Source organism: Streptomonospora arabica (assembly GCF_039531585.1).
Taxonomy (GTDB): domain Bacteria; phylum Actinomycetota; class Actinomycetes; order Streptosporangiales; family Streptosporangiaceae; genus Streptomonospora; species Streptomonospora halophila.
The window spans coordinates 227731-285029 of record NZ_BAAAQI010000005.1 but is presented as its reverse complement, the minus strand read 5'-3'; the positions used below and the strand labels follow the sequence as shown (position 1 = coordinate 285029).

The window sequence follows — 57299 nt, the reverse complement described above, 5'->3', positions numbered from 1 at the left end:
CATGGCGGCGTCGGTCTCGGCCGTCACGAACGCCGTGTTCGGTTCGGTCGCGGATTCGGCGCGGGTGGTTTCGGTCATGGGCTCGCAGCGTCGTCTCGGTGGGATGCGGCGGTGGTGGCGTCCACATACCCAGGGTAGGCGGGCCGGGCGAGCGGGTCGGACGCCGCCGGGCCGCCGGTCTCAGCGGGCGCCGTAGACGCGCGGTACGCGGGGGGAGATCCGGGTGACGATCTCGTAGGGAATGGTCCCCAGCACGTCGGCCCAGTCCTGGGCGGTGGGCTCGCCGTCGTCGCCCGGGCCGAAGAGTACCGCCTCGGCGTCGGCTCCGAGGGTGTCGTCGCCGATGTCGACCATGAACTGGTCCATGCACACGGTTCCCGAGACCGTGCGGCGCCGCCCGCCGACCTGCACGGGCCCGGAGTTGGTGGCGGCCCGCGGCACGCCGTCGCCGTAGCCCAGCGGCACCAGCGCGAGGTTGGCCGCGCGGTCGGTGGTGTAGCGGTGGCCGTAGGAGACCCCGCTTCCGGCGGGCACCCGCTTGACCAGGGCGACCGCGGCGCGCAGGGTCATGGCGGGGCGCAGGCCGGTGCCGGCGAGGCCGGGGATGGGGCTCAGCCCGTAGCTCGCGATCCCGGGGCGGACCAGGTCGAAGTGCGTCTCGGGCAGGGTGAGGGTGGCGGCGGAGTTGGCCAGGTGGCGCACCTCGGGCTCCAGCCCGGCCTTGCCGGCGATCTCCAGCGCCTCGTGGAAGGCGGAGGTCTGCGCGGCGATGGAAGGGTGGCCGGGCTCGTCGGCGCAGGCGAAGTGGGAGAACACGCCGGTGACGCGGATGAGCCCGTCGGCTTCGGCGCGGGCGGCCGCGGCGACGGTCTCGGGCCACTGCTCGGCGGTGAGGCCGCCGCGGTTGAGCCCGGTGTCGGCCTTGAGGTGCACGCGCGCCCGTCGGCCGGTCTCGGCGGCGGCGGTGCGGATGTCGGCGACCAGGCCGGGCGTGCTGACGCCCAGGTCGATGTCGGCGGCGACGGCCGCCGACAGGGGCGCGTGCGGCGGCAGGATCCAGGCCACGACGGGGCAGGAGATGCCGGCGCCGCGCAGTTCCAGCGCCTCCTCGATGAAGGCGGTGCCCAGCCACTCGGCGCCGCCGGCCAGCATGGCGCGGGCGGCGGGCAGCATGCCGTGGCCGTAGCCGTCGGCCTTGACCACGCCCATGACCCCGGCGCCGGGCGCGCGCCGCGCGAGGGCGGCGGTGTTCTCACTGATGGCGCCCAGGTCGACGCGGGCTTCAGCGAACGAGGATGGCATGGCCCAAGTCTGGCACGCCCGCGGCGGCGGCGCCCCGCGCTCGTCCCCGCGCGCCCCGCCGGGACCGGCCGATCGGCGAGGGGGCGGCTGCGGCAGGCGCCTACTCCGCGCCCCCGGCCGAGTCCTCGTCCGGCGTTTCCTCCTCGACCAGGCGCTTGAGGCGGGGCAGGGACCGCTCGATGCCGCGCGCGTTGCGGGCCGGGTAGCCGATGAGGATGTAGAAGGCGGGCATCCGGGTGTAGTCGAAGGTCTCGGTCACCCGGGTGGTGCCGTCGTCCAGGGGCTCCAGGCGCCAGCGCCAGATGTGCGCGCCGGCGTGGCGCCACGCGATCAGCCGGTTCTCCTCGTACTCCACGACGCGGTTGGCGGTGCGGTAGGGCAGGCCCATGCGCATGTCCATGCCGAAGCGCGAACCGGGACCCAACGGCGCGGCGTCGCTCCGGGCCCGCTGGACGGTGCCCGAGCCGTCGAACTCGTGGTGGCGGCGGGGGTCGACGATGATGCGGAAGATGCGCTCCGCGGGGGCGTCGATCACCACGCTGCGCGATACCCGGTGCTTGGCCATGCCCGAATCCTCTCAGTCTCGGAGGGGCCGCAAATGCGGTCGCTGCGGTGGTTTCCGTCTCCTCCGGTGCGCGTTCAGCCGCGGGCGGCGTGGCGCTCCATCGCGGCCAGGCCCCGGTCCGCGCGGGACACGTGCAGCACCCAGAAGGTGCCCTTGCGCAGCGAGAGCTGCTGGGGCGCGGGGGCGCCGAGCCGGTCCAGGGCCGCGCGCAGCAGGGGCGGGACCACCTCGCCGTGCGTGCACACCACGGTGGGCAGGCCGTCGTCGATCAGGGCCGCGAAGGTTGCGTCCGCCGCCGCGCTGTCGGCGAACGTCTCGGCGCCCGCGGTCTGCAGGGTGAAGGCGCCCTCGGTGCGGATCCCGGTGCCGTGGGCCGCCGCGTAGGGCATCACGGTCTCGGCGCAGCGAACCGCACGCGAGGTGACCACCCGCGGGGTACCGAGCGCCGGCAGGACGCGCACGAGCTCGTCGGCGTCGGCGCGGCCGGAGGAGTCCAGCGGGCGCAGCAGGTCGTCGCCGTCCCAGCCGCTCTTGCTGCCCGCCGACCCGTGCCTGAGCACGACCAGCGGGAACGTCTCGGCGGGGCCGCTGGCGAAGTTGTCCAGCACCTGGATGTCGTGGCCGTAGGTGACGCGGCGGCGGGCCGCCGCCAGAGGCATCCACTCCAGCGCGTCGATCTCGTCGTTGGGCCGGAATCCGGAGGCCGGGCCGCCGCCGGTTCCGGCGTCATGCGCGGCGGTCGCGGCCCACCATTCGACCTGCTTGGGCCAGCCGTCCTTGAGATAGCGCTGCGGCGGCAGGCGCCGCCCGAGCACGGGGCGCATTCCGGTCTCCTCCAGGCCCTCGCGCACGGCGGCGCTGAGCAGGTGCTCGCTGCTCTTGAGCTTGCCCTTGGGCAGGCTCCAGTCGGCGCGGTCGGGCCGGTGCACGAGCGCGACCTCGCGCTCCTCGGGGGTCTCGCCCCGCCACAGCACGGTTCCGGCGGCGCGGATGGGCTCCAGGTAGCCCCCGGGGGCCGTGTCGCGCGGGGGGAAGGCGCTGGTGGTCGTGATCGGGTCGTCCGGGTGGTCAGCCATCTGCTACGGACCGCAGGTGGCGGTCGCCGCGCAGCGCACTCTGCAGTTCCAGGAGCCGCTCGCCCGCACCGTCGCGGGTGGCCCGTTCCCAGGTGCCGTCGGGCGCCATCCGCCACGAGGCGGTGCCCTCGGCCATGGCCAGGTCCATCAGCTCCACCAGGCGGGCGCGCTGGGCGGGATCCTCGATCCTGATCAGCGCCTCGACCCGCCGGTCCAGGTTGCGCGGCATGAGGTCGGCGCTGCCGATCCACACCTGCGGTTCCCCTCCGTTCTCGAAGACGAAGATCCTGGAGTGTTCCAGGAACCGTCCGAGGATACTGCGCACCCGGATCGTCTCGGATACCCCCTCCAGGCCCGGCCGCAGGACGCAGCTGCCGCGCACCCAGAGGTCGACGGGCACGCCGGCCCGCGACGCCTGGTAGAGGGCGTCGACGATCTCCTCGTCGACCAGGGAGTTGACCTTGATGCGGATGCGGGCGGGTGCGCCGCGCGCGTGGCCGTCCATCTCGCGGCGGATGCTGTGCAGCAGCCCGTCGCGCAGTCCGGTGGGCGCCACCATCAGCCGGCGGTACTCGGACTTGCGGGAGAATCCGGTGAGGTGGTTGAAGAGGTCGCTGAGGTCCTCGCCGACCTCGGGTTCGGCGCTGAGGAGCCCGAAGTCCTCGTAGACGCGGGCGGTGCTGGGGTTGTAGTTGCCGGTGCCGACGTGGCAGTAGCGGCGCAGCACGCCGTCGTCGTCCCGGCGCACGACCAGGGCGAGCTTGCAGTGGGTCTTCAGGCCGACGACGCCGTAGACGACGTGGCAGCCCGCCTCTTCGAGCTTGCGCGCCCACAGGATGTTGTTCTGCTCGTCGAACCGGGCCTTGATCTCGACGAGGACCACGACCTCCTTGCCGGCGCGGGCGGCCTCGATCAGCGACTCCACGATCGGGGAGTCGCCGCTGGTGCGGTAGAGGGTCTGCTTGACCGCGACCACCGCGGGATCGGCGGCCGCCAGGGCGAGGAAGCGCTCGGTCGTGGTCGTGAAGGACTCGTAGGGATGGTGGACCAGCAGCTCGCCGCTGCGGACGGCGTCGAAGAAGCCGTCCTGGGCCAGCGCGCTGGGCTCGGCCGGCACCACCGGGGCGAACCGCAGCTCCGGGCGCGGGAGGTCGGCGATCCGGTCCAGCCCTGCGAGGTTGAGCGGTCCGGGCACCCGGTAGACCTCGCGCTCCTCGGCGCCCAGCTCGCGCCGCAGGATGTCCAGGACGTCCTCGGAGATGGTCTCCTCGACCTCCAGCCGCACGAGCGGGCCGAAGCGGCGCCGCCGCAGCTCGTTCTCCAGGGACTGCACGAGGTCGTCGGTCTCGTCCTCGTCGACCTCCAGGTCGGCGTTGCGGGTGACGCGGAAGGCGTGGTGCTCCAGCACCTCCATGCCCTCGAACAGCACGGACAGGTGCCCGGCGACGACGTCCTCGGTGGGCACGAAGCGGTCGCCGCCCAGGTCGATGAAACGGGGCAGGGCCGAGGGCATCTTGACGCGGGCGAACATCGTCCGCCCGGTGCGGGGGTCGCGGACGGTGACCGCGAGGTTGAGCGAGCGGCCGGAGATGTAGGGGAAGGGGTGCGCGGGGTCGACCGCGAAAGGGGTGAGCAGCGGGTACACGGAGCCGTGGAACAGGGCGCGCATCCGCGCCTGCTCGTCGGCGCCGAGGTCGTCCCAGCGCACGATGCGGATGCCGGCTTCGGCCAGCGCGGGCGCCACCGACTCGTGCAGGCACCGCGCCTGGCGCAGCATCAGCTCGCGGGAGACATCGGAGACGCGCTGCAGCAGCTCGCCGGGGTGGTGGCGGGTGGCGGAGGTGACGGCCACGCCGGTGGCCAGGCGCCGCTTGAGCCCGGCGACGCGGACCATGAAGAACTCGTCCAGGTTGCTGGAGAAGATCGCCAGGAACCGGGCCCGCTCCAGCAGCGGGATCTGCGCGTCCTCGGCCAGTTCGAGCACCCGCTGGTTGAACCGCAGCCAGCCCTCCTCGCGGTCGAGGAAGCGATCAGCGGGCAGATCGCCGCTTTGTCCCGTAACAACCGGTTCCGCACTCACGCTGGCAGGGTCCCCCATTCCGCTGAATGCGGGTCGGCCGCCCGGTGTCCGCGCGGTGACGCGGACCGGCGCGCCGATACCCGCGCCCGTACCGATCTCCGGAGTGTTCCCGCACAGCACGTCGCGACGCCGAAACGGGGACGCCCGTCGAGATTTCGGGCACAAGGGGCACCGCGGGAGGTAACGGTCCGTTCGTGTCAGCCGCCCCCGTCGGCGGCCGCTCCGCCCGCGGCGACCGCGGCGACGACGGCGCCCTCGATCGACTGGATAACGTCGCGCACCGCGCGCCCGATGTCGTCGCCCGCCATGACCGCCTTGATGCGCCTGCGCCGGTCGCCCCCAGGGATGTCGGGGAACAGTTTGGCGTCCAGTTTGACCGCGCCGACCAGCGCGACCAGCGCCGCCGAACGCGGGTCGGACCCGCTGTAGCCCAGCAGCACCGAGCGCAGTCGGTGGACGGCCTGCTCGCGGCTGCCCGGCGCGGCCGGGCGGTAGTCGTCGGTCGGGAAGATCCCCAGAACGCGGCCCTGCTCGTGCGCCAGCGCGCCGACGGACACCGCGCGGCCGAGCAGCCGCTTGCGCAGCGCGCCCTTGTTCATCCGCTGGACCCACCACTTGACCTTCCGCGCCTTGGGCTGGGCCGCGATCTGGTCGACGGCTCCGTCGACGTCGGGGTCGCCGGTGCGGTGGCGGCCGGACACGTGCAGGTGCCCGCCGCCGTCGAGCGCGGTCATGCCGGCCAGCACGGTCTCGGCGATCAGAGCACCAGCCAGCCCGCACTGCAGCCGGTTGGCGTCGACCAGCGGACGCCCGGTGTCGGGCCGGTAGGCGAGCAGCAGCAGGTCGTCGGTGAGGATGTGCGACTGGGCCGGCGGGTTCATCTCTCTCCTGGCGCAACGGGGATCACCCGGCCATTGTCCCAGCGCGGAACCGCCCGTTTCAGACCGCATCCGGCCACCCGGCGCACCGGCCCGCGCCGCGCACGGCCCCCTACATGAGCTGCAGCGCCGGCAGGACCCGGAGCAGCAGGGTGGCGCTGCGCAGCAGGATGTTCAGCCAGATGTTGCGATAGCACGCCCAGATGTAGCCCTGCAGCAGCCCGACGACCGCGTAGAACACCGCGGCGTGCCCGACCCCGAACTCGACCAGCTCCGACTCGGACGAGAAGTCGCCGTACTCCGACAGGAACACGCTGACCACCGTGAACAGCGCCACCGACAGCAGGATTCCGGGCCAGCGCCCGACCACGACCTCCAGGCGCGACTGCACCAGAGCGCGGAAGAACATCTCCTCGGGCACCGCCACCGCGGCCACGATCGCCAGCACGGCCGCGGCCAGGACCAGCGGACCGAGGACCGAGCCCCGGATGATGTCCGAGATCGCGAGCAGGGACAGGCCCGCCACCGCGGCGGCGGGGACGAGGCCCATCCAGCGCCAGCGCTCGGTCACCCGCATCGCCACCGTGGGCATCACCGTGCTGTATCCGGCGATCGTGAACCCGCCGAGGTCCACCACGATCAGCGGAAGCACGAACAGGAACAGGATGCGGACGGGAGGCATCATCACCTCCCAGCTCACCCCGGGCAGGAAGACCTCGGCGAAGTAGGAGATCCCGAGGGTCGCGACGAGGAACACCGCGAGCAGCAGGAGCAGCCAGGTCAGCTCGTAGGGCATCGAGTGCCCCTCCAGGGCCCGCCTGACCCGCTGGTCGAGCTTCCTGCGCTGGCTGCGGTCGGCGAGGAGCGCGGCCAGTACGATCCCGGTCGCCATCGGGACCAGCAGCGAATCGTGCGTCGTCTTCACGGGGTCCTCCCCGTGGAACGGCACGTACCCGGTCATCACGAAAGCGGCGGCCAGGGCCGTCACCACCACCGCGGCGCCCCACCTCAGTAACCGTCCGAATACCTTCGCCACCGGCCTCCCCCCAGCTCGGAGCCTCAGTCTCTCCTCTATGGAGGGAAAGGTGACGCAATGGCAACGGTATGTCGTTACTCTCCGTTTTTTTACTTTCCGCCGAGGAAAGTCGCGGCGCGGGAGCCGCGGGTGCGCGGAGGCGGCGGCCGTGTGACGAGGCGCCGAGCGTCCGCGGGAAGGCGCGCGAAGGTGCGCAAAGGCCGGTACAGAGGGCCGCGGGGCAGGGCGTACCGCGGGACCGCCGCGGACGCGGCTCCCTGCAGGGAGGGGGTGCAGGGAGCCGCGCCGGGCCGGGATCAGCCGCTTTCGAGCACGGCCTTGAGGAACTGCTTGGTGCGGTCCTCCTGGGGGTCGCCGAAGATCTGCTCGGGCGGACCCTCCTCGGCGACCTGGCCCTGGTCGAACATCAGCACCCGGTGCGAGACGTCGCGCGCGAAGCTCATCTCGTGGGTCACGCACAGCATGGTGATGTCCGTGGTCTGGGCGATGTTGCGCAGCACGTCCAGCACGCCGGCGACGAGCTCGGGGTCGAGTGCCGAGGTGACCTCGTCCAGGAGCAGGATCTGCGGGCGCATGGCCAGCGCGCGGGCGATCGCCACGCGCTGCTGCTGGCCGCCGGAGAGCTGGGTGGGGTGGGCGTCGATCTTGTCGCTCAGCCCCACAAGGTCCAGCAGCTCCTCGGCCCGGTGGTTGGCCTCGGCCTTGTCCACGCCGAGGCTGTGCACGGGGCCCTCGGTGATGTTCTTGCGCACGCTCATGTTCGGGAACAGGTTGAACTGCTGGAACACCATCCCGATGCTCTGGCGTGCGCGGCGCATGTGGGCCTCGTTGGCCTTCACCAGCTTGCCGCCGCGCTCCATGTGCGACAGCGGCCGGCCGTTGACCCAGATGACGCCGCCGTTGATCCTCTCCAGCGTCATGAGCAGGCGCAGGATCGTCGTCTTGCCCGACCCGCTGGGGCCGATGAGCGTGACCCGCTCGCCCGGCTCGACGCGGAAGTCCAGCTCATTGAGCACGACGTTGCTGCCGTACTGCTTGACCACGTTGTCGAATCGGATGATCTCGTCGCCGGGCGCCTCCTGCGCGGACTGCGCCCCGGCGGCCTCCGTACTCTCAGACTGCTGCATAACGGCGCTCCAGACGTCGGATGATGACCGCGGAGGGCACGCTCACGGCCAGGAAGAACAGGCCGACCAGGGTGTAGGCCTCCATGCTGCGGAACGCCTCGGTGCCGATCGCCTTGGCCACGAACAGCATCTCGGCCACGGTGATGGCGAACAGGTAGGGCGTGTCCTTGAACATGGAGATGAGGTAGTTGCCCAGGGCCGGGATGACCTTGCGGATCGCCTGGGGCAGCACGACGGCGCCCCACACCCGCAAGGGCGGCAGGCTCAGCGCGCGGCAGGCCTCCCACTGGCCCTTGGCCACGCCCTCGATCCCCGAGCGGTAGACCTCGGCGGTGTAGGCCGCGTAGTGCACGCCCAGCACCGCGATCCCGATGGTCAGCGGCGTGATGGTCGGCGGCGCCAGCGCGAACACGAACAGCAGCTGCACCAGCACCGGCGTGGTCCGGATGAACTCGAAGACCACGAAGACCACCGGGCCGATGTAGTCGACCCTGCGGAGGACGGCCACGAGCAGTCCCAGCGCCAGTGCCACGACGTAGCCGATCACCGTCGCCTCGATGGTGACGACCAGCCCTTGCAGCAGCTGCGGGATGATGCTGATCGCGAAGTCGGTGTCCCAGATCACTTGGCCGCCCCCACTCTCGTTCCGGGTGTCGGCGGACGCAGCAGCGACAGCAGCCCGCCGCCGCCGGCCGTCGACCTGCCCAGCCGCCGGTTGGCCTGGCGCTCCAGCATCCGCATTCCGAAGATCAGGAGCTGGGCGATGACGAAGTACATGACCATGGCGCTGCCGTAGGCCAGGACCGTGTTGCCGGTGCTGGACTGCTGCTTGCTGGCGACGTCGGCGAGGTCGGCGACCCCGATCAGCGACACGATGGCCGAGGCCTTCATCAGTTCGATGATCAGATTGCCGAACGTCGGCAGCATCTGCGCCCAGGCCTGCGGCAGCAGGACCAGCCACATCCGCCGCGCCCACGACATGTTCAGCGCGATGGTCGCCTCGGTCTGCGCCTTGGGCACCGCGTTGATCGCCGCACGCACGACCTCGGCGCCGTAGGCGCCCACGTTCAGCCCGAGGGCCAGGATGCCGGCGAACATCGGGGAGAGCTCATAGGCCGTGATCTGCGGGATGGCGTAGGCGAACCAGAACAGCAGCACCAGCGCGGCCACGCCGCGGAAGGCCTCGGTGTAGGCCGTCGCGACGGCGCGCGCCGCCGGGTTGCGCAGTGTGCCCAGGATGCCGATCGCCATCGCGAGGACGAACGCCAGGAGCGAGCCCAGCACCGTCATGAGCAGGGTTATAAGGGCGCCGTCCAGGTAGACGGGGAACCGGTTGAGGAAGAAGTCCACTCCTGAACCCTTACTCCGAGCACAGCTCTTCGGTGGTCAGGTCGCCCGGGTGGGCGGCCTCGTCGAACCCGAACTCCTTGCCGATCTCCGTCAGCCGGCCGTTCTCCTTGAAGTCGGCCAGGACCTTGTTGAACTCCTTGAGGAACTCCTTGTTCTCCTTGCGGAAGGCGAACCCGCCGGCGGGCTTGACCTCCTCGCCGTCGACCACCGGGGTGAAGCCGTCGGTGACCTCGAAGTCCTCCTGCATGCCGCGCTGCTCCATCTGGTAGTTCAGGGAGAACGTGCTCAGCCCGACGGCGTCCACGCGGCCCTTCTCCAGCAGGTCGAGCATCTGCACGGCGTTGTCGCCGAGGGTCATCTGGTCCTTCTTCACACCCGCGCCCTCGGCGTAGTTCTGCTCCACCGAGGCGTTGAGCACCGCGACGGTCACATCGGGCTGCTCGGCGATCGACTGGTAGGTCTCCAGGTTCTTGGGGTTGCCCTTGGGCACCATGAACGCTTCGAGCACCTTGTAGTCGGGCTCGGCGAAGGCGACCTCCGCGCAGCGCTCCGGCGTGATGTACATGCCGGCGGCGACCACGTCGTAGCGGCCCGCCTTCAGGCCGGGGATCAGGCCGTCCCAGCTGACGGTCTCGGCCTCGATCTTGTCGATGCCCATCTCCTTGACGATCGCCCGCAGCAGCTCCGGGGCCTCGCCGGTGACCTGGCCGTTGTCGTCCATGTAGCCGAACGGCGGCTCGTTGTTGATCGCGGCCTTGATGGTGCCCTTCTCGCGCAGGCTCTCCAGCAGAGTCTGCCCCGCGGCGGGCTCGGTGCGTGAGCACGCGGCAAGCCCCGGCCCCGCCGCGAGCGCGGCGGCGGTGACGCCGCCGGCACGGAGCAGGTCGCGGCGGCCGAGGTGACCCAGGGGACTGCTGTTGCTCATAGCTTCTCTCCTCGTCGCGAAACTAAGGGGTAGGCGAACAGCGCGGCGCTCCCTCCCGCGCGGGGAAGGAGCGCCGTGCGGCGGTACGGACATGCGTGGCCCAGAGACGAATCCCGGCCGGGTCAGGGGGACGGGGCCGTCTCAGTACCCCCGGTCACGCGGGGCGCCCGGCACCAACCGGCGCCTGCGTCTTCCGTGCCCATGATCGGTCAGGGCTAACGGCGTCGGAATAGCACGTTATGCACTGGTTATCCCGGTCCGTGGCCGGGACCGGCCCCGTAACGATCGCGCCACGGCGGGCGCACCTGCTCGGCCGGGGTGCGCCGTCAATTCACCGGAGTGAAGTCGCGGGCGCCCAGGAAGTGCGGCCGCGGCTCGGACGCGGCGAAGGGCGTCTCGCACGTGTTCTCGACGCTGTTGTAGACGATGAACACGTTGGAGCGCGGGAACGGCGTGATGTTGCCGTTGGAGCCGTGCATGCAGTTGGCGTCGAACATGAGGGCCCCGCCCGCGGGCCCGGTGAGCACGTCGATGCCGTGCTGTTCGGCCAGGATCGACAGGCTGTTCTGGTCGGGCGTGCCGACCTTCTGCTTCTTGAGCGACTCCCGGTAGTGCTCGTCGGGGGTCTCGCCGACACAGGAGACGAAGGTCCGGTGCGACCCCGGCATGATCATCAGCGAGCCGTTGTGCTCGTAGTTGTCGGTGAGCGCGACGGAGATGCTCACCGCCCGCATCCGGGGCATGCCGTCCTCGGCGTGCCAGGTCTCGAAGTCGGAGTGCCAGAAGAAGTCGGTGCCGGAGAACCCGGGCTTGTAGTTCACCCGGCTCTGGTGGATGTAGACGTCGGAGCCCAGGATCTGGCACGCACGGCCGACGAGCCGCGGGTCGCGCACCAGCTCGGCGAAGACCGGGCTGATCCTGTGCACCTCGAAGACGGACCGCACCTCGTCGGACGCCCGCTCGACGACGACGCGCTCGTCCTTCTTGAGCTCGTCGTCGGAGCTGAGCCGTGCCAGCTCGGCGCGGTAGCCCTCCAGCTCGTCCCGAGTGATCAGGGACTCGACCTGCAGATAGCCCTTGGCGTCGTAGGAGGCCAGCGTCTCGGCGTCGATCGGGCCGCTCGCCGCGTCGCCGCAGACGGCGGGGTCCTTGCGGTAGAGCAGCGCCGGAGTCTGCTCCTTGCGGGTCGGGTAGTCGTCCATGGTCGGCTGCTCGATGTTCGTCGTCAACGCAGTCATGGCCATACCCCGGAGGGATTCGCTCCTTTCGTTGCCGCGCGGCGTCCGGTGGCCGCGTCACCTTCTCGTCGTCGTGCTCGTCCCGCTCCTTTGCGACGTGCCCGCGGGCGCTCGTGCGCCCGCCGTCCGACTGCCGCTCGTGCGCGGCGGTGCCAGCGAAGCCGGGGCCGGTGCGGCGCGCGCACCGGCCCCGGGAGGCCGGGTGCGGAGGACGCCGCACCGGCCGGGTTCGCCTACTGGGAGGGGGTCTCCTCGGTCAGCAGGGGGTACACACCGTTCTCGTCGTGGACCTCGCGGCCGGTGACCGGCGGGTTGAACACGCACAGCACCCGGAAGTCGGTCTTCGGGCGCACCGTGTGGTGCTCGTGGCCGTTGAGGAGGTACAGCGTGCCCGGCGTGATGAGGTGCGTCTCACCCGTCTCGTCGTTGGTGACCTCGGCCTCGCCCTCGATGCAGTGGACGAGCTCGATGTGGTTGGCATACCACATGCTGGTCTCGGTCCCCGCGTAGAGGACGGTCTCGTGGAACGAGAACCCGACCTTGTCCTTGGCCAGGACGATCCGGCGGCTGCGCCAGGTCTCGGTCTGGATGTCGGCGTCGGTTCCGTCGACATCGCTCATGCTGCGCACGATCACGGTGCATGCTCCTATTGCTTGCTCGTGTTGGCCGGAGTGCGGGGTTCCGGGCGGCCGGCCCGGAACCCCGCTGTACCTTCTACAGCCAATTGTGGGGGCGCCGCACCCCTGATACCACCGCTGGTCAGGCGGGCTGCGGGGTCTTCATCGCGGCGCGGGCCGCCTCGGCGATGATCTCCAGGCCCTGCTCCAGCTCCTGCTCGGTGGTGGTCAGCGCCGGCAGCAGCTTGGCGACCTCGTCCTCGGGGCCGGAGGTCTCCAGCAGCAGGCCGCGCTCGAAGGCCTCGCGGCTGAGGACCTTGGCCGCGCCCGGGCGCTCCAGCACCAGGCCGCGGGCCATGCCGCGGCCGCGGACGTGGGCCTCGTCGGATCCCAGCTCGTCGGCGACGGCGCGCAGGCGGCGGTCGATCAGCTGCCCCTTGGCCTCGGTGGCCTTCTGCAGGGAGTCGTCGCGCCAGTAGGTGCGCATGGCGGCGGTACCGGTGACGAACCCGGGGTTGGGCCCGCGGAACGTGCCGTTGTGCTCACCGGGCTCCCAGACGTCCAGCTCGCGCTTGAACAGCGTGAGCGCCATCGGCAGGCCGTAGCCGCTGATGGACTTGGACAGGGTGACGATGTCGGGCTTGACGCCGGCGTGCTCGAAGCTGAAGAACGGGCCGGTGCGGCCGCAGCCCATCTGGATGTCGTCGACGATGAACAGCATGTCGTACTCGTGGCAGACCTCCTGGAGGCCGCGCAGCCACTCGGCGCTGGCGACGTTGATGCCGCCCTCGCCCTGCACCGTCTCGACGATCACCGCGGCGGGCGCGTCGAGGCCGCTGCCGCTGTCCTCCAGCATGCTGCGGAACCACAGGAAGTCCGGCGTCTGGCCGTCCATGTACTTGTCGAAGGGCATGGTGGCCGAGTGGCTCAGCGGTACGCCGGCGCCGCCGCGCTTCATCGAGTTGCCGGTGACCGCGAGCGCACCCAGGGTCATGCCGTGGAACCCGTTGGTGAAGCTGATGACGGTCTCGCGGCCGGTGTACTTGCGGGCCAGCTTGAGCGCCGCCTCGACGGCGTTGTTCCCGGCGGGGCCGGGGAACTGCACCTTGTAGTCGAGCCCGCGCGGTTCGAGGATCGTCTCGCCGAAGGTCGCCAGGAAGTCGCGTTTGGCGGTCGAGTACGCGTCGAGGCTGTGCACGATCGCGTCGCTCATCAGGTAGTCGATGAGTTTGGATTTCAGCTCCGGGTTGTTGTGCCCGTAGTTGAGGGAACCGGCACCCGCGAAGAAGTCGAGGTAGGGTCGCCCCGACTCGTCGTAGACGTAGCTGCCCCGCGCCTCGTTGAAGACGACCGGCCAGCTACGGCAGTAGCTGCGGACTTCGGATTCGAGGCGTTCGAAGATCTCCATCGTGAGTTCCTTGAGTCCTTTCCCCAGTTTCATGGGGTCACTGATGTGACGCGTGGGGGTCGGGTCGGTCAGGCTCGGGTGTCAGGTCGGATGTCAGATGTCGGCGGACGTGCTGCGGTCGTGTCCGGTCGGCCCAGTGGACCGATGCGGACCAGGTCCTCCGGTTCGTGCCCTTCGCCGTCGCCGGGGAAGTGCTCCCGCCCGAACAACGGATTCCACACCGCTGTGCATCCCCGGGACCGCGCGAAGGACTCGAACAGCGCGCGCGAGGCGGCGTTGTCCGGTGTCACCGTGGCCTCCAGGTGGGACAGCCCGCGTGCGGCGATACGGTCGCCGATCTCGTCGAGCATGCGGCGTGCCAGCCGCCGCCCGCGGAAGTCTGGGTCCACGCCCACCTGCCACAGGAAGTAGGTGTCGGGGTGGTCGGGTCGGACGAACCCGGTGACGAAACCGCGCGGCCGCCCTTCGCCGTCCCGGGCGACGACGCTGGTCGAGGCGAAGTCCCGGCTCCAGAGCGTGTACGCGTAGGGCGAGTTGATGTCGAGCCCGGCGTCGCGGGCCAGCCGCCACAGGTCGGGGCCGTCGGCGAGGGAGGGCTGCTGCAGGCGCACGCCGTCGTCCGCCGCCGGGCCGCCGACTACAGCGGGCTTATCCCCGTAGCCGGACACGGCGCTGGTGTCGTCGTCGGTCTGTTGGTCAGGCACGTCGATGGAACATAGCGAACGTTCCTGAGCAGCGTTTCCGGACGCCGAACGGCATATGTTTCGGCCGTGTTTCACCGGGTATGGCTTGTCTATTTTGCCCCGGTCGTCACTTTGCGTCGCCGTGATGGGGGTCCGGGCACCTGCCGAATCGGTGCCGTGCACGCCATGCTCACCAGGGGGTTCGGACGACCGCCCGGGAGCCGCCGAGGGCGGGGGCGACGCAAGCCGGTAGAGGAGATTGTGCCTGTTGCCGGGCAAACATAGGGAGACCGCGAGCGGATTTTAAGCGTGTGTTAAGTCACACGAATTCGGATGAATCCTCGCGACACAGCCTTCCGGCCGTCGCCGGGAAGTGCGGTCCCGCTGCCGCACTGCGGGGCGACCGCCGCGCATCCCCGCGTTCACCGGCCTTGCGGGGGCACGACCCGGACCCGCGCGCCGGCTCCGCGGCGGGACAGCGGGCCGTCCGGGGCCCACCGGCATCCGGCACGCAACTCCGCGCGATCGGGGGGTAGCGGCCGCCGCAGTGGCGGTCAGCTCCGCCGGGGGCCGGTGCCGACGGATCCGAGGCGTGTGCGGACTTGAAGCGAGTCGAAGAATTTTGGCAGACTTTTCGTAGTACGACTATCCGTAGTACTACGATGGGTCGCATCGCGATGGAGCGGCGGCGACCGCCCCTCCGCCTCGCGACCAGACACGTCCGGCGCGCGCCATCCGGCCACGAGCGCCTCGCGCGAAGGACCGGCCAGGGAACGGAGGCTCCTGGTGAACCGCCTTTACCACGACAGCGAAGACTGGGTCGAGCAGGGCGCTTGCCGCCAGTACGACCCGGAACTCTTCTTCCCCGTCAGCACGACGGGCCCCGGGCAGAACGACGCGGAGCTCGCCAAGGCCATCTGCCGTACCTGCGCGGTGCGCTCGGAGTGCCTGAGCTGGGCCCTGCGCGCCGGCGAGCCGCACGGCGTATGGGGCGGCACGACGCCCGAGGACCGCCGCTACATGCGCCGCCAACCCCTGCCCGTGGCCTCCTAGGCCGCCGCACCGGCCGCTCCCCTCGTCGGGGGCGGCGCGTACCGACCGGCCTGCCCCGGCCGGGGCGGGCGGTGGACGGCGGCCGGGCGCCGGCGGGGTGCCGTCGGCTAGGTTGTGGAGTCGCGCGGACACCGGGAGCGCGGTGCCGCGTGCGCGCCGGCAGCGCGCGTGCGCCGGGCGCCGCGCAGCAGGCCCCCGGGCGCACTCCAGCCGCACCGCACACCCCACCCCTCGAAGGGACTCCGCCGATGAACCTGGCCACCCCCGCAGCGCCCGCACCGGCCGGACCTGACGGCCGGCGGCGCCCTTCGGCGGCGCGGCGCCCGGCGGTCGTCGCCGCCGCCCTGCTGGGCTCGCTGGCGCTCGCGACCGCGACGGCGCCCGGCGCCCTCGCGCACGACACCCTCATCGACTCCTCGCCGAAGGACGGTGCCGAGCTGGACACCGCGCCCGGGGAGGTGGTGCTGACCTTCAGCAGCGACATCGGACAGGGCTCCAACGCCATCGTGGTGACCGGCCCCGAGGGCGAGAACCACGAGGAGGGGCGGGTCGAGGTCGACGGCCCCGAGGCCGCGATCGGCCTGGGCGAGCTGGCCGCCGCCGGCGAGTACACCGTCGCCTACCGCACCGTCTCCTCCGACGGCCACACGCTGGAGGACGAGATCACCTTCTCCCTTACCGAGGAGGCGGTGCCGGAGTCCGGCCCCTCCCCCGAGGAGGAGGCCTCGGCCCAGGACGGCGACGGGGGCGGAAGCGGCGCGGAGGCCGAGGAGTCGCCCGCGGCGCAGTCGCCCACCGATCCCTCGAACTCCATGCTCGGGCCGGTCGGCGCCGTGGTCGCGGGGATCGCCGTCCTCGCGCTCATCGCGATCCTGGTCATCCGCATGCGCAACCGCCCCGGCGCCGGAGGCGGGAACGGCTGACGCCGGGACCCCGCCCGGGGTGATCCCGTAGCCGCCGCCACGTGCGCACGCGCACGGTGACGCCGGCTACGGGATCAACGGCCCCGGGAGCGGGTGTGCTCCGCCATCAGACGCGGCGGGCCAGCAGAATGCTGATGTTGTCGCGGCCCGAGGCCTCCATGGCGGCCTGCCACAGGCCGTGCACCGCTCCCTCGTCGCTGCCGGCCTCGGCGATGATGCGCTCCATCTCCTCCAGCGGGACCAGGTCGGAGAGGCCGTCGCTGCACATCAGCCAGGCGCCCGGGTCGGGCTCGTTGTCGCGGCCCACGTGCGGCACCATCGCCGTGCTGCCGCTGCCGCCCAGCGACTGGGTGATGAAGTTCGTCGTGACCGGCTTGCCGTCGTCGGAGGGGGGCAGCGGCGGTGAGTCGTCCTGGGACAGCTGGCGCAGCCGCGTGCCCTCCAGCCGGTACGTGCGGGAGTCGCCGACGTTGAACCAGAAGTTGCCGTCGGTGTTGAGGAGCAGGCCGGCCACCGTCGTGCCCATCCCGGAGAACTCCGTGTGCTGGGTGGCGTGGTCCTTGATCTCCTCGTCGATGTTCTTGAGCAGGACGTCGACGTCGTCCGGACTCGCCAGGCGCGGGCTCATCTCCGCCATGCGGTGGACGGCGTGCTCGGAGGCGATCTCGCCGGCGGCGTGCCCGCCGAGCCCGTCGGCGACCGCCAGGATCACCGGCTCGCCGACCGGCAGTACGCACCGCACCGGCATGGTCATGTTGGCGCTGGCGATGGTGAGCGCACCCATGACGACGGCGTCCTCGTTGGCCGTGCGTACAGCGCCCCGGTGCGTGAGGGCCGTGACCGTGACTTCCCCACCAGCGACACCCATACGCCCAACCTCCTGTTTCAACGGCAGTACCTGCCGAACAGTCCCAAGCGGCGCCTGGCCGTACGGGAGGCCGCGGCGCGTTGATCATGCAACCGTATCGGGGGACCGCTGACTGTGGTCAAAATCCGCCTACATCATGGCGGAAATCGCCCTCATACGCAGTTCCCGATCCGCTCGTCGCCCCCAAAGTACGGGGGCGCCCACCGCTTCGGCGAGCATCCGTCGGCCGGATGCGACGAACAGCCGCAAAACGTTCGGACTCCGCCGCTACTGCAGATGCGGAACCTGCGCCACTCCTACCACTTCACCGGTGCGCCCGTCGTCGGCCGCCAGTTCCACCACCGCGGCGGCGACGGCCGCATCGGTGTCGGCGGCATGCGGGATCAGGCAGTTCAGCCGCATCCGACGCCCGCTCAGCGAGCCGGCGAGGGAGCGCAGCGCAGCGCGCGCCTGCGGACCGCCGCCCGGTGCTCCGCGCTCTCCCAGAACGACCGCTGCGGCGCCGTCGCCGAGGAACGGCCGCGCGCCGCGCACGGCTCCCAGCGCGGGCGTGATCCCCGAGCCGCGCGGCCGATGCGCGGGGGGCGCCGCCGCCACGGCCGCGCCGAGCCCGCCCGTGCGGTCGTCCCCGCGCGCCGCACCCACCGCGGCCCCGTGGACGACCAGCAGGTCCACCGCACCGAACTCCAGCGCCGTGTAGGCGACCGCCGCACGGCCGTCGCTCTCGCTGGCCGGATCGCAGTGGATCGGCAGCGACCAGGCGCCCAGCGACGAGACGAGCCCCGCGGCCTGCAGCACCGGGTCGTCGCCCAGGCGCTGGCGCGGCACCGGCCGCGCGCCGGGCGCCGACCCGGCGAGCCCGGTGGTGTCGGCCAGCCCGACGGCGGCGCCCTCCTTGGCCAGGGCCGCCGCCACGGCGCGTCCGGAGCCGCCGCCGGCCAGCCCGCCGAGCACCAGTGCCCGGCGCCCGCGCAAGGCGCCGCGTGCCGTGTAGCCCGGCAGCGGGTCGCGCGCCCGGGCGGTCGCTCCCCCGCGGTCGCCGCCCGTGCGCCCGGGTGGCCGCGCAGTCATGGTTCCTCGCTACTTCTCGGCAACAGGCGACTCCTACGCGGCCAACCGTGCCCGAGGGAACACCCGCCAAACGCGCCCCGAGTGTCCCAGCGCGCCCCGTCCGAACTGCGTCGCAGGTCGGGGAGTTCCTTGTTGGGCCGTCGCGGCTCTGGCATAATCGGGGCCGTTGGGTGTCTAAGACGCAGACACACCGACGTTCGCGCGCTCGCCGCGGCGCTGTCCCATCGCGCCTGCGTTCCCAGCGAGCGCTTTTCGTTTTTCCGCGAACGCTCGAAGGTGTGATCTCCATGCGTCTGCCCGGTTTCCGCTGTCATCCGGACCCTCCTACCCCTTCCCGCCCGTCGCCCGCCGCCTCCGCCCCGCGGGGAGGCGCCGCGCGCCGACGCGGCCGTCCTTCGGTCGCCGGACTCCCGGTCCCAAGCGCCGCCGGATCCCCCTCCGCCGCCTTGCGCGCGGACGACGCGCCGCTGCCGAGCCCCGCCGAGTCCGTCCCGCCGGCACCGCGGCTTCGCGCGCCCGTCGGCGCCGCGACGTGCGCTGCAACGCAATCCTGCGGCCCTGCTCCTGCTTTCGCGCCGGGTCGTCGTCTCGCCGTGAGGAGTCACACGTGAAGATCGCCATGGTCGCCGAGCACGCCAACCCGCTTCCCGCACACAAGGGCGAACCCGCCTGCGGCGACAGCGTCCAGATCGCCGCGCTCTCCCGCCAGCTGGCCAAGGCCGGGCACCGCGTGACCGTCTACGCCCGTCGGCACGCGCCCGACCTTCCCGAACGCTCGCGCATGGGCCGCGGCGTCGCCGTCGAGCACCTCGCGGCCGGGCCCCAGCGCCGCCTTGAGGAGGGGGCCGCCGCCGAGCACACCGGTACCTTCGCCCGGGAGCTGGGCGAGCGGATCGCCGAGGACCGCCCCGACGTGCTGCACGCCTTCGGCTGGACCAGCGGGCTCGCCGCGGTCTCGGCCGCCCAGGCCGCGGGCGACGAGGGCGGCCGGCCGCGCCTCGTGCAGACCTTCCACGCGCTCAACGCCGCCGAGCAGCGGGCCGGGCTGCCCGAGCGGACCGATCGCGCCCGCATCGAGGCCGCGGTCGCCGGGCGCGCCGACCACGTTCTGGTCGCCTCCGCCGACCAGCGCTTCGAGCTCGCGCGCATGGGCCTGCCGCGGGACCGGGTCAGTGTCGTCCCCTCCGGCGTGGACACCGACCACTTCAGCTCCGAGGGCGGCACCTCCGCCGACACCTGGAGTCCGCGCAAGAACGGCCGCCTGCGCATGGCCTCGGTGACCGACCTGGCGGCCGACGGCGCCGATGTGCTGATCGCCACACTGCGCCGGCTGCCCGACGCCGAGCTGACGCTCGTCGCCGGGCCCGCGCAGGTCGAGCTGCCGCTGAACGACGACGCGCGGCGCCTGGAGCTGCTCGCCAAGGAGGCGGGGGTGGACGACAGGCTCAGCCTCACCGGCCCCCTCGACCGCAAGGAGCTGCCCCGGCTGCTGCGCTCCGCCGACGTCTACGTCTCCGGCGCCGCCTACGAGCCCTGCGGCGGCGCCGTGCTGGAGGCCATGGCCTGCGGGCTCCCGGTGGTCGCCCGCGGAGCCGGGATCGTCAACGAGGCCGTGCTGCACGGCACGACCGGCACGCTGCTGCGCCAGGCCCGGCCCGATGCGCTGGCCCGCGCCGTGCGCTCGCTGACGGCCGAGCCCACCATGGCGACGGCCTACGGCATCGCCGGCTGCGACCGCGCTGCCTCGCGGTTCACCTGGGAGCGGGTCGCGGCCGAGACCGAGCGCGTCTACCGGCGAGCCTGCCCTGAGGCGGAGGGCGAGCTGCCCTACGCCGCGGGTGATGGTGCACACTAGTCGGCGTTCGGGCGCCGACTGTGCGGCCGGCGCCCGTGCGGACCGGACGGGGCGGCGGCTGCGGCTGGGAGGGCTGCCGGGGTGAGACCATGACGTCGCGCGCTGAGACGGCCGGGACCCATGCGGACCGGACCGGGGACTTTCAGCACCGGGGTGTGTTCTTCTCCTCCGCGGAGGACCTGCGCGGCCGTGTCCTGCCGCGGCTGCGCGCCGCGCTGGACAGCGGCGACCGCGCGGTGCTGGGCGTCGCGAAGCCCACCCGCGCAGCGCTCCTGGCGGGACTGCCGCCCGCCGGCGCCGCCGCGGTGGAGTGCGTCGAGCGCGACGAGCTCTACACCGCGCCCGGCCGCACCCTGGCGACCCTGTACGGGCGCGCCCGCACCGAGCATCCCCGCCCGGTGCTCGTTGTGGGCGAGCCTCCCCTTCCGGTGGACGACCCGATGCGGCTGCGTGAGTGGCACCGGCTGGACTCGGTACTGACACGCGCACTGGCCGGCACCCGACTGCGGCTGCTGTGCCTGCACGACAGCCGCGCCCTGCCCGCCCGCGTGCAGCACGACGTGCGGCGCACCCACCCGGTGCTGGTGGCCCGGGGCGACGAGCACGGCAGCCCCGACTACGTCGAGCCGGCCGACTTCAGTGCTCCCGACCTCGCCCGCCTGCTGCTGGCGCCCGCCGGCGAGCGGCGCAGCCTGGAGATCGACCCCGATCTCGCGTCGCTGCGCACGGCGGTCACCGAGCTCGCCGAGAAGGCCGAGGTACCGCCCGAGCGGCTGGGCGACCTGGTCCTGGCGGTCAACGAGCTGGCCGCCAACGCCGTCGAGCACGGACGCGGCGGCGGGACCGTCACCCTGTGGCGCAGGCCCGGCTGGATCGTGTGCGACGTCGCCGACCGGGGGCCCGGCCTGCGCGACCCCCTGTCGGGCTACGCCCCGGCCGACCCGCTCGGCCCGCGCGGCTACGGCCTGTGGATAACCCGGCAGGTCTGCGACTTCATGGAGATCACCGCCGACGCCGACGGCACGCTGGTCAGACTGCACTTCCGCGCCTGACCCGGCGGGGGCCGCGCCTGCCTCAGGCGAGGACGGTCTCCACCGCGTGGCCGGTGTCCTCCTCGATACGCAGGACCTGGTCGATCCCGGCGATCACGAACAGGCGCAGCACGCTGCGCTGCGGGGCCGCGACCGCCAGGCCGACGCCCTGATCGCGGGCCTGGCGGTAAGCGGAGACGAGGACGCCGATGCAGCGGGAGTCGCAGAAGCCCACGCGCGAGAGGTCGATCACGATCCCGCGCCACGGGGGTTCGGCCGCCAGCAGTTCGTCGAGCACGTCGGCGAGGCCGGGCGAGGTCACGGCGTCGAGCTCGCCCTCAGGGGCGACCACCACGACGTCGCCCTCCGGCCGGACCGGGATGTCCGTCACCACAGTCGCGTTCCTCGATTCCCGCTGGAGGCGCTGCGCGCCGCGGACCGTCTCTCCCCGCACACCGCCGTCGGACCGGCGGCGCCGTGCACCGCCTTCGCGGCCGTCCCCCTGCAACGGGCAGGAGGCGGGCCGCGATTCCCGGACCCGCTCCGGCGAGCCGGTGTTCGGCGTGCGCTCAACATTAACCGCATGACAGCGGTCGATACAGATCGCGTCGCACAGCGTCATAACACTGATACTCGTCGGTACCCGCACGTCTGCACGCCCGCGGCCGGTCCGTGACTCGCGGCGGGCGGCCGCTCGGCCGCCCCGTCCGGCGCGCACCGCGGCTAGCGCCCGCTGTTCTCGGCGTGCTCGGCCACCAGGCTGCGCGCGACGTCGGCGACCTTCATCCGGTTGCGCTGGGCGACCCGCCGCAGCTCGGCGAACGCCTCGTCGGCGTCGCAGCCGCGCGCGTGCATGACGATGCCCTTGGCCTGGTCGATGACCGCGCGCACCGACATCGCGCGGCGCATGTGGGCGGCCTCCCGCGCCACGTCGGTGTAGCGGCCGGCGCTGTGCAGCGCGACCGCCGCGTGTTCGGCGAGCAGCGCCATCAGCGGAGTGACCGCGTCGCCGTCGAACGCGTCCGCCCGGCCGGCGTGCACGCCGAAGGTCACCACCTCGCCCTCCAGCTTGCACGGGAAGGTCACCGAGGACCGGTCGCCGCACTGCACGGCCATGCTGGTGTAGGAGGGCCAGCGCTCCTCGCGCAGTACGTCGCCCACGGTCACCGGGCGCATCTCGCGCACGGCCTCGACCGTGGGCCCCTCGTCGGTGGTGTACTGGTACTCGAAGGCGGTGGCCAGGTCGGAGTGGGAGGCACCGTAGTCGACGACGACGTGCCTGCCCGCGACCCGCTCCGACTCGTCGGAGCGGTCGTCGCCCGGCGCGATGTCGTGCCAGATGACGACGATCGCCGCGGAGCATCCGGGGACCTCGCGTGCGGCCGCCGCGCTCATCCTGTCCAGCGCGCGCTCCGGTGTGGCGGTCTCCGCCTGGCCCAGCGCACCGATCTCGCGCGCGAGGCGGTCGACCCACATGGGCACCGTCCCCCTTTCCGGTCCGATGCCCCGCCGCGGCCGGGTGGCCGGGAAGGGCGTGTCGGGCGGACCGTGACTCCACGGTAACCGTGATCTCACCGGGACCGTTCCATGCGCTAGCGTCATGCTGGGGGCCGGGCCCGCCCGGCGGCCCGCCCGTCCCACGTCAGGAGTCCCAGCGTGCCGGAGAACCTCGCCGAGCTGCAGCGCGAGATCGCCGAGCTGAGCGATCGCGTGGCGGCGCTGCGCAACACGCACACGATGTACCCCGACGACTCCGCCGACACCGCCGAGGCTGCCCTGGCCGAGCTCGGCTTCGCCGAGCAGCTGCTCCAGGACTGCGGCCGGCGCCTTGCCGCGGCCGAGTCGGCGGCGCCGCGCCGGTCCAACGGCGACGACGAGCGGTCGGTGCTGCGCGCCGTGTTCAGCCAGCTCAGCGTGCCCGTGGTGCTGCTCGACCACGAGGGCTACATCCGGCGGATCAACGCGATCGGCGCCGACCGCCTGGGCAGCTCCCCCGGCTACCTCTCCGGCAAGCCGTTCGCCCACTTCGTGGACCTGCGCCGCCGGGCCGCGATGCGCTCGCGGCTGGCGGCGGTGCTGCGCAGCGGGGAGTCGGCGTCCTTCGAGTCGCGGCTGGCCCAGCGCGGGTGGGCCGAGGACGTGCACATGACGCTCACCCGGCTGGACGTGCCCACCGAGGCGGCCCCGCTGGTGCTGGTGGCGCTGTCGCCGCCGCTGGAGAGCGGGGAGGACGAGGGACCCGCACCGCTGGAGCCCGAGGTGGAGGACCAGGTCGTCGTGCTGGCCGCCCGCCGGCTCGACGTGCTGACCCGGATGACGCGCCTGCTGCTGGCCAGCGCGGGGCCCGGCGGCGCGGGCCGCCCGCTGGCGCTGGACGACGCGGCCGCGCTGCTCGCGGACTCCTACGCCGACTGGGTGGTGGTCGACGTGTGCGACCTGCCCGACAGCGCCGAGCAGGCGCGCCGCGCGGTCGTCGCCGGCCCGTCGGGCGAGGACGAGCAGCGGCGGATGGTGGAGTCGCTGGACCCGTTGCGCTCGGAGATCCCGCGCGAGGTGCTGAAGAACGGCGAGTCGCTGCTCAACCAGCTCATCGACGACGAGACGGCGCTGGGCGAGGCCGCGGGCGGCGCACCGGTGCTCAGCGCCCTGGGCGCGGGTTCGCTGATGTGCGTGCCGCTCAAGGGCAGCCGCGGCGTGCGGGGCGCCCTCACCCTGATCCGCCGCAGCAACCGCGGCAGCTTCCGCCTGGCCGACCTGGGCCTGATCGAGGAGATCGGCGAGCACATCGGCCTGGCGCTGCCGCCCCGCACCGCAGGGTGAGGCCCCGGCGGCCGGAGGCGGGAGACGAGACGGAAGGCGCGCTGCTGCCCCCGATGTGGTCACCCGGTCCTCCCCACCGTCGCCCTCGGTCCGCGAGTACCGCCTGCTCCTGGCGTAGGTTGGCGGTCGGCGGTCCGCGCACCCGCCGACCGCCGTGCTGAAGACGTCACGAAAGGCCGCCGGGCATGGACTACGCAGCATTGGGCCGCACCGGCGTCAGGGTCAGCCCGCTCACCCTGGGGGCCATGAACTTCGGTTCCTGGGCGAACAGCGACCACGACGACGGCGTGCGGATCATCCACCGGGCGCTCGACGCCGGAACCAACGTCATCGACACCGCCGACGTGTACTCGGCGGGCGAGTCGGAGGAGGTCGTCGGCAAGGCCCTCTCCGGGCGCCGCGACGACGTCGTCCTCGCCACGAAAGCCCACGGCTCCATGGGCGAGGACCCCAACATGCGGGGCAACTCGCGGCGCTGGCTCGTCCGCGAGGTGGAGAACAGCCTGCGCAGGCTGGACACCGATCACATCGACCTGTACCAGATCCACCGGCCCGACCCCGAGTGCGACCTCGACGAGACGCTGGGGGCGCTCACCGACCTCGTGCGCGCGGGCAAGATCCGCTACGCGGGGTGCTCGACGTTCCCGGCGCACCGGATCGTGGAGTCGCACTGGGTGGCGGAGCGCCGCGGCCGGGAGCGGTTCGTCACCGAGCAGCCGCCCTACTCGATCCTCGCCCGCGGCATCGAGGCCGACGTGCTTCCGGTCGCACGCGAGTACGGCATGGGCGTACTGCCCTGGAGCCCGCTCGCGGGCGGGTGGCTCTCGGGCAAGTACCGCAAGGGCGCCGAGGTCGACAGCCCGCGGATGAACCGGATACCGGAACGCTATGACCCGGCGAAGCCGCAGAACGCGGCCAAGCTGGAGGCCGTCGAAGAGCTGGTGCGCCTGGCCGAGGACAACGGTCTGACGCTGATCGAGCTGGCCCTGGCCTTCGTGCTGGAGCACCCGGCCGTCAGCTCGGCGATCATCGGGCCGCGGACCATGGAGCAGCTCGAGTCGCAGCTGAGCGCCGCAGAGGTTCGGCTGCCGGCCGAGGTCCTGGACCGCATCGACGAGATCGTGCCGCCGGGCACCAACCTCAACCGGGCCGACGCGGGCTGGACCCCGCCGGAGCTGCGGGCCTCCGCGCGCCGGCGCTGAACGCCGCCCGCGGCAACAGACCGCGGCCGGTGCGGGCGGTGGTGATCGCCAGCAGCGGGTCGGGGCCGGTGCGCCCCGGCCCGCTGCGGCGCGCGGAGGACGCGCGGAGGACGCGACGCCCGCCGCACCGCGCGGCGCGCTCCGGCCGCGGCCGCGGTCGCCCAGGGCAGCGGCCCCTTTCGGTCCGCGCCCTTTACACGGCGGATCCGACGGTTTAATTTAACCCCCTAGTAACTTACCGCCGAGTAGTCGCGCGGCCGCGGGAGGCGCGTCCGCCGCCGCGCACGCAGACACCCGCCCCTGCGATCCCCCGCCCCTCCCGGCCCCGCGGCCGGACGTCGCGTCCGAGGTCAGCATGCACGCACCCCGCACACTGTTGGCGACCGCGCTCGCCTCGATACTCCTCGTGTCCTCCCTGTCACCTCCCGCGTCGGCCGACGACACCGCGACCGGTGCCGAGGTCGCCTACCGCACCATCCCGGGCCACGGCGGAATCGACCTGAGGGCCATGGTCATCACCCCCACCGGCTACGAGGGCCCGCGGCCGCTGCTGGTCATGCCGGCGGCCTGGTCCACCAGCAGCCTGCTCTACGTCGGAGCCGCCGAACGCCTGGCCTACGAGTCGGGCTACCAGGTGGTCAGCTACACCTCCCGCGGTTTCTGGGACTCCGGCGGCGAGGTCGAGGTCGCCGGCCCCGAAGACGTGGCCGACGCGAGCAGGGTCATCGACTGGGCACTGCGCGAGACCGACGCCGACCCCGAGCGCATCGGCATGGCGGGGATCTCCTACGGCGCCGGGATCAGCCTGCTCACGGCGGCGGCCGACGACCGCGTCCGCGCCGTCGGCGCGATGAGCGGCTGGGCCGACCTCGCCGATTCCATCTACGCCAACGAGACGATCAGCTACCAGGCCGTCGAGCTGCTGCTCACCTCGGCGCACCTGACGGGCCGGCCCGGCGACGCGCTGCTGGAGATGGAGTCGGAGTACCGCAAGGGCAACGTCCAGCCCGCGCTGGAGCTGTCGCCGGAGCGTTCGGCGGCCACCAAGCTCGGCGCCCTCAACGCCAGCGGACCCGCCATCATGATCGGCCACGCCTGGAACGACGGCATCTTCCCGCCGAGCCAGCTCACCGACTTCTACAGTGCCTACACCGGCCCCAAGCGGCTGATGCTCTCAGCAGGCGACCACGCCACCTCCGAGGCCTTCGGCGCATTCGGCCTGCCCAACGAGACCTGGAAGTCGCTGACGCGCTGGTTCGACCACCACCTGCGGGGCGTCGACAACGGCGTCGCCGGCGAGGACCCGGTTCGGGTCAAGCCCAACAGCGGCGGCGACTGGGCGTCCTATGCCGACTGGCCGTCGGTGAGCGAGCACGAGACCACGCTGCACTTGGGCGAGCCCACGCGGTCCTGGACCGACTGGCAGCGCACCGGCGGCCTCGAGGACGAGCCGCGCACCGGCTGGGACTACGAGGTGCGCGCCGGGATCGGTACCACCGCCGAGAGCGGGACGCTGCTGCTCAGCGGCGCGCTCCAGCAGTTCGCCGGCCTGCCCACCGGGGTGGCGCTGCCGCTGGTGGACCGGCGCCGCGCAGGGGTGTGGACGGGCGAGCCCTACCCCGGCGGCGCGCGGATCAGCGGCGCGCCCCGCGCCCGGCTGACCGTGACCCCCACCGCCGCCGAGCAGTCCCTCTACGTCTACCTCTACGACATCGACAGGCACGGCATCGGGTCTTTGGTCACCCACAAGCCCTACACGCTGCGCGGCGCCGAACCGGGGCAGCCGCAGAGCGTGGACGTGCGGATGGAGCCGGTGGTGTGGGAGGTGCCCGACGGGCACCGGCTGGCGCTGGTCGTCGACACCCGCGACGCCCGCTACACCGGCGCGTCCGCGGTCGGCGAACGCGTCACCTTCGGCTCGCCTGCAGGCGATCCCTCCACGCTGACGGTCCCGACCGCCTGAGGCGGCGCGCGGCCCGCGCTCGCTCCGGCCGCCGCGGGCCGCGGTGGTCCGGCGCGCGGGCCGCGGTGGTCCGGCCACCGCGGGCCGCAACCGCGAAAAGCGGGGGTGCCGACCGGATCGCCCGGTCGGCACCCCCGCTCGTGCGTCCGGCGGGCGGACGCGGCGGCGGTCGCCCTCAGGAGCGCCGCATGAAGAAGAACATCAGCCCGAAGAACGAGATGCCGACGATCACCAGCAGGCCGCCGGCCACGGCGCCGCCGATCAGCAGGCCCTGCGACGGGCCGTCGTCCGCGGCCACGGGATCCTGGGAGGCGCCGCCCGCGCCCCCGTCGTCGGCGGGGGTGTCGGTGGCGATCGGCTCACCGGTCACGTTGACCGTCGCCAGCGCGTCGGTGGCGCTGTCGGGCGAGCAGACCGTGGTCGAGGGGCCCTGGCTCTGCTCGACGTCGATGGTGATGTCGCCCGGTGACACGGTCACCTCGCCCGGAGCGGTCGGGGTGAACGTGCCGTAGAGCCCGGACTCGTCGAAGGTCTCCTCGTTGTTGCCGCCGAACCCGCCCGAGGCCTCGGTGGACGCGCTGGCGGTGGAGGTCGGGGCGGCCTCGCCGCCCAACTCGACGTCGACGGTCAGGGTTCCCGAGGTGATCTCGCCGCCGTCGGTGTAGGAGTAGTAGTTGTAGTCGCTGGGCTCCATCTGGAACTCGATCTCCTGGCCGACTTCGGCCTCGGCCGGAGCGCCGACGTAGATCTCGATGTTCATCGTCTCCGACAGGTCGTCGACCTGGTCCTCACAGGTGTAGCTGTAGGTGGCCGACGACCCCTCCAGGCTGTCCGCCCAGGCCGGCGTCGTGCCGAGCGAGCCGAAACCCAGGCAGGCGGCGGCGAGCCCGAAGGCAGTGCGGGTCATCGTACGGGACACGGCTGTCGCTCCTATGAGTCCGAGGGAAGAGGCAACTGGATTCCGCGCCGCACCACATGTAGCGACTCAATCCAGGGGGAGGACGAGCTGGTCCTGACAGTGGGGGGCGAAGTATGCGAATTGTGGCGGAGGGCCGGGGGCGAACCGCCACGGGAACACCGCGGGCGCCGCGGCACGAGTAGGCATCGTAGGCGACACGTTCGTCCCGAAAAGGGATGATTCGCCCTTTGTTACATACACGAGATCGCAGGTCCACGGGCTTCCCGGGCAGCCGCACCGCTGCTGCGCCGGCCTTCGTTCACTCTGACGCCGCCCGGACCGTCCCGGTTCCGACCGTTCGGGCAATCGGCGGGCCGGCGTCGCCTACTCCGGCCCCCGGATCGCGTCCACCAGGGTGGTGAGCTGCGCCACCGACCGGTCGAGGTCGCGCACGGCCTCGACCGTGTTCGGGTCGGTCTCGTGGTCGTCGGTGACGATCCGCTCGCGCAGCGACTCCAGGTTGGTGTTGATGTCGGCGACGCGCCGGGACAGCTGGTCGGACACCGGCAGAGCGGACTCCCCCGACGCCGTGGCCAGCTCGCGCTGGAGCATCTGCGACTGCGTGCGCAGCCGCTGCTTCATCTGGTGCAGCTCGACGAACACCTCGACCTTGGAGCGCAGCACCCACGGGTCGAACGGCTTGGTCAGATAGTCGATCGCCCGCGATGCGTATCCCCGGAAGACCCGGTGCCGGTCGATGCCGGCACCGGTGAGGAAGATGATCGGGACGTCCTTGGTCTTCTCGCGCTGCTTGATGTGCGAGGCGGTCTCGAAGCCGTCCATGCCCGGCATCACGACGTCCAGCAGGATCACCGCGAACTCTTCCTCGAGAAGCGCCTTCAGTGCCGCCTCGCCCGAGTTCGCGCGCACCAGGTTCTGGTCGAGGGAGGTGAGGATGGCCTCCAGCGCGGTGAGGTTCTCGTCGCGGTCGTCGACGAGGAGGATGTTGGCCTTCTGCGGCACGTCTACTGCTCCTGCTCCTAGTCCGTGCTGTCCGGGCTGTCGTTGCCGTCGGGGGCCTCCCGGCCCTCGCCGTCCTCGGCGCCACCGTCCAACCACGTGCGGATGACGTTCAAAAGGTGGTCGATGTTGACCGGCTTGGTCACGTAGTCCGAGGCGCCGGCCTCGAGACTGCGTTCGCGGTCGCCCTGCATCGCCTTCGCCGTCAGCGAGATGATCGGCAGCTCGGCGAACTGCGGCATCTCCCGGATGGCCCTGGTCGTGGCGTTGCCGTCGAGCTCGGGCATCATGATGTCCATCAGCACCAGCTCGACGTTCTCGTTGGCCTCCAGCTTCTCGATGCCCGAGTGGCCGTTGTCGGAGAAGTGCACCCGGAGCCCGTGCGCCTCCAGCGCGCTGGTCAGCGCGAACACGTTGCGGATGTCGTCGTCGACGATGAGCACCTCGCGCCCGGCCAGCACCGCGTCGCGGTCGGGGTCCTCCGAGGCACCCGTCTCGGCGGACCCGCCGCCCTCCTGCGCGCCCTCGACCGGCTCGGCCAGGGCGGGCACCGGCGCGGGCTCGGCCGCCTCATCGGGCTGCTCGGCCTCGTCGTCGGGCGCGGTGGGCTCGACGGTCTCCAGCGGCCCCAGTTCGGCCGGGGTGTCGGGCACCCGCACGTCGACCTCGGTCAGCGGCTCGATGTCGGAGCGGGCGCCGGTGACCTCGGGCGGGGACTCCAGCGACGCGTCCAGCCGCTGGGCCGTGCCCTCGGGCACCCGTACGGGAAGCAGCAGGGTGAACGTACTGCCCTCGCCGTGCACGCTCTGCACCCGGATCTCGCCGCCGAGCAGCCGCGCGAAGTTCTGGCTGATGGACAGCCCCAGACCGGTCCCGCCGAAGCGGCGGCTGGTGCCGCCGTCGCCCTGGTGGAACGCCTCGAAGATCACCTGGAGCTTGTCGTCGGGGATGCCGATACCGGTGTCGGCCACCGAGAACGCGATGATCTCGTCGTTCTCGCCGAACATGTCCAGGTCGGCGTCCTCCAGCGCCCAGGCCGGCTCGATGAGCAGCCGGACCTCGCCGGTGCTGGTGAACTTCACCGCGTTGGACAGCAGGTTGCGCAGGATCTGCTGGAGACGCTGCTCGTCGGTCCACAGGTAGCTCGGGATGTCCGGGGACACCTCGACACCGAAGGCCAGGCCGCGCTCGGCGGTCATCGGCCGGAACGACGCCTCGACGTAGTCGACCAGCTGGCTGATCGACACGTCCGAGGGCTGCACCTCGGCACGGCCGGCCTCGACCTTGGCCAGGTCCAGGATCTCGTCGATGAGCTGGAGCAGGTCGTTGCCCGCCTTGTGGATGGTCTGGGCGAACTCCACCTGCTTGGAGGTCAGGTTCTGCTCGCTGTTGTCGGCCAGCAGCCGCGCGAGGATGAGCAGGCTGTTCAGCGGGGTCCGCAGCTCGTGGGACATGTTCGCCAGGAACTCGGACTTGTACTTGGACGAGATCTGCAGCTGGTGGGCGCGGTCCTCCAGGGAGCGCCGCGCACGCTCGATCTGCCGGTTCTGCAGCTCGATCGCCCGGTTCTGGCTGGCGAGCTGCCCGGCCTTGCTGTGCAGCTCGGCGTTCTTGCGGCGCAGCTCCTCCTGCTGGCGCTGCAGCTCGTTGGAGCGCTCCTGCAGCGCGTTGGTGAGCTGGCGGGACTGCAGCAGCAGGTACTCGGTCTTGGAGTTGGCCAGGATGGTGTTGACCGTGGTGCCCAGCTGGGCCATGAGCTGGCGCAGGAAGTCCAGGTGGACCTCGCGGAAGCGCCCGTAGGAGCCCAGCTCGACCACGCCCAGGACCCGGTCCTCGGAGATGATCGGGAAGATCGCGATGGTCAGCGGCGCGGCCTCGCCCAGGCCGGAGCCGACCTTGACGTAGTCCGACGGCACATCGTGGATGATCATCTCGCGCTTCTGCGAGATCACCTCGCCGATCAGGCCTGTGCCCGAGCGCACCCGGCGGCGGTCCTCGTCGGGCTGGTAGCCGAAGCCGCCGAAGAGCAGGAAGACCTCCTCGTCGTCCTTCTCCTCCGGCAGGTAGCAGGCGCCGTGCTGGGCCTCGACCAGCGGCGTGACCTCGGTCATGATCAGCCGCGCGAGCTCGTTGAGGTCGCGGTGGCCCTGGATGCGGCCGGAGATGCGCGCGAGGTTGCTCTTGAGCCAGTCCTCGTCGCGCTGCGAGGCGGTGGTCTCGCGCAGGTTGCTCACCATCAGGTTGATGTTGTCCTTGAGCTTCTGCATCTCGCCGCGGGCGTCGACCTGGATGTTCTGGGTGAGATCGCCGCGGGTGACCGCGCTGGCGACCTCACCGATCGCGCGCACCTGCGTGGTCAGGTTGCCGGCCAGCTCGTTCACGCTGTCGGTCAGCTGCTTCCAGGTGCCCGACACGCCGTCGACCTTGGCCTGGCCGCCCAGCTGGCCCTCACTGCCGACCTCGTGGGCCACACGTGTGACCTCGGTGGCGAACGCGGAGAGCTGGTCGACCATGATGTTCACGGTGTCCTTCAGCTCCAGGATCTCCCCCTGGGCGTCGACCGTGATCTTCTTGCTCAGGTCGCCCTTGGCCACCGCCGAGGTGACCTGGGAGATATTGCGCACCTGTGTGGTCAGGTTCTGCGACATCGAGTTGACGTTCTCGGTGAGCGCGTTCCAGATGCCCGAGACGCCCCTGACGTCGGCGCGGCCTCCCAGCTTGCCCTCGGTACCCACCTCGCGCGCCATGCGGGTGACCTCGTCGGCGAACGCCGAGAGCTGGTCGACCATGACGTTGATGGTGTCCTTCAGCTCCAGGATCTCGCCCTTGGCGTTGACGGTGACCTTCTTGGTCAGGTCGCCGCGGGCGACCGCCTGGGTGACGATGGAGATCTGGCGCACCTGGTGGGTCAGGTTGTTGGCCATGGAGTTGACGTTGTCGGTCAGGTCCTTCCAGACCCCCGACACCCCGCGCACGTGCGCCTGGCCGCCGAGCGTCCCCTCGGTACCGACCTCGCGGGCCATGCGGGTGACCTCGTTGGCGAAGGACTCCAGTTGGTCCACCATCGTGTTGACCGTGTCCTTGAGGTCGAGCATCTCGCCCTGCGCGTCGACCGTGATCTTCTTGGACAGGTCGCCCTTGGCCACCGCCGTGGTCACCTGCGAGATGTTGCGCACCTGGTAGGTGAGGCTGTTGGCCATGGAGTTGACGTTGTCGGTCAGGTCCTTCCAGATGCCCGAGACGCCCTTGACGTTGGCGCGGCCGCCCAGCTTGCCCTCGGTACCGACCTCGCGGGCCACCCGCGTGACCTCGTCGGCGAAGGAGTCCAGCTGGTCCACCATCGTGTTGACCGTGTCCTTGAGCTGGAGCATCTCGCCCTGGACGTCGACGGTCACCTTGCGGCTCAGGTCGCCGCGCGCGACGGCCGTGGTCACCTGCGAGATGTCGCGCACCTGGTTGGTCAGGTTGTCGGCCATGGAGTTGACGTTGTCGGTCAGGTCCTTCCAGATACCCGACCCGCCCTTGACATTGGCCCGGCCGCCCAGCTTGCCCTCGGTGCCCACCTCGCGGGCCACCCGCGTGACCTCGTCGGCGAAGGAGTCCAGCTGGTCCACCATGCCGTTCACGGTGTCCTTGAGCTGCAGCATCTCGCCCTGGACGTCGACGGTCACCTTGCGGCTGAGGTCACCCTCGGCCACCGCGGTGGTCACCTCGGAGATGTTGCGCACCTGGGCGGTCAGCCGCGAGGCCATCTGGTTGACGGACTCGGTGACGTCGCGCCAGGCGCCGGAGACCCCCTCGACCTGGGCGCTGCCGCCCAGCTTGCCCTCGGTGCCCACCTCGCGGGCCACCCGCGTGACCTCGTTGGTGAACCCGTTCATCTGGTCGGCCATGCGGTTGACCGAGGTCGCCAGGCGCAGCAGGTCGCCGTGGAGCGAACCGTGGCGGCTGGTGAGGTCGACGCGCTGGGACAGGTCGCCGCCGGCGACCGCGTCGAGGATCTGGGCGACGGAGGTCACCGGCTCGCTGACCTCGTCGAGCAGCTGGTTCAGCGACCGGACGCTCTTGCCCCAGGCGCCGCGGGCCGGGCTGACGGCGATGCGCTCGTTCAGCCGGCCCTCGGTGCTGACGACGCCGCCCACGCGCTGAAGCTCGCTGCTGAGCTGTTCGCAGTGGTCCAGTACCTGGTTGAATACAGAGGCGATCTCACCGGACCGGCCCTCGCCGCGAGAGTCCAGTCGTACACTGAAATCGCCGTCTCGCATGCTGTAGAGCGCGCGGAGCAGCTCGTCGAGCTGCGCGTCGTGCTTGTCCGGCGCCCGTGTGGCCTCGGGCATGGATCCCCTCCTCAAACTGCTCACTACGGGCATCTCGGGCCCGTGGGGGACCGGGGCCGCCTGGTCGGCACGTGATCCCACCTGGCAGGATCGTCGTCCGTGGTCATCGACGCACCGTACCGTGATGGTCGACGGCCGTACCAGACGCCAGTCGAGATGGACCGCGATGCTCCAGGTTATGCGGCTTGACCGCGCACTAGACGAACGTTGCTGAAATCATGGCTTGGTTGCTTTACCCACTGTGCCCGCTTCCGGGGGTCGATGCGGACACGGCGGGACGTCACCGCTCGAAGGGAAGATCGTAGGGAATGGTGGCCGGTACCGCTCCGCTCAGCTCGGATCCGCATTTCTCCCGCAACCGCGAAACCGTACGGCTAAACGATGCCACATGACACGGGTGAGCCGATGAAAGTCGCCCGCCGGGAGTTCTCACCCACTCCCGCCACCGCGGCCCAGGCGCGCGACTTCGTGCGCGACACCCTCACCGAATGGGGTGCCGGCCAGGCCGCGGACGACGTCGTCCTGCTCGTCAGCGAGCTGGTGACCAACGCCGTCGTGCACGCCGAGAGCGTCCTCGAACTGGTCGTGCGCCGCCTGCACGGCGCCGTCGAGGTGGTCGTGGCCGACCGCGTCCCCGAGCGCGCCGTGCCGCAGGCGGGCCCCCTCACCGTCGACACCGCCCCCGCTGCCGATCCAGGGCGCAGCGGCGGGCTGGGGCTGGCGCTGGCCGCGGCGATCGCGACCAGCTGGGGCGTCAGCTACAGCAAGGACGACAAGGCCGTCTGGTTCCGCATCCAGGACGAGGCGGCCGAAGGCGACGAGGGCGGACAGGACGAGGCCCCCGGCGCGGCGCTGGGACCGCCCGCTCCGGTGCGCCAGCCGCGGCGCCGCCCCTCGCGGCCCAACCCCTGGGCCGCGCTCGACGCCGCCCTGTCGGCGCGGCTGCCGCTGCCCGACCTCCTCGACCGCACGGTGGAGTACTCCCGGTCCGCGCTGGGCGGCGACGCCGCCTACATCGCGCTGGCCACGACCGACGAGACCGAGTGGGACCTGCGCGCGGCCACCGGGCTGACCGACGACCCCTGGCGCCCCTTCCGCAGCCGCACCGAGGAGACGTTCCCCTCTGTGGCTCCCGCGCCGGGCGCCATAATCAACGACGACCTGATGATCGCGCGCGCCCACCGCGGCAAGCTGGCCCAGGCGGGCATGCGCTCGCTGGTGACCGCGCCGCTGATCGTCGACGGCCGCATCACCGGCCTGATCGGCGTGGCCTCGCGGCGCATCCGGCACTTCGGCGACACCGCCGCCAAGCGGCTGCAGGACGGCGCCGACCGTATCGCCCTGCCCATCGAGCGCGCCCGCCTGGCCGAGGTCGAGCTCGCCCGGCGCGCGAGCCTGAGCTTCTTGGCCGAGGCCAGCGACCTGCTCACCGGCACGCTCAACGAGCACATGACGGCCGCCCTGGCCTGCCAGCTGGTGGCCTCGCGGCTGGGCAGCTGGTGCGCGGTGCACTCCACCAGCGAGCTGGGCACCACGCGGCTGACGCACACCATGCACCGCAACGAGAACTACAACGACGTGCTGCGCACCCTGCTGACCGAGCTGCCGCCGCCCGTCCAGCGCGAACCGCGCCCGCTGTGGAGCCGCGAAATGCTGTCGGCGGCCGGGCTGGTCGACGAGCTGCTGCTGGAGCTGGCCGAGGGGCCCGCCATAAGCGTTCCGCTGGTGGCGCACGGCCAGACGCTCGGCCGGATGACGCTGGGCAAGGACGCCGACGCCGACTTCACCCGCGACGACGTCGACGTGGTCGACGACCTCGCCCGCCGCGTCTCCTCGGCGATGGAGAACGCCCGGCTGTACGCCGGCCAGACCTCGATGAGCGAGGCGCTGCAGCGCAGCCTGCTGCCCGCCAAGGAGAAGGAGCCGGCCATCCCCGGCGTCGACCACGCGGTGTTCTACCGCTCGGCCGACGAGCGCACGGTGGTCGGCGGCGACTTCTACGACGTGTTCGCGACCGACGGGCGGTGGTGCTTCGCGATCGGCGACGTGTGCGGCACCGGGCCCGCCGCGGCGGCGGTCACCGGCCTGGCCCGCCACACCCTGCGTGCACTCGCCCGCGAGGGGTTCTCGCCCGCGCACATCATGGACCGGCTGAACAAGGCCATCCTGGACGAGAACACCAGCACGCGGTTTCTGACCATGCTCTACGGCGAGATGACCCCGCTGGGCGCGCCGGGCCAGGGCATGCGGCTGCGCCTGGTCTCGGCGGGGCACCCGCTGCCGCTGCGCCTCAACCAGAAGGGCGAGGTCGACGCCGTCGGCGCGTCGCAGCCGCTGCTGGGCGCGTTCGAGGACGTGGACTTCTACACCGAGACCATGGAGATCCACTCGGGCGAGGTGCTGCTGGCGGTCACCGACGGCGTGACTGAGCGCCGCAACGGCCCCGACATGCTCGGCGACGACGGGCTCACGCGGATCTTCGCCAACTGCTCGGGGCTGACGGCCCAGGCGGTGATCGTGCGCATCGACCGCGATCTGGAGGAGTTCGCCCCGGGCGGGCACACCGATGACACGGCGATGCTGGTCCTGCGGTTCCTCTAGCGCACCCGGGGACCGCGCCGCGGCCGCGGGGGCGAGGCCGTCGGCGCAGGGCCGCCGGCGAGGCGCGCTCGGTCAGAGCCAGCCCATCTCCTGGGCCGTGCGGATGGCGGCCATGCGGTTGGCGGCGCCGGTCTTGGCGATGGCGCTGGACAGGTAGTTGCGCACGGTGCCCTCGCTCAGGTGCAGCGTGCGGGCGATCTCGCCGACCGCCCAGCCTTCTGCGGCCGAGCGGAGCACCTCACTCTCCCGGGCCGTCAGGGGGTTCTCACCGGAGGCCATCGCGGCGGCGGCCAGTTCGGTGTCGATGTAGCGGCCGCCCTCGTGCACCTTGCGGATCGCGCCGGCGAGCTGGTCGACGGGGGCGTCCTTGGCCAGGAACCCGCGTGCGCCGGCGGCCAGTGCGCGGCGCAGGTAGCCGGGGCGGCCGAAGCTGGTCAGCATCAGCACGCCGCATCCGGGCGCCGCCTCGCGCAGCTCGCCGGCGACCTCCAGTCCTCCCCTGCCCGGCATCTCGATGTCCAGGACCGCGATGTCGGCGCCGGTGGCGGCCACGGCCCCGGCGACCTCGTCACCGCGCCCGACCTGGGAGACCACCTCCAGGTCCGGCTCCAGCCCCAGCAGCGCCGCGATCGCGCCGCGCACCAGGTGCTCGTCGTCGGCGAGAACGACTCGGATCACGCGGGCACGTCCTTCCTCCCCGGTGTTGGACCCGGGTCACGGCCGGGCGGCGGTTCCGCGACCTCCCCGCCGCCGCGGGTGGCCGCCGGCAGCGGCAGCACGGCGCGCAGCAGGAAGCCCTCGCCGCCGGATGCGGGACCGGCGGTGAGCGCTCCTCCCGCGCTCGCGACCCGCTCCGCCAGCCCGGACAGACCGTTGCCGAAGGGCGCGCCGTCACCGTCCTCTTGCGTACCGTCGTCGAAGACCTCGGCGACCAGGCTGTCGCTGTCGCGGCGCAGAGTCACGGCGCAGCGCTTGGCGCAACTGTGCCGCAGCACGTTCGTGGTTCCCTCGCGCACCACCCACGAGGCGAGCGAGCGCTGCTCCGCGGGGACGTCGGTTTCGGCGCCGGTGACGGTGCAGCGCACCCCGGCGGCGGCCAGGACCGCCCGGACGCCCTCGGCCTCAGCGGCCAGGTTGACGTCGCGGTATCCGGACACGGCGGTGCGCACCTCGCGCAGTGCGTCGCGGGCGAGGTGCTGCACGGCGCTCATCTCGCGGCCGGCCGACCGGGGATCGGCCTCCACCAGCCGGGCCGCGAGCTCACTCTTGACGGCGAGCGCGGACAGGCTGTGGCCGAGCAGGTCGTGCATGTCGCGGGCGAAGCGCAGCCGCTCCTCGGTCACCGCCAGCCGCGCCTGGGCGTCGCGGGCGGCGTGCGCCTCCGTGACGACGTCCCACAGCACGATGATGGCGACGTTGCTGAACAGCATGACCAGGAAGACGATGAGGTGGAAGAACACCAGCCAGGCGGCGACCGTACCCATCGCCGACGCGGGAGAGCCCCACATCGTCACCAGAATCGGCGCGACGCCCGCGGCCAGCATCAGCGCGGCGTAGCCGGCCTTGTCCCGGATCCGGCCGGTGACGGCGACGCTGGCGGCCCAGAACTGGGGGACGCTCAGCGTGGCCGGGTTGGGGCCCAGCAGCCCGACCGTGACCAGCAGCCCCAGGTAGGACAGCGCCACGTCGCGCCGCAGCGTGGCGCTGGGGCGGTCGATGCGGGTGCGGATGACCCGCATCGACAGGTAGGCCACCAGCACCGAGCACAGTACGCCGACCGCGGACAGCGCCACGTCCTGGGGGAAGGGCCCCCGGCTGGCGAAGGTCCGCGTCGCCTCGTTGGGCGCCATGAGGTTGGTCGCGCCGACGACTGCAGTGAACACGCAGAAGAGCGGTGTCGTCGTCGACAGCGACAGCACGATGCGGCGCGCGCGGTCCAGCCTGCGGCCGGTCCGGTCCGCATGACCGGCCAGCACCGCTGTGCCGCCATCCGCGTCGGTGTCCGCCACCTGCACTCCCTTCCGCCGGGCGCCCGTCGTGCGGTTCGCCGCGGCTCGCCGCGGCTCGCCGCGCCGATCAGCCTAGACGCACGGCACCCCCGGTCGGGGACGCCGACGCCGGCGGCGGCGGGGCCGGCCGTCCTCCGGTCACGCCGCCGCCGGTCCGCCGGCGGGAGCGCGCCCGCGGCCCGCCGGCGGAGTCGCACGCTCAGCCGGGCTGGCGGGGGTCCCAGCGGAAGGAGCGCAGCGACAGCACCGCGACGGCGGTCCAGACCAGCACGACCGCCAGCGACGGCAGCCCGGCCGCCCACAGCTCCGCGAGCGATGCCGGTTCCGCGCCCGTCAGCCCGCCGAACACGTCGCGGCCGAGGTAGCCGCTGCGCAGCAGGTCCACCGCCGGCGCCATCGGCAGCAGCCGACACACGGTCGCGAGCCAGTCGGGCAGCATGGCCAACGGCACCATCATGCCGCTGGAGGCGTAGAAGAGCAGGAACGGGACCATGCTCATCATCTGCGCGCTCTCGGCGTTGCGCGCGAAGCGGCTGGACGCCGCGCCGAACAGCGACATGGTCACCGTGGTCAGCAGCGCTGTCAGGACCACCATCACCGGGTCGCTCGGCAGCTCGCCGACCCCGGCGGCGAGCACCGCGAAGACCATGGCGCTGAGGACGGCAACCGCGGCCAGAACCGAGAGGGTCGTCGCGCCGAACAGTGCGAACGGCGGGACGCCGCTGGCGCGGAACCGCTTGAGGATGAGCTGCTCGCGGCGGGCCGCGTAGATGTTGGAGGCGTGCATGACGCCGATCATCATCGCGATGACGGCGGGGGTTCCGGAGAGCGCGATCGCCTCGGTCCTGACGCCGGGGATGGCCGACTCGCCCTGAGTGACCATCGCGATCCCGACGAAGAACAGCGGGAACAGCACGTAGAACAGCGCGGTGCGGTACCGGTAGATCAGGGTGAGCTCGGTGCGGGTGAGCCGCAGGGCCTGGCGCACCGGGTGTACGGGGTGGCGCACGCGCGCTCCCGGGGAGCCGCTGCGCGCCGGCGTGCGGGTGGGGGTGGTCATGTGTGTTTCCTCTGCGGTCGTGCGCGGCGGAAGTCGTGCGGGGCCCTCGCGGGGCGCGCGGCGGTTCAGTCGGCGCCGGCGGGGGTCGCGGCGATGCCGGAAGCGCCCTCGGCGACGCTGAGGAAGACGTCCTCCAGCGACGCGCTGCGCAGCTCCAGCCGGCCCAGGGACGTGCCGCGCTCGCGGGCCCAGTCCAGCAGCGGCTCCATCGCCCGGTGGGCGCGGCCGTCGGCGTCGTCGCCGCGCACGGTGTAGCGGACCCAGGCGTCGCCGCCGCGGACCTCGGCGGCGGCGGTCGCGCCCGGCAGCTCCGGCAGGTCCTCGAAGCGGACGTCGGCGGGCATCCGGAAGGCGATGCGGTCGCCCCATTCGACGACGACGTCGTGCAGGGCGCCCTCGGCCCTGAACTCGCCGCGGTGCATGATGGCGAGCCGGCCGGCGAGGTGCTCCGCCTCCTCCAGGTGGTGCGTGGTGAGCAGGACGGCGGCGCCCCGGCGGACCAGGTCGCCGATGAGCGTCCAGGTGGCCCGCCGGGCCTCGGGGTCCATACCGGTGGTCGGCTCGTCCAGGAACAGCACCTCAGGGCGCGAGAGGACCGCCAGCCCCAGGTCGAGCCGGCGCTTCTGGCCTCCGGAGAGCTGGCGCACCTGGACGCCGGCCTTCTCGGTGAGGCCGGTCAGCTCCAGCACATCGGCGCGGTCCATCGGGTCGGCGGCGAGGTCGCGGGAGAGGTCGATCGTCTCGGCGGTGGTCAGCTCCGGAAACAGGCCGCTGTGCTGCAGTACGGCGTCGACGCGGTCGCGGAGGCCGGGAGGCTGCCCGTAGGGGTCGGCGCCCAGGACGCGGACCGTTCCCGCGCTGGGGCGGCGGAACCCCTCCAGGGTCTCCACGGTCGTGGTCTTGCCCGCCCCGTTGGTGCCCAGCAGGGCGAAGAGCTCTCCCGGCCGGACGTCGAAGGAGACCCCCCGGACCGCCTCGAAGTCGCCATAGCTCTGCCGCAGGTCGCGGACGCTGATCGCGGGTTCGCCCGCGCCGTGCTCGGCCGCGGGCCGTTCTGCTGTGCTCATGGGCCCGATTCTTCCGTCTCACTCGCCGTGCGCCCAAGAAGCCGTTGTCACCGCCCGCCCGTGAGAACCGCCCGGCCCCGCACATGACACCTGTCATGCGCGCGGGCCCGGATTTCGGCCCGAGCAGTAGGCGCCGAACTCGGAACGCCCGCCGGACCGCGACCGCCCGGCGAATGGGAGAAAATCGGCGCGAACGGCACTGTCCGCTGCGAACGCGTTCGGTATTCGGGCGCAATTCAACGCATCCCGATAAGCCGATCATCGGCGGTTTTCCAGCGTTTCCGCCCGAGCGCACGCGGCACCCCGATAGCTTCCCGCCATGCCCTCGAACGCCCATGAGATGCCGATCGAGTTCGTCAAGAACCGCCCTGAGTTGGTCACGCGCCTACTGGAGGACGAGTTCGGTGTCGACCTCCCCCCGTACGAGCACGCCGACATGGCGTCGGAGAACTGCACGCGGTTCAAGACCACGAACTTCTACAGCGACCGCGTCGTCGCCCTGCGCGACGGCTCGCAGGCGCTCATGGCGGTGATCGCCGAGGTACAGCGCAGAGAGGACACCCGGAAGCGCTACTCCTGGCCGGTCTACATCGCCACGGTGCGCCAGAACCTGGAATGCCCGGTGATGCTGATCGTCTTCTGCCCCGACGAGAAGACCGCTGTGTGGGCGCGCGAGCCCATCGACCTCGGTCAGCCCGGTATGCGGCTGGTCCCGTTCGTCGTCGGGCCCGACGAGATTCCGGTGGTCGTCTCAGCGGAGGAGGCGAGGGAGCTCCCCGAGCTCGCGGTGCTCTCGGCACTGGCACACGGCGGCGAGGAGGAGAAGATCCTGGTCGCCTGCGCGGAAGGGCTGAAAACCCTCAACAACGACGACTTCTCCGTCTACCATGACTACATGGTGTCCGCGCTCAGGGGAGCGGCACGAGAGAACTGGGATGCACTGATGGCCAATCCGACTTTCACCTACCAATCCGACTTCGCCCGCAAGTACATCAGCGAAGGCAGGGTCGAAGGCAAGGCGGAGTGTGTGGTCTCCGCGCTCCGCCACCGGGGGCTCCACGTCTCGGACGAGGTCGCGGAACGCATCAGCACCTGCACCGACCCCGACCAGCTCGACACCTGGCACGCGCGCGCCTTCAGCGCCAACGCCGCCGAAGACATCTTCGACAATCCCGGAGCCTCCACACCCGACCAGTAGAGCGGGAACCACCTATGACCGGCCCGACCGCCCGATCCCTCGGTTCCACCGGCGCGATCCCGGCCACGCTCAGAGGCAGAGCCCGGACCGCGGCGGAGGCATTCGCCGAACGCCATCCCACGGTTTCTCGCACGGCCTACGCAACCGCCTTTGTCGAGGGCTACCTGGAGGGATATCGCGAAGGCAAGGCGGAGTGCGTGGTCTCCGCGCTCCGCCACCGGGGGCTCCACGTCTCGGACGAGGTCGCGGAACGCATCAGCACCTGCACCGACCCCGACCAGCTAGACACCTGGATGAAGCGCGCCCTTAGCGCCGACACCGCCGAGGACATCTTCGACTGACACGATCGGCCGGTCCCGGCCCCGGCCCCACCGGGGCCGCTGCGGTCAGCTGTCGAAGCCCATCCCTACGGCGTCGAGGGTGCGCAGCCAGGCGTTGCGGCGGCCGCCGTCGCGGTCGGCGGCGGCGATGGCCCGCTTGGTGGCCTGGATCCCGGCGTAGCGCAGCGGCTCGGGCGGGAAGGGGACGGGCTTGGCGCGCACCATGGCCAGGCGGGTCCGCTCGGTGTCGGCGCCGTCGAGGCGGTCCAGCATCACCTGGGCGCCGAAGCGGGTGGCCCCCACGCCGAGGCCCGTGTAGCCGGCGGCGTAGGCCAGGCGGCCGCGGTGGGCGGTGCCGAAGAACGCGCAGAACCGGCTGCAGGTGTCGATCACCCCGCCCCAGCTGTGCGTGAAAGACAGGCCTTCCAGCTGCGGGAACGTTGTGAAGAAGTGGCGCGCGAGCCGGTGGAAGGTGTCCGGGCGCTGGTCGTAGGCGGGACGCACGCGGCCGCCGTAGTGGTAGACGACGTCGTAGCCGCCCCACAGGATGCGGTTGTCGGCGGTGAGCCGGTAGTAGTGGAACCGGTTGCCGGAATCGCTGACACCCTGGCGGTTCCCCCAGCCGACGGCGGCAAGTTGCTCGCTGCTCAGCGGCTCGGTGACCAGCGCGTAGTCGTAGACGGGCGCGACGAAGTGCCGGACGCGCCGCAGCGGGCCCGGAAAACCTCCACCGCCCCAGGCCACACGCTCGGCCGAGACCGAGCCGCCCCGCGACTCCAGCCGCAGGCCGCCGCGCTCGGGGCGGATCGCCCGCACGGGGGTGTGCTCCCGGATGCGCACGCCCAGCCGGAGGCAGGCCTCGCGCAGCCCCCACGCCAGCTTGGCCGGGTGCACCAGGGCCACGCCGTCGGGATCGAAGAGGCCTCCCAGGTAGGTGGGCGAGTCGACCTCGGCGCGGACCCGGGCGCCGGTCAGGGTGCGCACGCGCTGGCCGAGGGCGCGCAGGGCGGCGGCCTCGTCGGTGAGGTCGTCGACCTGCCAGGGCTCGGTGGCCACGGCCATCTCGCCGGTGCGCTCGAACTCGCAGGCGATCCCGTGGCGCTCGACGGTGCTCTGGATGCCGTCGAGGTTCTGGCGGCCCAGCCGCTCCAGTTCGGCGATCTCCTCCGGCCAGCGCTGGGCCCCGTTGCCGTGGCCGTGGGTGAGGCTGGCGGCGCAGAACCCGCCGTTGCGGCCGGAGGCCGCCCAGCCGACCGTGCGCGCCTCCAGCAGCACGACGTCGCGCCCGGGGTCGCGCTCCTTGGCGATGAGGGCGGCCCACAGCCCGCTGTAGCCGCCGCCGACGACGGCGAGGTCGGCCCGCTCGGCGCCCGACAGCGCGGGTGCGGCCTCGGGGACGGCGTGCCCGGCCACCTCGGGGTCGAGCCAGAAGGTGCGCGGACGGGCCTGGGCCAGCGCACGGGAGACCTGTGCGGTGCGGGAGGCGTCCGGATCGGGTGCGGACGCGGTCGCGGGGGCGGACACGTGGATCAACTCCGTTCGCGGATGCTGCTCATGCGGGACGTGCTTGCGGCGGTCCCGGCGGTTCGGGCCCTGCGGCCGGCCGTGTGCCTGCGGACGGTCCGGTATCCGCCCGGCGGCGGCGCGGGCGCGCCGCCGCCGGGCGGACCTCAGCGGCTGCGGCGGCGGGCCAGCACCATGTTGCCGACGGCCAGCAGCACGCCGACGCCGAAGATCAGCGTGCCCATCACGTTGACCTGCGGCGGGATTCCCACGCGGGTGGCGCCCCAGATCCACAGGGGGAAGGTCTGGGTACTGCCGGAGACGAACGACGTGATGATGTAGTCGTCGACCGAGAGCGCGAAGGCGATCAGCCCGCCGGAGGTGATCGCCGGCACCAGCAGCGGCAGCGTCACCAGCCGGAACGTGGTCAGCGGGCTGGCGCCGAGGTCGCGCGCGGCCTCCTCGATGCCGGGGTCCATGGTCAGGACCCGCGCCCGCACGGTGATGGCCACGAACGACACCGAGAACATCACGTGGGCGATGAGAATGGTCCAGTAGCCCACGGCGATGTTCATGGTCAAAAACATCGACAGCAGCGAGGCGCCCAGCACGACCTCGGGCGCGGAGATCGCCGAGAACATCACCAGGTTGGTGGCCGACTGGCCGAGGAACCGGTAGCGCCCCAGGGCCAAGCCCAGCAGCGTGCCGAGGAACCCGGCGATGAGCATGGTCAGCACCGCGATAGTGACGGTGTTCAGCAGTGCGACGTTGAGGTCGGGGTAGGCGAAGGCGTCGGAGTACCAGCGGAGGGTGAAGCCCTCCCAGGTGACGTTGTGCCGCCCCTTGATGTCGTTGAAGCTGAACACGACCATGAACACGATGGGCGCGAACAGCCAGCACAGCACGCCCCAGGTGAAGTACTTGCCCCAGTCGGGCCGGCGCCGCTCGCCGCCCCGGCGGCCGCGTGCGGGCCCGGCCGCTCGGGGCGAGCCGGCGGGACCGGTCTCGGTCGCGGTCATCGCGCCTGCACCTCCATCACCTGCTCGGTTCCCAGCGCCTTGGCGTAGCTGAAGATCCCGACCAGCAGCACCGCCATGAGGATGAAGGTGATGGCCGCCGCCAGCGGGTAGGCGTTGTTCACCAGGTACTGGGTCTGGATCACCTTGCCGATCATGGTGTTGCCGGTACCGCCGAGCACCGTCGCGTTCACGTAGTCGGCGCTGGTCGGAATGAACACCATGATCACGCCGGCGAACACGCCCGGCAGCGACATGGGCAGCACCACCCGCACGAACGCCTGCACCCGCCCGGCGTAGAGGTCGTAGGCGGCCTCGACGACCCGGTGGTCCATGCGCTCCAGGACCGCGTAGATCGGCAGGACCATGAACGGCAGGAAGTTGTAGGCCAGGCCGAAGACCACCGCCGTCGCGGAGTTGAGAACCCCGAACTCGCCGGGCAGCAGCCCCGCGCTCTTCAGCGTGCCCAGGACGATCCCGTTGTCGGAGAGCAGGAATCCCCACGAGATCGTCCGCAGCACGAAGGACACGAAGAACGGCAGCAGCACCAGAAGCAGGTAGGTCGACTTGTAGGCGCCGCCCTTGAACGCGATCCAGTAGGCGACGGGATAGCCGATGGCGATGCACAGCACCGTCGCCAGGCCGCCGTAGACCAGGGAGCGCACAATCTGCTCCCAGTACAGGCCTACGGCGCGGGTGTAGTTGCCCACCTCGAAGGTGAACGCGTAGCCGGCGCCGAGGCTGCCGGTCATCAGCGACATCGACACCACGCTGGCGATGGGCGCCACGAAGAACAGCGCCAGCCACATCCAGCCGGGCAGCACCAGCGCGTAGGGCGCCAGCCTGCGCGTGCGCCCCCGCCTGCCCGTTCGTTCGGCCGCCATGGTCAGGACTGCGAGATGGCGAGGAACAGCGGGGAGAAGTTCTCCTCGTTGTTGCTGGTCACCGGGACGTAGTTGTGCAGCTTCGCGTAGTCGTCGTCATTGGGGAAGACCAGGGGGCTGTCGACGATGCGCTCCAGCGTCTCCTTGTCGTCGCCGGAGGCCTCCTCGGCCTTGCCGCGCAGGATGTCCCGCGCCTCGGGCACGGGCGTGATGTAGTTGATGTACTCCGTCAGGTCCGCCGCGATCTCGGGGTCGTAGAAGAAGTTCATCAGCATCAGGGCGTCCACCGGGTTCTTCGCGGTGAAGGGGACCATCATGTTGTCGCTCCACAGCGTGGCGCCCTCTTCGGGGACGACGAACTTCAGGTTGGTCCCCTCTTCTGCGTTCTGCTGGAAGATGTCGCCGGACCAGGCCATGGACAGCCACACGTCGCCGTTGCTCAGCGGCTGGATGTAGTCCTGGGAGTAGTAGCGCCGCACGAGGCCCTTGTCGCGCTGCTCCTGGAGCGCGTCGGCGGCGTCGATCCAGTCCGACTCGCCGGAGTCGGCCGGCTTGACCCCGTTGTAGAAGAGCCCGAAGTTGGCCAGCTCCTGGGGGTCGGAGAACATGCCGACCTTGTCCTCGAAGGCGGGGTCCCACAGGTCGGCGATGCTGGTGATCTCCCGGTCGACGTACTCGGGGTTGTAGGCGATGCCCGTGATGCCCGAGGCGTAGGGGATCGTGTAGCGGTTGCCGGAGTCGTAGCTGGTGTTCTTGTAGATGTCGGCGGCATGGTCGGCGAAGTTGGGCAGCTTGGAGTGGTCCAGCGGCGCCAGGTAGTTCAGCTCGATGAGCTTGTTCAGCTCGATGCCGTTGGTCAGCACCATCAGGTCGTAGCCGATGGGCTCGGCCTGGGCGAGCATCGGCTGGATCTTGCCGAAGAACGACGGGTTGTCCTGGACGGCCTCGTCGTAGTTGACCTTGATGCCGGTCTCTTCGGTGAAGGCCTTCAGCTCGGGGTGGCCGGGGTCCATGTACAGAGGCCAGTTGGCGAAGTCGAGCCGGCCGTTGCTCTTCTTTCCGTCCCAGAAGCCTTTGGCACTGGTCGACTCGCCGCCCTGGCCTTCCACTCCGCAGGCGGAGAGGGTGAGGCCGGCGGCGGTCAGTCCGGAGAGCCCGAGCATGCCGCGTCGGCTGAGTCGGGGCTGGGTGAGCCCGCGCGCGAGAGCTGCTTGCGCGGGGGTGAGGCGTCGGGTCACGGCGGTCCGCTCTTTCCTGCTTGGGGGGTGGGGACGGAGGGAGGGCGGGTGACCGGACGGCAGGTGTCCGGCACTCCCGGTTCGGCCGTGCGGGCCGCGCACCGGCGGATCGGTGCCCGGCCCCCGCGGCCCCTAGCCCGGAAGGGCGTAGGCGTGTTCGGGACGCCACGACACCCAGACGGTGTCGCCGCGCTCGGCGGCGCTTGCGGCGTCGGAGGAGTTCTGCCGGAAGACGACCATCTCGGTGCCGTCGCCGAGCCGGACCGTGTAGTGCGTGGCCGAGCCGAGGTAGACGACCTCGGCGACCGTGCCGGACAGCCGCGCCCGGTCGCCCGGCGGATCGGCGGTCTCCAGCGCGATCTTCTCGGGGCGGACGGTCAGGTCGACCCGCGAGCCGGGCGCCGCCGCGCCGATGGCGGGGATCTCGCCGGCGCCCTCCACCCGGACCGTGGCGCGGTCGCCGCTGTGCCCGGTGACCGTTCCACTCAGCAGGTTGGAGGTGCCGATGAACCCCGCGGTGAAGCGGGTGGCGGGCCGCTCGTAGATCTCGGCGGGGGTGCCCAGCTGCTCGACGCGGCCGCCGTTCATCACCGCGATGCGGTCGGACATGGTCAGCGCTTCGCCCTGGTCGTGGGTGACGTAGACGAAGGTGATGCCGACCTCGCGCTGGATGCGCTTGAGCTCGATCTGCATGGCCTGGCGCAGCTTGAGGTCGAGCGCGCCAAGCGGCTCGTCGAGCAGCAGCGCGCTGGGCCGGTTGACCAGGGCCCGGGCGAGGGCCACCCGCTGCTGCTGGCCGCCGGAGAGCCTGCCGGGCTTGGTGCGCTCGCGCCCGCTCAGCTCCACCAGTTCCAGGGCCTCGGCCACCGCGCGCCGGATGTCGGCGCCGGGAGTGTTTCTGCGCCGCAGGCCGAAGGCGACGTTGTCGAAGACCGTCATGTGCGGGAACAGCGCGTAGCTCTGGAAGACCATGTTGACGTCGCGCCGGTTGGGCGGGACCCCGGTGACCTCCTCGCCGTGCAGCCGCACCGTGCCGGAGCTGGGGTCCTCGAAACCGGCGATCATGCGCATCGTCGTGGTCTTGCCGCAGCCCGAGGGCCCCAGCAGGGAGAAGAACTCGCCCTGCTCGATGCGCAGGTCGACACCGCGCACCGCCTGCACGTTCTCGCCGCCCGAGCGGTAGGTCTTGGAGATCTGCTCCAGGCTGATGGCGGGCGTGCCGGCGCGGGCCCCGGCGCCTCGGCGGGCGCGTGTCTCCTCGGTGGCGGTGGCCATGGGACGGCTCCTCACGGAAGTGCTAGTCACGGCCGATGTAGCTCATGACGTGCTTGACGCGGGTGTACTCCTCCAGGCTGTAAAGCGAGAGGTCCTTACCGTAGCCGGAGTGCTTGAACCCGCCGTGCGGCATCTCCGCGATCAGCGGGATGTGGGTGTTGATCCAGACGCAGCCGAAGTCCAGGCGGCGCGAGACCCGCAGCGCGCGCCCGTGGTCGCGAGTCCACACGCTTGACGCCAGACCATAGCGGACGGAGTTGGCCCATTCGACGGCCGTGTCCTCGTCGTCGAACCGCTGCACGGTGATGACCGGCCCGAACACCTCGTCGGTAACGAGTTCGTCGCCCTGGCGCAGGCCGGAGACGACCGTGGGCGCGTAGAAGTAGCCCTTGCCGCCGACGCGCTTCCCGCCGGCCATGACCCGGGCGTGCCCGGGCGCGCGGTCGACGAAGCCCGTGACGCGCTCCAGCTGCGCGGCGTTGTTCAGCGGCCCGTAGGCGGCGTCGGCGTCGTCCGGCCCGGCTGTCCTGGTCCGGGCGGCCTGCTCGGCCAGCGCGGCGGCGAGGTCGTCGTGCACACCGGGGGCGGCGATGACGCGGGTGGCGGCGGTGCAGTCCTGGCCGGCGTTGAAGTAGCCGGCTTCGGCGATGCCGGCGGCGGCCTTCTCGATGTCGGCGTCGTCGAAGACGATGACCGGCGCCTTGCCGCCCAGCTCCAGGTGCAGCCGCTTGAGGTCCTTGGAGCCCTGCTGGGCGACCTCCAGCCCGGCGCGTGTGGAGCCGGTCAGCGAGACCAGCCGGGGCACGGGGTGCTCGACCAGGGCGCGGCCGGTGTCGCGGTCGCCGGTGACCACGTTGAAGACGCCGGGCGGCAGGAACTCCGCGGCGATCTCGGCCAGCAGCAGGGTCGAGACGGGGGTGGTGTCGGAGGGCTTGAGGACCACGGTGTTGCCCGCGGCCAGCGCGGGACCGATCTTCCAGGAGGCCATGGCCATGGGGTAGTTCCACGGCGTGATCTGGCCGACGGGGCCGATGGGCTCGCGGCGGACCCACGAGGTGTGGTCGGCCATGTACTCGCCCGCCGCCTTGCCCTCCAGGTTGCGGGCGGCGCCGGCGAAGAACCGGAGGGCGTCGGTGACCTGCCACAGCTCTTCGTCCCGGGTGAGCTGGACCGGCTTGCCGCAGTTCTCCACCTCGGCGGCGACCAGGTCGTCGGCGCGCTCCTCGACCGCGTCGGCGAAGCGGTTGATGGCGATCTGGCGTTCGGCGGGCGTGCTGTCGCGCCAGCCGCCGTCGAAAGCGGCCTGGGCCGCGGAGAACGCCGCGTCGACGTCGGCTGGGCCGGACAGCGCCGCCTGAGCGAAGACCTCGCCGGTCACCGGGTCGACGAGGTCGCCGGTCCGCCCGTCGGCCGCGTCGACGTACTCGCCGTTGATGAAGTTGCGCAGCCGCCGTGGGCGGCTCGACTGCTCTTGCACGGGGGGTTCCTCCCGGTGGAATGGGGACGCACGGCTCGTGCCTGATCCGTACGATGACAGACCCCTTGACCTGCCACAAGGGATTCCGTTGTAAAGATCGTGTTTATCAGCGGATACTTGACAGACTTTCTGACGATGCGACTATTTCACTGGGTCGACCAAACGGTCCCCGCACATCACGACCCTTCAGGGGGAGCCAAGTGACAGCCCGGCAGCACGACACGTCCGGCGGCCTCCAACAGGCGGCCAAGGACCACCTGTGGATGCACTTCACCGAGATGGCGGCCTATAGCGATTCCGACATCCCGGTCATCGAGCGCGGCGAGGGAGCCTACGTCTACGATTCCCGGGGGCGCCGCCTGTTGGACGGGCTCTCCGGGCTCTTCGTCTCGCAGGTCGGCCACGGCCGCGGGGAGATCGCCGACGCCATCGCCGCGCAGGCCCGCGAGCTGGCCTACTTCCCCATCTGGACCTACGCCCATCCGACGGCGGTGCGCCTGGCCGACCGCCTCGCCCGCATGGCGCCGGGCGACTTGAACCGCGTATTCTTCACCACCAGCGGCTCCGAAGCCGTGGAGAGCGCCTGGAAGCTGGCCCGCCAGTACTTCAAGGCCGTCGGCCAGCCCACGCGGCACAAGGTCGTCAGCCGCGAGGTCGCCTATCACGGCACCACCATGGGAGCGCTGTCGATCACCGGCGTGCAGGATCTGAAGACGCCCTTCGAGCCGCTGGTGCCCACCACCGTCCAGGTGCCCAACACCAACCTCTACCGGGCGCGGGCGCACGGCGACGACCCCGAGGCGTTCGGCGCGTGGGCCGCCGACCGGATCGAGGACGCCATCGTGCAGAACGGCCCGGAGACCGTGGCCGCGGTCTACGTCGAGCCGGTGCAGAACTCCGGCGGCTGCTTCCCGCCGCCGCCCGGCTACCTGCAGCGGGTCCGCGAGATCTGCGACCGCTACGGCGTGCTGATGGTCTCCGACGAGGTCATCTGCGCCTTCGGCCGCCTCGGCGAGTACTTCGGCGCCGAGCGGTACGGCTACCTGCCCGACATGATCACCTTCGCCAAGGGCGTGACCTCGGGCTACGTGCCCATGGGCGGCGTGATCGCGCGGGAGCGGCTGATGGAGCCCTTCCAGGAGTCCGGCGGAATGTTCACCCACGGTGTCACCTTCGGCGGCCACCCCGTCGCCGCCGCGGCCGCCATGGCCAACCTGGACGTCTTCGAGGACGAGAAGCTGCTGGACAACGTGCGCCGCAACACCCCGGTGTTCCGGTCCGCCCTGGAGCGCCTGTACGACCTGCCCATCGTCGGCGACGTCCGCGGCGACGGCTACTTCTACGGCATCGAGCTGGTCAAGGACAAGGAGACCCGCGAGACCTTCACCGGCGACGAGGCCGCCCGGCTGCTCAAGGGGTTCCTCTCGCCCGCCCTCTTCGAGGCCGGTCTGATCTGCCGCGCCGACGACCGCGGCGACCCCGTCGTCCAGCTCTCCCCGCCGCTCATCTGCGGCCCCGAGCACTTCGACGAGATCGAGTCCGTCCTGCGCCGGGTGCTCTCCGAGGCCTGGCAGCGGATCTGACACCGCGGCCGGATCCGGCCGCGGATCCTTCCCCTCCCCGGCGCGCGGGGGCCGCCGCGGAGGGGCGGCGGCCGGCCGCGGCATAATCGTCGGATGCGCCACGGCCGGATCCACTGGTACTCCCCCGACGAGCTCGGCCCCGAGCAGCGGGCGATATACGACGGCGTGGTGGCCAAGTACGGCAGCGAGCCGGCGTTCGAGCTGTTCGACGAGCAGGGGCGGCTGCACGGGCCCTTCAACGCGATGCTGGCGGCCCCGGGCGTGGGCGCGGCGCTGCAGGGGCTCAGCGCGGCCGTGGGGGCGCGGACCACGCTGCCGGCGCGCGTCCGCGAGATCGTGGTCCTGTCCGTGGCCACCGCCCGCGCCAGCGCCTTCGAGTGGTCGGTGCACCGGCGGCTGGCCCGCGAGGCGGGGCTGACCGAGGCCGAGATCGCCGCGCTGGGCGGCCACGCCGTACCCGAGGCCTTCGGCCCCTCCGACCGCGCCGCCCTCGACTACGCCCGGGCGCTGCTGCGCGACCGCGACGCCTCCGAGGCCTGCCACGCGGCCGCCGAAGAGCACTTCGGCGAGGCCGGCGTGGTCGAACTGATCACCCTGGTCGGCTACTACGACATGCTGGCGACGATGCTGCGCGCGCTGGACGTCCCGCTTCCGCCCGGCTGAAGCCGCGCCGGGGCGGGCCGCGCCGTCCGCGGCTGGCCCGGGCGCCGACCGCTTCCGGAGGCCCCGCACTCAGACTGGGGGCGGGGCCCCGGTCTCCGGCAGGGACGGGGCCCCGGCCGCACTGCGGGCGGTGCGCACGTCGGCCGCGTGCCGCGCCGCGCCCGCTGCGGGTCATTCGCCCGTCCACCGGGGTTCGCGCTTCTCGGCGAAGGAGGCCGCGCCCTCCATGGCGTCGCGGCTGACGAAGACCGGGCCCGCGATCTCGTCCTGGCGCCGCCACATCTCATCGGCGGCCCAGTCGTCGGACTCGCCGATGACGCGCTTGGACACTGCGACCGCCATCGGGGCGTTGGCCGCGATGCGCCCCGCGAGCTCGCGGGCGCCCTCCAGCGCGACGCCGGGCGCGGTGACCTTGTTGACCAGGCCCAGCTCGGCCATGCGCGGCGCTTTGACGAAGTCGCCGGTCAGCGCGAGCTCCATCGCGATGTTGCGCGGGATGCGGTGCTGAAGGCGCAGCAGCCCGCCACCGCCGGCCACCAGTCCGCGCTTGACCTCGGGGATGCCGAACTTGGCGTCCTCGGCGGCGACCACCAGGTCGCAGGCCAGCACCGCCTCGAACCCGCCGGCCAGGGCGTAGCCCTCGACGGCCGCGACCAGCGGCTTTCGCGGCGGCCGCTGGGCGAACCCGGCGAACCCGCGCCCCTCGACCGTGGGGACCTCGCCCTGCATGAACGCCTTGAGGTCCATGCCCGCGCAGAAGGTCTGCCCGGCGCCGGTGAGCACGCCGACGACCAGGTCCGTGCGGGAGTCCAGCTCGTCCAGCGCATCGGCGACGCCCTGTGCCACGGCGGCGTTGACGGCGTTCTTGGCCTGCGGGCGGTTGATGGTGATGACGGCGACGCCGTCCTCGGCGGCGAAGCCCACCTCGTCGCTCATCGTGCTCCTCACTCGATTCCGCCTCCTCCCGCCGACCGCTGACGGCACTACTTCGGCGGCATGCGCAGGCCGCCGTCGATCCGGACGACCTCGGCGTTGATGTAGCCGTTCTCCAGCAGGGCGCGCGCCAGCTTGCCGAACTCGCCGGGGGTGCCCATGCGCTTGGGGAACGGCACCGGGGCGGCGAGGCGCTGCTTGAACTCCTCCGACTCGGGTCCCTGCCCGTAGATGGGGGTGTCCAGGATGCCCGGCGCGATGGTGTTGACCCGGATGCCCGCCGCGGCGAGGTCGCGAGCCGCGGGCACGGTCATGCCGATGACGCCGCCCTTGGAGGACGCGTACGCGATCTGGCCGATCTGCCCCTCCAGCCCGGCGACCGAGGCGGTGTTCACGATCGCGCCGCGCTCGCCGTCCTCGTTGACGGGCTCGGTGGCCGACATCGCCGCGGCCGAGAGGCGCAGCACGTTGAACGTGCCGATCAGGTTGACGTCGATGACCTTCTTGTAGGTGGCGAGGTCGTGCGGGGTACCCTCCTTGGTGACGGTGCGGTTGACCCAGCCGATGCCCGCGCACGACACCGCCACCCGAAGTGGGCGGCCGGTGGCCACGGCGGCGTCCACGGCCGCCTGCACCTGGGACTCGTCGGAGACGTCGGTGGCGACGAAGACGCCGCCGACCTCCTTGGCAAGCGCCTCTCCGCGCTCGGCGTTCAGGTCGGCGACCACGACCGTGGCCCCCGCGGACGCCAGCTCCTTGACGGTGGCCTCGCCCAGTCCGCTTGCGCCGCCGGACACCAGGGCGGCAACTCCATTCAGCTCCATGGGCGGCACTCTACAGACCCCGGACCGCCCCGACTAGAACGAGGTTCGGTTATTCCGGCACGGGTTCCCCGCGCCGGTCACCGGACGCGCGGCGGCATGCGGCGGGCGGGCGGACGGGGGCGCGGGGGTGCGCGTGCGGGCGGGCTTGTGCGGGCGGGCGGCGGGCTAGCGGGAGCGGCCGCGGATGCGGGCCGCGCTGCCGATGCGGCGCTGGCGGCGGCCCTGACGCCAGCGCGGCAGCGCGTCGCGGGCCAGGTCGGCCGCGCCGATCAGCCCGGCCTCGTTGCCCAGCTCCGCCGAGACGATGCGCGGCTCGGGCCGGTGACCGCGCCCGGTCAGCGTGCGCCGGAAGGCCCGCCGGGCGGGCTCCAGGAGCAGTTCGCCGCTTTGCGATACCCCACCGCCGATGACGAACAGGTCGGGGTCGAAGGCCGCCGCGAGGTTGGCCAGCCCCAGCCCGAGCCAGCCCCCGGCCTCCTCCAGCAGCTCCACGCACGCCATGTCGCCCGACCGCGCCAGCTCGCTCACCAGCGACCCGGTGATCAGCGACGGCGTGCCCGCCACCGCGGCGATCAGGCCCCGCGCCACCGGGGAGTCGGCCGCGGCCAGCTCGCGCGCCTCGCGGGTGACGGCGTTGCCGCTCGCGTACTGCTCCCAGCAGCCGCGGTTTCCGCACTCGCAGCGCAGCCCGCCCGGCACCACGGTCATGTGCCCGAACTCCCCGGCCATGCCGTGGCGGCCGCGGTAGAGCTCGCCGCCGATGACGACCGCGCCGCCGATCCCGGTGCCCAGGTTGACCACCACGGTGTCGGCGGCCTCGCGCCCGGCGCCCACCCGCGCCTCGGCCCACGCGGCGGCGTTCGCGTCGTTCTCGACCACCACCGGAAGCTGGATCCGGGAGCGCAGCGCCTCGCGCAGCGGCTCGTCGCGCCAGGACAGGTGGGGCGCGAACAGCACGGTCGCGCGCTGCTCGTCGACGAAGCCGGCGGCGCCCACGCCCACCGCCCGCACCGGGTAGGCGCGCCGGAGCCGTTCGACCACCTCGACGATGGTGTCCTCGACGACCTTGGGGCTCTTGCTTCGGTCGGGGGTCTCGGCGCGGTCGCGTGCCAGGATGCGGCCGCCGGGTGTCACCACTCCGGCGGCGACCTTGGTGCCGCCGATGTCGACGCCGATCACCAGGCCGCGGTGATGGATCCGGGCGGCGTTGTCGCGCGAAGAAGCCATCGTCCGGCCACTCTAAACGAACCGGCCCGCCCGGCGCCTACGCGGCCGCGGCCGCCGCGGGGCCCGGCCGACGACGACACCCCGGCCTGCGGGGCACAGCACCCGCCGACTCCGCCCACCCGACACCTCGGCCGCGGCCGCCGCCCAGAGGCAGCGGCGCCAGAACGAAACCGCGCGCCCCCAACTCTGCCGGCCACGACGCCACAGAAGGAGCGGCCACCATCACCCAAAGGCGCGAGGCCAGTGGAAGGGCGAACGATGCGTAGCGGGCGCGGCGCGCGGCACGCGGCCGACGTGCGCACCGCCCGCAGCGCGGGCAGTGCGCGCCATCAGCGCCGGAATGTGCATTCGAGCGACGTGGTCTGCCCGGCGGCGCGGCCCAATAATGCCGAATAAAAGAACACTTCTTGAGTGTGCACTTGCAGGCCTGGAGCGGTCTCCATAATCTGCCGGTCATGTTCGTGCGACGGCTGCAGGCGGCGGCGCTTTTCCTCGGCCCGGTCATCTTCGCTGTTTCACCGTTCTTCTGGACCGGCGGGCATTACGGCGTGAACGGCGGAATGCTGATCGCACTGTCCATGGTGCCGTGGGTATACGGACTTATCGGCGAATATGAACGGATACGCGAACACGTCCCCAATGTTGCGGGGATCTGGTTGCTGATACTGCTGGTAGGCATGTTCGGCAGCATCGCGTTCGGGCTGCAGGGATTCTTCGAGGGCACCTTCGGCCTGGACGGCAGGGCGGCACTCGAGGGATTCGACGACTATCCGCCGCAGGGCTTTCTCGTCCTGTGGCTGCCGGGCCCGGTGTTTCCCCTGGCGCTCCTGACTTTCGGCCTGATCATCGGTTGGACGCGAACGTCCCCTCTATGGGTCGCCGCCCTCATCTGCCTCGCTGCCGTCGCGTTCCCGGCCGGCCGAGCCCTCCGCCTCGAATGGGTCGCCTACATCGTCGACGTCCTGGTGATCATTCCCTTCGCTCAACTCGCTTGGCGCTCCTGGCATGACCCGAGGACGGTTCCACGACCCCCTGACCGGTGAGGGACTGAGTCATCGGCGCATCAGCCGCCGACCGGGCGGGGGGTGGTCGTCGAGGGCGGTGTGCAGGAAGCGGTGCCGTTTTCCGGTGCCGCCGGTGTCCGTGTCGGCGCGCCGCGGCGGCCCGGCCCGGTACCTTGCGGCCGCCGCCGTCGGGCATGCGGCCGGGTCTCTTGAGGTCGACGTGGATGGGCGGGGCGTTGTTGCTGCGGCATGTGGGGGCTCCTGAGCAGGCCTCTTGAGCACCGGTGCTGATGTCGCAGGGCGCACCGGAATTCGGAAAGTCCTCTCGTCCCGCAGCCACCGCCACGGGTGTGCTGGCTGCTACCAGTGCCGGGACATCACAACCCCGGCAGATGCACGTCTAGACGGCGCGGGACAGCACCGGCGCCTCGCCCGGCGGATCGCCGGGCGCCGGTCCGGGCCGCGGCGCGGACGGCGGCTCCAGGTCGTGGCGTCCGGCGATGAGCTCCTGGACGCGGATCTTGGCCTTGATCAGCGGCCGCCGGAGGCGCAGGTCGCGGCGGACCGCCTGGGCCAGCTTGGCCGAGCCCGCGGGGTAGCGCCACCGCGCCCACGGCGAGCCGGGAACAGCCAGCCGCACGGCCGCCACCACCGATATCGCGGGCACGAAGACCCCGGTCAGCCCGGTCCAGATCTTGCCCTTGAGCAGGCTGACCACCGAGCCCACGAGGTTGACCAGCGTCAGCGTCAGCAGTCCCGCCTGGGCGCCGGCCTGCCAGCCGCCGCCGGGCCCGGCCGACTGCACCCACTCCCAGCCGAAGGGCCGGAACCCGGTCAGCAGCAGGCCGGTGAGCGCGACCGCGACGAACACCGCATCGACCGAGGCGCGCCCCTGCTCGGTCCAGTACACGTCGCGCAGATGCAGGATCAGCGCGAACTCGTCGAGCACCAGCGCCGCACCCAGGCCGAAGAGGGCCGCGGCCGCGGCGACGGCCGGGCCCTGCCGGTCGGTGATCAGCAGCGCCGCGACGCCGCCGACCATCATCAGGGCCACGCCGAAGACCACGTGGTGGATGTGCAGGCCGCCGGGCCGCAGGTTGCCGGGCCACCAGCGGACCCCCGCGCGGATCATCCGCACGCTCATCCTGATCAGCAGGAAGCCGGATACGAAGGCGACGAAGAAACAGAAGAGCGGCAGCCGGCCCGTCGCCACGACAGTACTGCCGAACCACTCAGCCATCGGACTCCTCGAGTGCGACACCGGCCCGCGGGGGTTGAGGGAGGTAGGCCGGACCCAACACTATGTCGCCCGGACAGGAGCGGGGGCGCAGCGGCGCCGTGGATGCGGACCGAAACCCCTATGACGCGGAGGCGACGGGACGGGTGTGGCGTACTCGCGGGGCGGCGGAGCCCGCGCAGGGAAGGGTTCGGACGGCCGCCCGGTCGCCTGCGCCTACGTCGGCTCCAGATCCGCCGGAAACGCCTTCCACTCGTGCGTGGGGAGGGAGGTGTGCCCCTGCCCCCGGTTCTGCGTGTCACTGAGGTCGACCGCCGCGGGTTTTCCCGCGCTTCTACATAGTGGGTGCCCGTGTCCGAATGGCAGCATCTGTGAAAACCGTTCGGGACTGTCATCGCAGCATCCCGCCCAGCAGCTTCATGCTGTGCGCTTCCGGGAGGGCGCGGGGCGCGGGTGCTTCGCCTCCGCGCGGCGGGCGGTGTGGTCGTGCGGCGGCGCCTCCGCCGGCGCAACAGGGTGCGTCCCCATGCGCTCCGCCTGACTCCGCTTTCTCTGCCACCTCCGCCTCCGTGAGGCGGGGCCCTCCGGGCGTGAGGCGACCGGCGGAAGGTCAGGAAGGCCCACTCCCGTGCGCCTCGTGTGCCCGTGCGCCTCGTGTGCCCGTGCGGGGGCGCCCTTTGCGCCCGCGCGGCCTCCGCGGCGTCCTCAAGCGGTCGGGCCCGGCCGCCGGTGCCGCGCGCCGAAAGGGCGCACACCGGCGGCCGGGGCGGTCGGTTTCGGGCCTACGGGTGCGCCGCGCCGATGCGCGGGGCCGCGCCGCCGCGCAGCTCCCGCTCGTGGGGGAAGCGGGCGGC

50 protein-coding genes (2 of these 50 only partly in view) are annotated in these 57299 nt (G+C 71.9%); 13 read left to right on the top strand and 37 right to left on the bottom strand.

Going from position 1 to position 57299, the window contains the following annotated elements:
* From tsaE to ectA, 15 genes are all read right to left on the bottom strand, one after another.
* Positions 1-78, bottom strand: partial view of a tRNA (adenosine(37)-N6)-threonylcarbamoyltransferase complex ATPase subunit type 1 TsaE gene (gene tsaE, locus ABD284_RS11455; RefSeq protein WP_344142768.1) — the 5' portion only. It extends 423 nt beyond the left edge of the window; the window shows 78 of its 501 coding nt (coding positions 1-78); it begins with the start codon at positions 76-78; the stop codon falls past the left edge of the window.
* 102 nt (positions 79-180) lie between these two features.
* Entirely contained in the window at positions 181-1302 is a 1122-nt protein-coding gene (gene alr / locus ABD284_RS11450; RefSeq protein ID WP_344142767.1) for an alanine racemase, read from the bottom strand.
* Between the two features lie 100 nt (positions 1303-1402).
* Positions 1403-1867: an SRPBCC family protein gene (locus ABD284_RS11445; RefSeq protein ID WP_344142766.1), complete on the bottom strand. Its 465-nt coding sequence runs from the start codon at positions 1865-1867 to the stop codon at positions 1403-1405.
* Positions 1868-1941: 74 nt separating this feature from the next.
* A complete protein-coding gene (locus tag ABD284_RS11440) occupies positions 1942-2943 on the bottom strand; it encodes an NUDIX hydrolase (RefSeq protein ID WP_344142765.1) in 1002 nt (333 codons plus the stop codon).
* Complete coding sequence (locus ABD284_RS11435) at positions 2936-5041, bottom strand: RNA degradosome polyphosphate kinase (RefSeq protein ID WP_386698783.1); 2106 nt, start codon at positions 5039-5041, stop codon at positions 2936-2938. Before ABD284_RS11435 ends, ABD284_RS11440 begins: the two co-directional genes overlap by 8 nt.
* Positions 5042-5220: 179 nt before the next feature.
* Positions 5221-5904: a GOLPH3/VPS74 family protein gene (locus ABD284_RS11430; protein ID WP_344142763.1), complete on the bottom strand. Its 684-nt coding sequence runs from the start codon at positions 5902-5904 to the stop codon at positions 5221-5223.
* A gap of 109 nt (positions 5905-6013) precedes the next feature.
* Positions 6014-6895 (bottom strand): CPBP family glutamic-type intramembrane protease, encoded by an 882-nt coding sequence (locus ABD284_RS11425; RefSeq protein ID WP_344142761.1) that lies wholly within the window; start codon positions 6893-6895, stop codon positions 6014-6016.
* A gap of 338 nt (positions 6896-7233) precedes the next feature.
* Positions 7234-8064 carry an ectoine/hydroxyectoine ABC transporter ATP-binding protein EhuA gene (ehuA, locus tag ABD284_RS11420; RefSeq protein WP_344142760.1) on the bottom strand — a complete coding sequence of 277 codons (831 nt, stop codon included), beginning with the start codon at positions 8062-8064 and terminating at the stop codon, positions 7234-7236.
* Positions 8051-8689, bottom strand: a complete 639-nt coding sequence (gene ehuD, locus ABD284_RS11415) for an ectoine/hydroxyectoine ABC transporter permease subunit EhuD (protein WP_344142758.1) — start codon at positions 8687-8689, stop codon at positions 8051-8053. Before ehuD ends, ehuA begins: the two co-directional genes overlap by 14 nt.
* Entirely contained in the window at positions 8686-9414 is a 729-nt protein-coding gene (gene ehuC, locus ABD284_RS11410) for an ectoine/hydroxyectoine ABC transporter permease subunit EhuC (RefSeq protein WP_344142757.1), read from the bottom strand. The genes ehuD and ehuC overlap by 4 nt, the downstream gene beginning before the upstream one ends.
* 10 nt (positions 9415-9424) lie before the next feature.
* The gene (ehuB, locus tag ABD284_RS11405; RefSeq protein WP_344142756.1) at positions 9425-10339 is read right to left on the bottom strand and encodes an ectoine/hydroxyectoine ABC transporter substrate-binding protein EhuB; all 915 of its coding nucleotides are present in this window, start codon (positions 10337-10339) and stop codon (positions 9425-9427) included.
* Positions 10340-10665: 326 nt separating this feature from the next.
* Positions 10666-11577, bottom strand: coding sequence for an ectoine hydroxylase (gene thpD, locus ABD284_RS11400; RefSeq protein ID WP_344142755.1), 912 nt, complete (start codon positions 11575-11577; stop codon positions 10666-10668).
* A 233-nt stretch (positions 11578-11810) separates the two neighbouring features.
* Entirely contained in the window at positions 11811-12212 is a 402-nt protein-coding gene (locus ABD284_RS11395) for an ectoine synthase (protein WP_344142754.1), read from the bottom strand.
* A gap of 124 nt (positions 12213-12336) precedes the next feature.
* Positions 12337-13602, bottom strand: coding sequence for a diaminobutyrate--2-oxoglutarate transaminase (ectB, locus tag ABD284_RS11390; RefSeq protein ID WP_344142753.1), 1266 nt, complete (start codon positions 13600-13602; stop codon positions 12337-12339).
* A 68-nt stretch (positions 13603-13670) separates the two neighbouring features.
* A complete protein-coding gene (gene ectA, locus ABD284_RS11385) occupies positions 13671-14174 on the bottom strand; it encodes a diaminobutyrate acetyltransferase (protein ID WP_344142846.1) in 504 nt (167 codons plus the stop codon).
* Between the two features lie 897 nt (positions 14175-15071).
* On the opposite strand from ectA, the gene ABD284_RS11380 reads away from it, so the two are divergent.
* Positions 15072-15338 carry a WhiB family transcriptional regulator gene (locus ABD284_RS11380; RefSeq protein ID WP_344142752.1) on the top strand — a complete coding sequence of 89 codons (267 nt, stop codon included), beginning with the start codon at positions 15072-15074 and terminating at the stop codon, positions 15336-15338.
* Between the two features lie 248 nt (positions 15339-15586).
* Complete coding sequence (locus tag ABD284_RS11375) at positions 15587-16261, top strand: copper resistance CopC family protein (protein WP_344142751.1); 675 nt, start codon at positions 15587-15589, stop codon at positions 16259-16261.
* Between the two features lie 106 nt (positions 16262-16367).
* On the opposite strand, the gene ABD284_RS11370 is transcribed toward ABD284_RS11375, so the two are convergent.
* Positions 16368-17129, bottom strand: a complete 762-nt coding sequence (locus ABD284_RS11370) for a PP2C family protein-serine/threonine phosphatase (RefSeq protein WP_344142749.1) — start codon at positions 17127-17129, stop codon at positions 16368-16370.
* Positions 17130-17396: 267 nt separating this feature from the next.
* Positions 17397-18200 carry a hypothetical protein gene (locus ABD284_RS11365; protein ID WP_344142748.1) on the bottom strand — a complete coding sequence of 268 codons (804 nt, stop codon included), beginning with the start codon at positions 18198-18200 and terminating at the stop codon, positions 17397-17399.
* 607 nt (positions 18201-18807) lie between these two features.
* Here ABD284_RS11365 and ABD284_RS11360 point away from each other — a divergent pair.
* Together ABD284_RS11360 and ABD284_RS11355 are read left to right on the top strand one after the other, a co-directional pair.
* Positions 18808-20055, top strand: a complete 1248-nt coding sequence (locus tag ABD284_RS11360; protein ID WP_344142747.1) for a glycosyltransferase — start codon at positions 18808-18810, stop codon at positions 20053-20055.
* An 89-nt stretch (positions 20056-20144) separates the two neighbouring features.
* Entirely contained in the window at positions 20145-21107 is a 963-nt protein-coding gene (locus tag ABD284_RS11355) for an anti-sigma factor RsbA family regulatory protein (RefSeq protein ID WP_344142746.1), read from the top strand.
* Positions 21108-21129: 22 nt separating this feature from the next.
* On the opposite strand, the gene ABD284_RS11350 is transcribed toward ABD284_RS11355, so the two are convergent.
* Complete coding sequence (locus tag ABD284_RS11350) at positions 21130-21480, bottom strand: STAS domain-containing protein (protein ID WP_344142745.1); 351 nt, start codon at positions 21478-21480, stop codon at positions 21130-21132.
* 329 nt (positions 21481-21809) lie between these two features.
* A complete protein-coding gene (locus ABD284_RS11345) occupies positions 21810-22562 on the bottom strand; it encodes an ANTAR domain-containing protein (protein ID WP_344142743.1) in 753 nt (250 codons plus the stop codon).
* Between the two features lie 180 nt (positions 22563-22742).
* On the opposite strand from ABD284_RS11345, the gene ABD284_RS11340 reads away from it, so the two are divergent.
* The 3 genes from ABD284_RS11340 (at position 22743) to ABD284_RS11330 (ending at position 27071) form a co-directional block, all read left to right on the top strand.
* Complete coding sequence (locus tag ABD284_RS11340) at positions 22743-23906, top strand: PAS domain-containing protein (RefSeq protein ID WP_344142742.1); 1164 nt, start codon at positions 22743-22745, stop codon at positions 23904-23906.
* 185 nt (positions 23907-24091) lie between these two features.
* The gene (locus tag ABD284_RS11335) at positions 24092-25108 is read left to right on the top strand and encodes an aldo/keto reductase (RefSeq protein ID WP_344142741.1); all 1017 of its coding nucleotides are present in this window, start codon (positions 24092-24094) and stop codon (positions 25106-25108) included.
* Between the two features lie 355 nt (positions 25109-25463).
* Positions 25464-27071: a CocE/NonD family hydrolase gene (locus tag ABD284_RS11330; RefSeq protein ID WP_344142740.1), complete on the top strand. Its 1608-nt coding sequence runs from the start codon at positions 25464-25466 to the stop codon at positions 27069-27071.
* A gap of 175 nt (positions 27072-27246) precedes the next feature.
* Here the strand turns inward: ABD284_RS11330 and ABD284_RS11325 are convergent, their stop codons facing one another.
* The 3 genes from ABD284_RS11325 to ABD284_RS11315 form a co-directional block, all read right to left on the bottom strand.
* Positions 27247-27990 carry a hypothetical protein gene (locus ABD284_RS11325; protein WP_344142739.1) on the bottom strand — a complete coding sequence of 248 codons (744 nt, stop codon included), beginning with the start codon at positions 27988-27990 and terminating at the stop codon, positions 27247-27249.
* Positions 27991-28353: 363 nt separating this feature from the next.
* Positions 28354-28992 carry a response regulator gene (locus tag ABD284_RS11320; RefSeq protein ID WP_344142738.1) on the bottom strand — a complete coding sequence of 213 codons (639 nt, stop codon included), beginning with the start codon at positions 28990-28992 and terminating at the stop codon, positions 28354-28356.
* Between the two features lie 17 nt (positions 28993-29009).
* Entirely contained in the window at positions 29010-33326 is a 4317-nt protein-coding gene (locus tag ABD284_RS11315; protein WP_344142737.1) for a HAMP domain-containing protein, read from the bottom strand.
* A 405-nt stretch (positions 33327-33731) separates the two neighbouring features.
* Here ABD284_RS11315 and ABD284_RS11310 point away from each other — a divergent pair, with 405 nt between their 5' ends.
* Positions 33732-35927 carry a SpoIIE family protein phosphatase gene (locus ABD284_RS11310; protein WP_344142844.1) on the top strand — a complete coding sequence of 732 codons (2196 nt, stop codon included), beginning with the start codon at positions 33732-33734 and terminating at the stop codon, positions 35925-35927.
* Between the two features lie 72 nt (positions 35928-35999).
* Here the strand turns inward: ABD284_RS11310 and ABD284_RS11305 are convergent, their stop codons facing one another.
* The 4 genes from ABD284_RS11305 to ABD284_RS11290 form a co-directional block, all read right to left on the bottom strand.
* Positions 36000-36605, bottom strand: a complete 606-nt coding sequence (locus ABD284_RS11305) for a response regulator (RefSeq protein WP_344142736.1) — start codon at positions 36603-36605, stop codon at positions 36000-36002.
* Positions 36602-37936: a sensor histidine kinase gene (locus tag ABD284_RS11300; protein ID WP_344142735.1), complete on the bottom strand. Its 1335-nt coding sequence runs from the start codon at positions 37934-37936 to the stop codon at positions 36602-36604. Before ABD284_RS11300 ends, ABD284_RS11305 begins: the two co-directional genes overlap by 4 nt.
* 199 nt (positions 37937-38135) lie before the next feature.
* Complete coding sequence (locus ABD284_RS11295) at positions 38136-38996, bottom strand: ABC transporter permease (protein WP_344142734.1); 861 nt, start codon at positions 38994-38996, stop codon at positions 38136-38138.
* Positions 38997-39061: 65 nt separating this feature from the next.
* Complete coding sequence (locus ABD284_RS11290; protein WP_344142733.1) at positions 39062-40063, bottom strand: ABC transporter ATP-binding protein; 1002 nt, start codon at positions 40061-40063, stop codon at positions 39062-39064.
* A 319-nt stretch (positions 40064-40382) separates the two neighbouring features.
* On the opposite strand from ABD284_RS11290, the gene ABD284_RS11285 reads away from it, so the two are divergent.
* Both ABD284_RS11285 and ABD284_RS11280 read left to right on the top strand, forming a co-directional pair.
* The gene (locus tag ABD284_RS11285; RefSeq protein WP_344142732.1) at positions 40383-41261 is read left to right on the top strand and encodes a hypothetical protein; all 879 of its coding nucleotides are present in this window, start codon (positions 40383-40385) and stop codon (positions 41259-41261) included.
* 14 nt (positions 41262-41275) lie between these two features.
* Complete coding sequence (locus tag ABD284_RS11280; protein WP_344142730.1) at positions 41276-41602, top strand: hypothetical protein; 327 nt, start codon at positions 41276-41278, stop codon at positions 41600-41602.
* A 45-nt stretch (positions 41603-41647) separates the two neighbouring features.
* Here ABD284_RS11280 and ABD284_RS11275 read toward each other — a convergent pair whose 3' ends face one another.
* From ABD284_RS11275 to ABD284_RS11250, 6 genes are all read right to left on the bottom strand, one after another.
* Entirely contained in the window at positions 41648-43036 is a 1389-nt protein-coding gene (locus tag ABD284_RS11275; RefSeq protein WP_344142843.1) for an NAD(P)/FAD-dependent oxidoreductase, read from the bottom strand.
* Positions 43037-43251: 215 nt separating this feature from the next.
* The gene (locus ABD284_RS11270) at positions 43252-44103 is read right to left on the bottom strand and encodes an ABC transporter permease (RefSeq protein ID WP_344142729.1); all 852 of its coding nucleotides are present in this window, start codon (positions 44101-44103) and stop codon (positions 43252-43254) included.
* Positions 44100-44984, bottom strand: coding sequence for an ABC transporter permease (locus ABD284_RS11265; RefSeq protein WP_344142728.1), 885 nt, complete (start codon positions 44982-44984; stop codon positions 44100-44102). The genes ABD284_RS11270 and ABD284_RS11265 overlap by 4 nt, the downstream gene beginning before the upstream one ends.
* Positions 44985-44986: 2 nt before the next feature.
* Entirely contained in the window at positions 44987-46147 is a 1161-nt protein-coding gene (locus ABD284_RS11260; protein ID WP_344142841.1) for an ABC transporter substrate-binding protein, read from the bottom strand.
* Between the two features lie 207 nt (positions 46148-46354).
* Complete coding sequence (locus ABD284_RS11255) at positions 46355-47497, bottom strand: ABC transporter ATP-binding protein (RefSeq protein ID WP_344142727.1); 1143 nt, start codon at positions 47495-47497, stop codon at positions 46355-46357.
* Between the two features lie 22 nt (positions 47498-47519).
* Complete coding sequence (locus tag ABD284_RS11250; RefSeq protein WP_344142726.1) at positions 47520-48974, bottom strand: gamma-aminobutyraldehyde dehydrogenase; 1455 nt, start codon at positions 48972-48974, stop codon at positions 47520-47522.
* Positions 48975-49174: 200 nt separating this feature from the next.
* On the opposite strand from ABD284_RS11250, the gene ABD284_RS11245 reads away from it, so the two are divergent.
* Positions 49175-50557, top strand: a complete 1383-nt coding sequence (locus tag ABD284_RS11245) for an aspartate aminotransferase family protein (RefSeq protein WP_344142724.1) — start codon at positions 49175-49177, stop codon at positions 50555-50557.
* Positions 50558-50650: 93 nt separating this feature from the next.
* Positions 50651-51220 carry a carboxymuconolactone decarboxylase family protein gene (locus ABD284_RS11240; protein WP_344142721.1) on the top strand — a complete coding sequence of 190 codons (570 nt, stop codon included), beginning with the start codon at positions 50651-50653 and terminating at the stop codon, positions 51218-51220.
* 171 nt (positions 51221-51391) lie between these two features.
* On the opposite strand, the gene ABD284_RS11235 is transcribed toward ABD284_RS11240, so the two are convergent.
* From ABD284_RS11235 to ABD284_RS11225, 3 genes are all read right to left on the bottom strand, one after another.
* A complete protein-coding gene (locus ABD284_RS11235; protein WP_344142719.1) occupies positions 51392-52156 on the bottom strand; it encodes a crotonase/enoyl-CoA hydratase family protein in 765 nt (254 codons plus the stop codon).
* A 47-nt stretch (positions 52157-52203) separates the two neighbouring features.
* Positions 52204-52977: an SDR family NAD(P)-dependent oxidoreductase gene (locus ABD284_RS11230; protein ID WP_344142718.1), complete on the bottom strand. Its 774-nt coding sequence runs from the start codon at positions 52975-52977 to the stop codon at positions 52204-52206.
* A 165-nt stretch (positions 52978-53142) separates the two neighbouring features.
* Positions 53143-54204 carry an ROK family glucokinase gene (locus ABD284_RS11225; protein ID WP_344142717.1) on the bottom strand — a complete coding sequence of 354 codons (1062 nt, stop codon included), beginning with the start codon at positions 54202-54204 and terminating at the stop codon, positions 53143-53145.
* A 413-nt stretch (positions 54205-54617) separates the two neighbouring features.
* Between ABD284_RS11225 and ABD284_RS11220 the strand changes: the two genes are divergently transcribed.
* Positions 54618-55247, top strand: a complete 630-nt coding sequence (locus ABD284_RS11220) for a hypothetical protein (RefSeq protein ID WP_344142840.1) — start codon at positions 54618-54620, stop codon at positions 55245-55247.
* A gap of 361 nt (positions 55248-55608) precedes the next feature.
* Here ABD284_RS11220 and ABD284_RS11215 read toward each other — a convergent pair whose 3' ends face one another.
* Both ABD284_RS11215 and ABD284_RS11210 read right to left on the bottom strand, forming a co-directional pair.
* Positions 55609-56448: a hypothetical protein gene (locus ABD284_RS11215; RefSeq protein ID WP_344142716.1), complete on the bottom strand. Its 840-nt coding sequence runs from the start codon at positions 56446-56448 to the stop codon at positions 55609-55611.
* Positions 56449-57227: 779 nt separating this feature from the next.
* Positions 57228-57299 carry the 3' portion of a KamA family radical SAM protein gene (locus ABD284_RS11210; protein ID WP_344142715.1) on the bottom strand. 1299 nt of this gene lie beyond the right edge of the window, so only the last 72 of its 1371 coding nucleotides appear in the window; its start codon lies off the right edge, out of view; its stop codon occupies positions 57228-57230.

Bases quoted from the DNA above. Each gene is read 5' to 3' on its own strand.
- alr (WP_344142767.1), bottom strand. From the start codon at position 1,302: ATGCCATCCTCGTTCGCTGAAGCCCGCGTCGACCTGGGCGCCATCAGT.
- ABD284_RS11445 (WP_344142766.1), bottom strand. From the start codon at position 1,867: ATGGCCAAGCACCGGGTATCGCGCAGCGTGGTGATCGACGCCCCCGCG.
- ABD284_RS11440 (WP_344142765.1), bottom strand. From the start codon at position 2,943: ATGGCTGACCACCCGGACGACCCGATCACGACCACCAGCGCCTTCCCC.
- ABD284_RS11435 (WP_386698783.1), bottom strand. From the start codon at position 5,041: ATGGGGGACCCTGCCAGCGTGAGTGCGGAACCGGTTGTTACGGGACAA.
- ABD284_RS11430 (WP_344142763.1), bottom strand. From the start codon at position 5,904: ATGAACCCGCCGGCCCAGTCGCACATCCTCACCGACGACCTGCTGCTG.
- ehuA (WP_344142760.1), bottom strand. From the start codon at position 8,064: ATGCAGCAGTCTGAGAGTACGGAGGCCGCCGGGGCGCAGTCCGCGCAG.
- ehuB (WP_344142756.1), bottom strand. From the start codon at position 10,339: ATGAGCAACAGCAGTCCCCTGGGTCACCTCGGCCGCCGCGACCTGCTC.
- thpD (WP_344142755.1), bottom strand. From the start codon at position 11,577: ATGACTGCGTTGACGACGAACATCGAGCAGCCGACCATGGACGACTAC.
- ectB (WP_344142753.1), bottom strand. From the start codon at position 13,602: ATGGAGATCTTCGAACGCCTCGAATCCGAAGTCCGCAGCTACTGCCGT.
- ABD284_RS11375 (WP_344142751.1), top strand. From the start codon at position 15,587: ATGAACCTGGCCACCCCCGCAGCGCCCGCACCGGCCGGACCTGACGGC.
- ABD284_RS11370 (WP_344142749.1), bottom strand. From the start codon at position 17,129: ATGGGTGTCGCTGGTGGGGAAGTCACGGTCACGGCCCTCACGCACCGG.
- ABD284_RS11365 (WP_344142748.1), bottom strand. From the start codon at position 18,200: ATGACTGCGCGGCCACCCGGGCGCACGGGCGGCGACCGCGGGGGAGCG.
- ABD284_RS11355 (WP_344142746.1), top strand. From the start codon at position 20,145: ATGACGTCGCGCGCTGAGACGGCCGGGACCCATGCGGACCGGACCGGG.
- ABD284_RS11345 (WP_344142743.1), bottom strand. From the start codon at position 22,562: ATGTGGGTCGACCGCCTCGCGCGCGAGATCGGTGCGCTGGGCCAGGCG.
- ABD284_RS11335 (WP_344142741.1), top strand. From the start codon at position 24,092: ATGGACTACGCAGCATTGGGCCGCACCGGCGTCAGGGTCAGCCCGCTC.
- ABD284_RS11330 (WP_344142740.1), top strand. From the start codon at position 25,464: ATGCACGCACCCCGCACACTGTTGGCGACCGCGCTCGCCTCGATACTC.
- ABD284_RS11315 (WP_344142737.1), bottom strand. From the start codon at position 33,326: ATGCCCGAGGCCACACGGGCGCCGGACAAGCACGACGCGCAGCTCGAC.
- ABD284_RS11310 (WP_344142844.1), top strand. From the start codon at position 33,732: ATGAAAGTCGCCCGCCGGGAGTTCTCACCCACTCCCGCCACCGCGGCC.
- ABD284_RS11295 (WP_344142734.1), bottom strand. From the start codon at position 38,996: ATGACCACCCCCACCCGCACGCCGGCGCGCAGCGGCTCCCCGGGAGCG.
- ABD284_RS11290 (WP_344142733.1), bottom strand. From the start codon at position 40,063: ATGAGCACAGCAGAACGGCCCGCGGCCGAGCACGGCGCGGGCGAACCC.
- ABD284_RS11285 (WP_344142732.1), top strand. From the start codon at position 40,383: ATGCCCTCGAACGCCCATGAGATGCCGATCGAGTTCGTCAAGAACCGC.
- ABD284_RS11280 (WP_344142730.1), top strand. From the start codon at position 41,276: ATGACCGGCCCGACCGCCCGATCCCTCGGTTCCACCGGCGCGATCCCG.
- ABD284_RS11270 (WP_344142729.1), bottom strand. From the start codon at position 44,103: ATGACCGCGACCGAGACCGGTCCCGCCGGCTCGCCCCGAGCGGCCGGG.
- ABD284_RS11265 (WP_344142728.1), bottom strand. From the start codon at position 44,984: ATGGCGGCCGAACGAACGGGCAGGCGGGGGCGCACGCGCAGGCTGGCG.
- ABD284_RS11260 (WP_344142841.1), bottom strand. From the start codon at position 46,147: ATGCTCGGGCTCTCCGGACTGACCGCCGCCGGCCTCACCCTCTCCGCC.
- ABD284_RS11255 (WP_344142727.1), bottom strand. From the start codon at position 47,497: ATGGCCACCGCCACCGAGGAGACACGCGCCCGCCGAGGCGCCGGGGCC.
- ABD284_RS11240 (WP_344142721.1), top strand. From the start codon at position 50,651: ATGCGCCACGGCCGGATCCACTGGTACTCCCCCGACGAGCTCGGCCCC.
- ABD284_RS11235 (WP_344142719.1), bottom strand. From the start codon at position 52,156: ATGAGCGACGAGGTGGGCTTCGCCGCCGAGGACGGCGTCGCCGTCATC.
- ABD284_RS11230 (WP_344142718.1), bottom strand. From the start codon at position 52,977: ATGGAGCTGAATGGAGTTGCCGCCCTGGTGTCCGGCGGCGCAAGCGGA.
- ABD284_RS11225 (WP_344142717.1), bottom strand. From the start codon at position 54,204: ATGGCTTCTTCGCGCGACAACGCCGCCCGGATCCATCACCGCGGCCTG.
- ABD284_RS11215 (WP_344142716.1), bottom strand. From the start codon at position 56,448: ATGGCTGAGTGGTTCGGCAGTACTGTCGTGGCGACGGGCCGGCTGCCG.